This is a genomic window from Verrucomicrobiales bacterium (assembly GCA_016793885.1).
In the GTDB taxonomy this organism is placed as follows: Bacteria; Verrucomicrobiota; Verrucomicrobiia; order Limisphaerales; family UBA11320; genus UBA11320.
Genome location: JAEUHE010000197.1, coordinates 57,672 through 115,342, shown reverse-complemented (window position 1 = coordinate 115,342; position 57,671 = coordinate 57,672). Strand labels below are relative to the sequence as shown.

General features: G+C 59.1%; 31 protein-coding genes and 3 tRNA genes (2 of these 34 cut by a window edge). 10 read left to right on the top strand and 24 right to left on the bottom strand.

Going from position 1 to position 57,671, the window contains the following annotated elements; translation table 11 throughout:
- The 3 genes from JNN07_22785 to JNN07_22775 form a co-directional block, all read right to left on the bottom strand.
- Window positions 1-5,078, bottom strand: the 5' portion of a protein-coding gene (locus JNN07_22785) for a lamin tail domain-containing protein (protein MBL9170576.1). The gene continues 1,492 nt to the left of window position 1, outside the view; only the first 5,078 of its 6,570 coding nucleotides appear in the window; it begins with the start codon at window positions 5,076-5,078; its stop codon lies off the left edge, out of view.
- A gap of 181 nt (window positions 5,079-5,259) precedes the next feature.
- On the bottom strand, window positions 5,260-5,820 hold the full coding sequence (efp, locus tag JNN07_22780) for an elongation factor P (GenBank protein MBL9170575.1): 561 nt from the start codon (window positions 5,818-5,820) through the stop codon (window positions 5,260-5,262).
- A 350-nt stretch (window positions 5,821-6,170) separates the two neighbouring features.
- Window positions 6,171-12,578 carry a lamin tail domain-containing protein gene (locus JNN07_22775; protein ID MBL9170574.1) on the bottom strand — a complete coding sequence of 2,136 codons (6,408 nt, stop codon included), beginning with the start codon at window positions 12,576-12,578 and terminating at the stop codon, window positions 6,171-6,173.
- 221 nt (window positions 12,579-12,799) lie between these two features.
- On the opposite strand from JNN07_22775, the gene JNN07_22770 reads away from it, so the two are divergent.
- The 5 genes from JNN07_22770 (at window position 12,800) to JNN07_22750 (ending at window position 21,108) form a co-directional block, all read left to right on the top strand.
- Entirely contained in the window at window positions 12,800-13,678 is an 879-nt protein-coding gene (locus JNN07_22770) for an HAD hydrolase-like protein (protein ID MBL9170573.1), read from the top strand.
- Between the two features lie 65 nt (window positions 13,679-13,743).
- Window positions 13,744-14,895: an AAA family ATPase gene (locus JNN07_22765; GenBank protein ID MBL9170572.1), complete on the top strand. Its 1,152-nt coding sequence runs from the start codon at window positions 13,744-13,746 to the stop codon at window positions 14,893-14,895.
- Window positions 14,892-15,617 carry a hypothetical protein gene (locus JNN07_22760; protein ID MBL9170571.1) on the top strand — a complete coding sequence of 242 codons (726 nt, stop codon included), beginning with the start codon at window positions 14,892-14,894 and terminating at the stop codon, window positions 15,615-15,617. Before JNN07_22765 ends, JNN07_22760 begins: the two co-directional genes overlap by 4 nt.
- The gene (locus tag JNN07_22755) at window positions 15,614-18,340 is read left to right on the top strand and encodes a hypothetical protein (protein MBL9170570.1); all 2,727 of its coding nucleotides are present in this window, start codon (window positions 15,614-15,616) and stop codon (window positions 18,338-18,340) included. Before JNN07_22760 ends, JNN07_22755 begins: the two co-directional genes overlap by 4 nt.
- Before the next feature lie 20 nt (window positions 18,341-18,360).
- Window positions 18,361-21,108 carry a tetratricopeptide repeat protein gene (locus JNN07_22750; protein MBL9170569.1) on the top strand — a complete coding sequence of 916 codons (2,748 nt, stop codon included), beginning with the start codon at window positions 18,361-18,363 and terminating at the stop codon, window positions 21,106-21,108.
- Window positions 21,109-21,134: 26 nt separating this feature from the next.
- Here the strand turns inward: JNN07_22750 and JNN07_22745 are convergent, their stop codons facing one another.
- From JNN07_22745 to JNN07_22685, 13 genes are all read right to left on the bottom strand, one after another.
- The gene (locus tag JNN07_22745; protein ID MBL9170568.1) at window positions 21,135-22,958 is read right to left on the bottom strand and encodes a threonine--tRNA ligase; all 1,824 of its coding nucleotides are present in this window, start codon (window positions 22,956-22,958) and stop codon (window positions 21,135-21,137) included.
- 159 nt (window positions 22,959-23,117) lie between these two features.
- Window positions 23,118-27,284, bottom strand: coding sequence for a DNA-directed RNA polymerase subunit beta' (gene rpoC / locus JNN07_22740; protein ID MBL9170567.1), 4,167 nt, complete (start codon window positions 27,282-27,284; stop codon window positions 23,118-23,120).
- Between the two features lie 53 nt (window positions 27,285-27,337).
- Window positions 27,338-31,153, bottom strand: a complete 3,816-nt coding sequence (gene rpoB, locus JNN07_22735) for a DNA-directed RNA polymerase subunit beta (GenBank protein MBL9170566.1) — start codon at window positions 31,151-31,153, stop codon at window positions 27,338-27,340.
- A gap of 214 nt (window positions 31,154-31,367) precedes the next feature.
- Entirely contained in the window at window positions 31,368-31,754 is a 387-nt protein-coding gene (rplL, locus tag JNN07_22730; protein MBL9170565.1) for a 50S ribosomal protein L7/L12, read from the bottom strand.
- Window positions 31,755-31,899: 145 nt separating this feature from the next.
- Window positions 31,900-32,409: a 50S ribosomal protein L10 gene (locus JNN07_22725; protein ID MBL9170564.1), complete on the bottom strand. Its 510-nt coding sequence runs from the start codon at window positions 32,407-32,409 to the stop codon at window positions 31,900-31,902.
- Window positions 32,410-32,437: 28 nt separating this feature from the next.
- Complete coding sequence (locus JNN07_22720; protein MBL9170563.1) at window positions 32,438-33,136, bottom strand: 50S ribosomal protein L1; 699 nt, start codon at window positions 33,134-33,136, stop codon at window positions 32,438-32,440.
- 56 nt (window positions 33,137-33,192) lie between these two features.
- A complete protein-coding gene (gene rplK, locus JNN07_22715; GenBank protein MBL9170562.1) occupies window positions 33,193-33,618 on the bottom strand; it encodes a 50S ribosomal protein L11 in 426 nt (141 codons plus the stop codon).
- 67 nt (window positions 33,619-33,685) lie between these two features.
- Complete coding sequence (gene nusG, locus JNN07_22710) at window positions 33,686-34,234, bottom strand: transcription termination/antitermination factor NusG (GenBank protein MBL9170561.1); 549 nt, start codon at window positions 34,232-34,234, stop codon at window positions 33,686-33,688.
- A 22-nt stretch (window positions 34,235-34,256) separates the two neighbouring features.
- Window positions 34,257-34,463 (bottom strand): preprotein translocase subunit SecE, encoded by a 207-nt coding sequence (gene secE / locus JNN07_22705; GenBank protein MBL9170560.1) that lies wholly within the window; start codon window positions 34,461-34,463, stop codon window positions 34,257-34,259.
- Between the two features lie 199 nt (window positions 34,464-34,662).
- Window positions 34,663-34,752 (bottom strand) — tRNA-Ser (locus tag JNN07_22700).
- Between the two features lie 13 nt (window positions 34,753-34,765).
- Window positions 34,766-34,841, bottom strand: a tRNA-Trp gene (locus JNN07_22695).
- 80 nt (window positions 34,842-34,921) lie between these two features.
- Complete coding sequence (gene tuf / locus JNN07_22690; protein MBL9170559.1) at window positions 34,922-36,112, bottom strand: elongation factor Tu; 1,191 nt, start codon at window positions 36,110-36,112, stop codon at window positions 34,922-34,924.
- A 56-nt stretch (window positions 36,113-36,168) separates the two neighbouring features.
- A tRNA-Thr gene (locus JNN07_22685) sits at window positions 36,169-36,244 on the bottom strand.
- Between the two features lie 673 nt (window positions 36,245-36,917).
- On the opposite strand from JNN07_22685, the gene lysS reads away from it, so the two are divergent.
- Window positions 36,918-38,372, top strand: a complete 1,455-nt coding sequence (gene lysS, locus JNN07_22680; GenBank protein MBL9170558.1) for a lysine--tRNA ligase — start codon at window positions 36,918-36,920, stop codon at window positions 38,370-38,372.
- On the opposite strand, the gene JNN07_22675 is transcribed toward lysS, so the two are convergent.
- The 5 genes from JNN07_22675 to JNN07_22655 form a co-directional block, all read right to left on the bottom strand.
- On the bottom strand, window positions 38,369-38,767 hold the full coding sequence (locus JNN07_22675) for an RNA-binding S4 domain-containing protein (protein MBL9170557.1): 399 nt from the start codon (window positions 38,765-38,767) through the stop codon (window positions 38,369-38,371). The genes lysS and JNN07_22675 overlap by 4 nt on opposite strands.
- 122 nt (window positions 38,768-38,889) lie before the next feature.
- The gene (locus JNN07_22670) at window positions 38,890-39,408 is read right to left on the bottom strand and encodes a two pore domain potassium channel family protein (protein MBL9170556.1); all 519 of its coding nucleotides are present in this window, start codon (window positions 39,406-39,408) and stop codon (window positions 38,890-38,892) included.
- A 44-nt stretch (window positions 39,409-39,452) separates the two neighbouring features.
- Complete coding sequence (locus JNN07_22665; GenBank protein ID MBL9170555.1) at window positions 39,453-40,976, bottom strand: hypothetical protein; 1,524 nt, start codon at window positions 40,974-40,976, stop codon at window positions 39,453-39,455.
- Window positions 40,973-41,656, bottom strand: coding sequence for a response regulator (locus JNN07_22660; protein MBL9170554.1), 684 nt, complete (start codon window positions 41,654-41,656; stop codon window positions 40,973-40,975). The genes JNN07_22665 and JNN07_22660 overlap by 4 nt, the downstream gene beginning before the upstream one ends.
- A gap of 77 nt (window positions 41,657-41,733) precedes the next feature.
- Window positions 41,734-42,825: a PA0069 family radical SAM protein gene (locus tag JNN07_22655; protein MBL9170553.1), complete on the bottom strand. Its 1,092-nt coding sequence runs from the start codon at window positions 42,823-42,825 to the stop codon at window positions 41,734-41,736.
- A gap of 152 nt (window positions 42,826-42,977) precedes the next feature.
- Here JNN07_22655 and msrA point away from each other — a divergent pair, with 152 nt between their 5' ends.
- Window positions 42,978-43,532, top strand: a complete 555-nt coding sequence (msrA, locus tag JNN07_22650; GenBank protein ID MBL9170552.1) for a peptide-methionine (S)-S-oxide reductase MsrA — start codon at window positions 42,978-42,980, stop codon at window positions 43,530-43,532.
- Between the two features lie 12 nt (window positions 43,533-43,544).
- The gene (locus tag JNN07_22645) at window positions 43,545-44,537 is read left to right on the top strand and encodes a ribonuclease HIII (GenBank protein ID MBL9170551.1); all 993 of its coding nucleotides are present in this window, start codon (window positions 43,545-43,547) and stop codon (window positions 44,535-44,537) included.
- A gap of 195 nt (window positions 44,538-44,732) precedes the next feature.
- Here the strand turns inward: JNN07_22645 and lpxD are convergent, their stop codons facing one another.
- On the bottom strand, window positions 44,733-45,755 hold the full coding sequence (lpxD, locus tag JNN07_22640; protein ID MBL9170550.1) for a UDP-3-O-(3-hydroxymyristoyl)glucosamine N-acyltransferase: 1,023 nt from the start codon (window positions 45,753-45,755) through the stop codon (window positions 44,733-44,735).
- A gap of 26 nt (window positions 45,756-45,781) precedes the next feature.
- A complete protein-coding gene (locus JNN07_22635) occupies window positions 45,782-46,159 on the bottom strand; it encodes an aspartate 1-decarboxylase (GenBank protein MBL9170549.1) in 378 nt (125 codons plus the stop codon).
- An 81-nt stretch (window positions 46,160-46,240) separates the two neighbouring features.
- Here JNN07_22635 and JNN07_22630 point away from each other — a divergent pair, with 81 nt between their 5' ends.
- Together JNN07_22630 and JNN07_22625 are read left to right on the top strand one after the other, a co-directional pair.
- Entirely contained in the window at window positions 46,241-47,404 is a 1,164-nt protein-coding gene (locus JNN07_22630) for a Gfo/Idh/MocA family oxidoreductase (GenBank protein MBL9170548.1), read from the top strand.
- A 446-nt stretch (window positions 47,405-47,850) separates the two neighbouring features.
- Window positions 47,851-55,923 (top strand): lamin tail domain-containing protein, encoded by an 8,073-nt coding sequence (locus JNN07_22625; protein MBL9170547.1) that lies wholly within the window; start codon window positions 47,851-47,853, stop codon window positions 55,921-55,923.
- Between the two features lie 548 nt (window positions 55,924-56,471).
- Here the strand turns inward: JNN07_22625 and JNN07_22620 are convergent.
- Window positions 56,472-57,671 carry the 3' portion of a DUF1553 domain-containing protein gene (locus JNN07_22620; GenBank protein ID MBL9170546.1) on the bottom strand. The gene runs 432 nt beyond the window's last position, so 1,200 of the gene's 1,632 nt are visible here — the last part of the coding sequence; its start codon lies off the right edge, out of view; it ends in the stop codon at window positions 56,472-56,474.

Here is a 57,671-nt window from a genome sequence, read left to right as displayed (position 1 = left end):
TTCGACGCGTCATCCCCGAACGCCGATTCCACCAGCCGCTGAAGGGAGGCGCCGGTTCCGTCGGCCCCAGCAGGCCAAACACCCCCATCTTGATAATCCACCCGATCGACCAGAATCATCGGAACTCCGTTCGTCGCCGCCTGCCCGGGCTTGCGCAGAGAAATCCGGCCCGCCGAATTATCGAGCCGGCCACCATATGGGCCATAGAGCGGAACGTCCGCAGGCACTTGAAACCGCTGCCGAAAGCTGGTGGCGACCGAGACGGAAACCAGCGGATCAAAGTTAACCAGCAGGAGACGCTTGCCGGCGGCGAGCGAGGTGTTCAACGGGAAGGTAAAACGGATGTCGCCCGTGATCTCCCAACGATTGGTCGCGGCCGCAGGATCAAACAGCGCGACAGCCGAGGACGACAGGTTGCTCAGCTCAACGAACTCATCAACGCCGTTGTCCAGCCCCCCCGCCAAATCAACCGGATGGAACATCACCTCGCTCACAACGACAGGTCCCACCTGTGGGCCGGCATTCGCCTGCCCGAACGAGGTTGTCGATTGCGCAACAAAGGAATCATCACCGGTTGAGGCTAGAAATCGTCCGAAGGATACTCCTGGCGCCGAGGCGCCGAAATCGTATCCGTGCGCCCACGGGAGCACGGCGCCCGCAAGGTTGGCCGCTACGAGATACACTTCCTCCCCTGCGGAGCTGAAGGAGAACCGGTTCGGCCCCGCGTTAAACTGATCCTCGACCGCAGTCCAGAAACCGCCCGGAGGGATTACGGTATTGTTCGGCACTCGGTACTTTTTAGGATCTTGGAGGTCGTCGGTCAGGAACCAACCGCTGATGTCTGCCCCTTGGGGCGAGTACAGCTCGACCCGATCGACTCCCGCAGATCCGGGATTGGCGAGCAACTCGTTGACGAAGACGGCCGGTATCACCGGCGATGCGGGATCTTGAGCAGTGCCCGGGCGGTGGGTTTCTATCGGAGTTGGAATCCAGTAGGCCTTCAAGCTCGGAGTGACCGCCCCGCCAGCCGCTGGGTTCGCGGCCAGAGCCAACCCGGCTCCGTCGGTCACTGGATACCACTCGTCCCGATACTCGAACTCAGCGATCACCTCACCGGTCGCCTCCTCAAGTCGAAGCACCTCGCTGCTGTCATCCAGCAGCCCTTCGTACTGGCCAGCGATGCGCGCCGACGAGCCGTACCGGCTTTCGTAAGCCGCTCGATTCTTGACCAAGAGCAAGGTTTCAGGCGCCGACACGGAAGCAGCCGGGATGACCGGGATGGAGCTGGTGGTAAAGTCAAATTGGATTCCACGGGTGAACTGAAATCCCGCGAGGGCTAGCGGACTGGAGCCGGTGTAAGTCAGCTCGATGTACTCGAAATCCTCACGAGTGAAGGCGCTGTTCACGGGCGGCGCGGGGGGATGATACATGATCTCGGTCACGCGCAAATGCTGCTGCGCCACAGTGGGACGCACCGCACTCTGAGCCTCGGCCACCAGCCGCCCGTACCGATCGGTCAACTGGAGCGACTCCCCGCGAGCCGAAAGGCGTCGGGAATAGTTGCCTTGAACAAACAGGCCCTGACCGCCCCGCGGCCCAGTGGTTCGGGCTCGGAATGCCGCCACGTTGGGCGACAAGTACATCGTCTCGGAAGGCCCAATCACCGTGCCCGGATGAAACTCGAATTCGATTCCACCCGATACCTTCCATCCGCTCAGATCCAAGGCAAAACCATTCGGATTCACCAATTGCACATACTCCTCGTCTTGGTTGCCAGAGGCGGGAAAGGACTCGATCTCGCCGAAGCTGATATCTGCGGAAGTAGGCTGCTCAAAAGGGACGACCGCGTTCTGAGGTGTCCCGCCTCCAGCTACATTGTAACGCGAAAACAGGTCGTTTCGGCGGGTGGGGAAATAGCTCAGAACATCGCTATTGCCAGGGATCGGCCCCGGCCGCGACAGGTTGGTGGAAAGAGACCGAACCCTTTGCTCAAAAAAGCCGGTCGCGGAGGGAGTTCCCGGCGGCTGCAGCAGATCGTCCATCAGGGTTCGCAACCGGCGCAAGTACATCTCCCGAGGGCGCGGATCGTTGAACAGCACCGTCCAGAGCACGTTCCACTGATCCGCATTGTCCTTGGAATGGGCGCGATCGCCAAAGAACGGATGATGCAGGTGCTGGCCTCCGTCGCCTTCAACCCCGAAGGACCAATCCTTGTCCCACGGAAAAATGGACCATTCCTTGGTGCCGTTTGAGTCGCGATACACGTAGAAGTTCTTGCGCACATCGTCCGCGTCCATGATCAGGCTGCGAACCGCGAGAAAGTTGACCATCGCGGGGAGATTCAGGTTGTCGAAAATGTAGAGAGCCCGCTCATCAGCAGTCTTGTTCAACCGAATCCCCGTAACCAAAGCCTGGAGGTCGGCATTGGATTCGTTCTGCCGGGTCTTCTTCTCCACGCCATCGGTGGAGTCATTGAAGACGGGATCCAGGCTTCCTCGCTGAACCATCTTGTAAAGGGCGCCTTCGGGATCCAAACCGTTCCGCTCCAAAAACCGCTGATCGACTTGCTCGACCCAGACCGCCACCCGGTCCTGCTTGTTGTTCACCCGCATCAGCACATTGAAGGAAAGGCAGGCAGGCACGCCCACCCGACGAAAAGTCTCGAAGGCCAGCAGCGGACGAATGAAGCTGGGATCGCTTCCATTGGAGTTCAGGTTCGCCTCGCGAATCCCCCCATAGCTCTCATCCAGCTGAAATTCGTCCCCACGGTTGAAATCAAACTTCTGCGACCCCAAGGTGGTCGCGCCGCCACGCTCCCGAATGAACACATTGTCGTAGAAGCGGCCTTGGTAGAAGAGCGACCCGCGGGCGCCGTTGCGGCTCCGGGATCCGGTTTCATTCGGGGTAAACCACTCCCAAGTCGGAATGGTACTGGTGATCCCCGTGTTGAAGACCACCGTGCCCAAATACTCTGGCGAGCCGGTCGGGTCATCGAAGAGAGGCCAGCGGGAGGCGCGTCCCGCGAGATCCGATGCCGAAATAAACCAGCGAACCATCTGACCGTTCGTAGACGCGGCGGCTGGGATTGTTGCGCCAAAGACGCCATCGCCCGCCGCGCCATCACCGTGCAAACCATCATCCAGCATGGGCAGTGTGTTGGTGACGCCATACATGACGCGATAGCTCAGAAGTATCGGACCGAGGGCGGTGCCGACCGGTGAGATGCGAGCCGTCACCACCAGGTCTTCCTCGTTGCGAGGTTGAAGCGGTCGATGCGACGGACTGCTGATGACCGGGCCGAGCTCAGCTGCGGCGCTGCTGTTCGCCGCTCCGGGGCTGGGTACTGGGAAATACCGAGCCTGCTGCGAAAGGTCGCCGATTTCGGTGGCCTCCAATTGAGGCTGCAGAAAGAAATCCGAGTTGTCGGCAGCCACGTTCAACCCCTGGATAGCTAGAACGTTGACCCCTTCCACCAACAAGCCGCGAACACTGTTCAGATCGAATTCCTCCAATTGAAGCGCCAACGAATCCGCATGCCGATCGGTTGCGGCAGAATTCCAGATGTTGCTGATGGGCGCGTTGGCGCTCGCCACTTCCACACCATTCAGATAGGCGACGAAGCCGTCGTCGTAACGCACGCGCAGCTTCAAACGATCTATCCCACCCACGTCCGCGGCCGTGAAAGGGAACCGAAAATAAGCGGAGGCATTGACACCGAATAGTTGGCTGCGCAGGTCAGTCGTGATCTGGGAGGCGAACGAAACGGGAACAAAAGTCTGAGCGCCCTGGTAGTGAGCCAGGACTTCGTTGGTGGAAAAGGCCCGTCCATAGATCGCAATCTCGTCCATCAGGCCGTTGAAGGTCGTAGTAGGCGATCCGGGGTCGCCGCTGTGATTACTGCCAAAGATCAGGTCCGTTCCAAAGCTGAGGTCGCCGTTGTGGGTCGCGTTGATGATGCGAACCCCGTTCAAGAATCCACGCAGGGCTCGGGAGCTGTCGCGGGTCACCACCAGATGCTGCCACTGATTGGTCGCGACCGTTCCGCCGTTTCCGAGGTACGTGTTGTGGAACACGCTGATCCGTCGCGCCGCCTGCGCGGACAGCTGAATTCCAAAATCCCCGCCGGCGCCCTTGTACGTAAAGAGGTCGCCGCGCGGAGTTGGGTTGGTGGTCAGGAACCACATCTCGACCGTGAACGGCCCGGTTCCGAAGTTGAAAGCTGGGTTGGCCGGGATGCGCAAATTGCCCGCACTTCCCGGACGAAACGCCATATTGGAAGCCTCGAAGCCACTGAACGAAGGACCGCGCGGGCCGGCCGCCCCGGGAGCCGCAGTCCCGGAGTAGAGGCCGTTGGCGGCTGCGCCCAGATTTCCGTCGTTACGGGCGGAAGACCCCGCGCTCTCGTTGAGTCGGAAAAATGCCAGAGGGTCCGACGCCAAAACGAAGCTGGCAGCGGAATCCTCCGCGGAGTCCGGAACACCGGTGTCGTATCCGAAAGCAGCGGTTCCAGAAGTCCAGCTGGCGTCATCAAATCCACGAGTGGTCCAGGCCAAGCCTTCGGCCTCGTTGGCGGGCACCCGAACCTTGGCGGTTGCCCCGGCGGGGATCAAGGGAAGGGTGATCACACTCGGTGCCAACCCATAACTCACATCCGGAAACTGGGCGGGATAGGCGGGGGAGTATTGGGAAGCAACCGTGAGGCCATCCGGCTTCACCAAGCCGAGGAACTCCCCCGGGGCTCCGGCATCCAGCTTGAAGTTGGTGTGCAACGGCCTCCCGGGGAGTGCGCGGTTCTTTGAGGAAGCAAAAACCACCAAAAAGCCGCGGGGCGGAATGTTGGTGGCGGGGAGCAGCCACTTGCGCAGGTTACCGGCGGAGTCCGACAGAGACCACCCCGCGGTGTTTACTGCGTTGGTGGTGATGTTCTGAAGCTCGATCCAATCGCTAAACTCCCCGTCCTCATCTTTGAGCCCAGTCTGGTTGCTCGCCATGAACTCGGAGATCACCAGGGGATCGGCGGAGGTGACGACGGGACACCAGACCGAACAGAAGAGAAGAACAGCAAGAGCACAACGCATAACAAAATTCTGAGGTTTCCAGACTAAGTGGTTACTTTAGCGTTACGTTTAGCCGGGATCAATGAGGAACCGTGGAATCGTGCACCCGGGCCCACGCCCAGCCCATAAAACGAAGAAGCGGCGGAGCGATTCTCTCGCTCACGCCGCTTCAGCAAAATCAGGTCCACCCCGCGGGGTCAGCTCAGTTGGCCCGCTCCATGTATTTACCGGTCCGGGTATCAATCTTGATCTTCTCGCCCTGCTTGATGAACAAGGGGGCTTGAACGGTGACGCCAGTCTCAACGGTGATGGTTTTCATCACGTTGTTGGCTGAATCACCTTTGATGCCCTCGGGGGCATCGGTCACCTTCAGCACCACGCTGGGCGGCAATTCGATGGAGACCGCCTTGTCCTCCACCAATGTCATCGTCACAGAGGCGTTCTCAATCAGGTAATTCTTGGCGTCCCCGACGATCTCCGGAGTGATGGTCACGGTCTCAAACGTCTCCGGGTCTGAGAAGACGTAATCGCCATTGTCAAGGTAGCTAAACTCCATCTTCTTGGTCATCATCGGGATGACTTCGATCTTTTCAGTCGAGCTGAAACGCACGTCGGCAGATTTGCCAGTGCGGATGCTCCGCAGGGTTGCCTGCACAAAGGCGCGGAGATTTCCGGGTGTGCGATGCTGGCTGTCCAACACGACGGAAACGTCACCGTTGTAACTAATTGCCATTCCCTTACGCAGATCGTTCGCTGTTGCCATAAAATTCGATAGATGTTTGCACCTCGATCCGAGGAGCAAGAGCCAACTAAAATAGTGCGGAAACAAGTCAATGCAAGCCTGGAATTCGATGGCCTACTAGGGCGGGTGTGATCAAAAGTGGGTGAGATCCGTTTGTCTTGCCGGGGGATACCCGACTGCGTCTGGTCTTGAAAAGCTGTAGAGGCCTACAGCACTCCAAAAGGAACTCACCCCAAGAAGTGAGGATCTCCGACAACCTGCTTAGTTCTCACTTTTGTGGGAAACGAGGAGAGCCCTGTACAGCTTCCCCGCCCCCGGAGGGGGATCTAGGCTGCCTTCACCCGGGTTTAATCACCCCCTACTAGGACGCGCTAGGGCTGAGCTGGCGCTAGGACCTGGTAGAGTCGCAAATCCGGTGCCGCATTGGTCTCGCGCACCTCCACCAGACGATTCGTGGATCGGGATGGCACATCGACCAACTTGAGCCAAGCGGATGCGTCCAGGTTGGTGCGATAGAGCACGCTGAAGGTTTGATTGGAGATCGCGTTGAATCGGATCACTACCCCCGGGGACTGCAGCTCCACGCTGAGCCTTAGCCGGCTGGCGCTGCTGCGCGGATCTGTTCCCGCAACGTATTCATCGCGGTTCGAAACGCCATCGCCATCGGCATCCATAGACGCATCCTGGGCGGTCTGGCTACTGAATCCATGCAACGCCTCCCAAGCGTCCGACATCCCATCCTGATCGACGTCGGCTAGCACGATCAACGTGATGCCAGGACTGGCCGCGGTTGCGCCCGCCAGGTTAGTCACTGTCACCGTATAAGGTCCGGCATTGCTGGTCTGAATGTTGGTAATCACCAACAATCCGTAGTTGTTCAGGCTGAACTGATTCGTGATCGTCCTCGCCGCTCGAGACCAGCGATACCACAAGGGAGTCGTCCCCGAAACCGTGGTAAACAGCGTCACCGTCTCCCCTTGAAGCACCGTTCGGGCCTGGGGCTGAAAGACAAAGGCCGGTTTCACGGAGACCACCAACTGGGCAGGCTGACTCACAATGGATCCAAGATCGTCACTGGCCAAAACGTCATAAACTCCTGACAACGCCGGCTGAACCGCCGTCAGGCTTAAATCGTAGCCGGTTGCCCCAGAAATTGGCTGACCGTTACGACGCCATTGATAGCGCACTTCGCCCACACCCACTGCCGGCGCGGAAAAGGTCACATTGGTGCCTGCAGTTACGAATCGGGACTTCGGCTGAACCGCAAAAGCGAGGGGCAGAGAGACCTGCAGCAACGCCGGTTCGCTCATCACTGCCCCCCCAGAGCCAACCACCGCGACTTGATAGTTTCCTTCATCGCCGGGCAGCACCGCGGCCAGCTCGAGAACAGAGGCGCGAGCTCCGTCAATGGAATCGCCGTTGAGGAACCACTGGTAGGTGAGATCAGAACCGATCGCGGATACCTCAAACCGCACCGGTTGAAGGGCGAGCACCTGCTCCGACCGGGGCTGGGACACGATCTGGGGCTCGCTGGCGCTCGTGACCAATCTTCCGGGTGATGGCGATGCGGCAACCCAGCTGGCCGGATCGTTGGCGTACGCGGCCGGTTCCCGCCGATGCAAGGACCCACCCCAACCGTCCGCGGCCGGTGACCAAGGCAGCTGATCATCATAGGCGACCTCATCCACGACCGGGAAAAAAATCCCCTCTGCTGTCGGCGGGTTGGGACGCCCCACACGAACGATCCCGCTACCGTTACCCAAGTCGCCGCGGAACGGACCGAACAACCGCACTGCAACGGGAACTTGGAAATCAGCCCGGAAAGCCTGTGCGGATCCGAGATCGACCGCGGGGTCGAAACCCACCACGACCACCTGCTCGCCGACGGTGAGAGTCACATTCGTCGGAAAGTCAAAATCGACATCTCCCCGAATTCTCCACGTATTCGTGCGCGCCGCCGGGTCAAACAGGGGAACCGCGCTCGGACTGACATTTCGGAGCGCCACGAACTGCCGATTGTAATCCTGCACCCCAGCAGGAAGCGGTGGGGCATTGTAGAGGAATTCGGAGATGATCACGGGCCCAACCGCCGGACCGGCGTTGAGAGTCCCGAGCGTGTTGGTCAGCTGCGGGGGGAACGATTCGATGCCAACGCTGTTCAGGTGCCGGCCGAAAGTGATGCCGCGCAGGGAGGGACCAAATTCCGTACCGTGCGCAAAGCCGGTCAGCCGGCGACTCGAGTCGGCCGAGAAGAGATAGATGCCATCGCCCGAGCTACCCAAAGCGAAGCTTGAGGCCGATCCAGGGCTCGAGTTGAAGGCGGTTTCCGGGATGCGCACGACGCTGTTCGCCGGCACCACTGTATTCGCGGGAATGAGGTACTTCCGGGGGGTCAGAAAATCATCCGACAGATACCAGCCGGAAATGTCCACTGCCACGGAGTTGGTGTTGACCAACTCGACAGCGTCGCCATTGGCGACCAAGGGATTGCTCAGGATCTCGTTCACCAAAACCGGAGAGACCTCGATCGAGGCCGGTTCGGCAACGCCCGGAGATCCTTGATCGAAGCTGCTCGCACGCCAATTGGAGTTGGTATCCCAGGCAGAGTGCGACAATCGATCGTCGCGAAACACCAGTGAGAAACCGGCGCCGTCGGTGACGGGATACCAAGTGCGGCTGTAGGCAAAATCGAGCACCACCTCACCGACGCCGTCGTGCAAAGTCAGCCGTTCCCCACTGTTGTCCAGGGTGCCCGCATACTCGCCCGCGATGCGAGTTGCCGTGGGATAACGGGTCAGAAAGGCCGTTCTATTCTTGACCACCAGGACGCGCTCCCCCGCACCCAGGGAGGTCACGGCGCTGCCGGTGAACTCGAAAGCCAAGCCATTCGTAAAATGAATGCCCCCCAAGTCCAGCGTCTGGTCGCCCGTGTTCCTTAACTCGACGAACTCAAAATCCCGTTCGGTGTATGGACTGCCTTCCGCTGCGCCGGTAGGATGAAACATGATCTCAGTGACGCGCAAAAACTGCTGGGCCATGGTGGGCTGGGCCGGGGAGTTCACAGTCGCTACCACCCGCCCGCTCCGATCCATCAGCGCCACCGGCTCGCCTCGAGCGGAGATTTGTCCACGATAGGGCCCCACGACGAAGACGCCTAAACCAGCACGGGGACCAACGGTCCGATTGCGGAAGGCGGCGATGTCTGGCGACACGTAAAGCAGGCTGTTGGAGGGCATCACGGTTCCGCCCTTAAAAACAAATTCAATGCCTCCGCTGAGCGTCCAGCCAGAAAGATCCACCGCCACAGGATTCGGATTGGTAAGCGTGATAAACTCCTCCGCCTGATTGCCGCTAGAGGGGTTGAACTCGACCGCCCCGAATTTCAACACCAGGTCGTCCGACTGGGACTCCGGGATACCCGCGTTCCGATTGTTGGCCACGCCGATCGGGCGAGCTACGTTGGTCGCAGCGTGGGTTACAAACCAGTGGTAGCGACGCGGCTCGATAAACTTTTCCACCAACTCCTGCGTGGCGTTGGTCAACCACTGGTTGGGTCCCAGACTGTAAGGTCCGCTCAAATCAGGCCACTTCCACTTGGCACGGTCGATGAAGGCATCCGTCCACATTTGATTGGTGAGCCAAGTGATGCGCTGTTCGAATTTCTTGGCGAGCGGATGGGTCGCCGGGGGCTGGATCCATTCATCCATGATGCTACGCATCCGACGAAGCAGCATCTGGCGGGTCTCAGGAACCTGGATGATGATGTCGTAGATCTGGTTGTAGCTGCCGCCAACCGCCCGAACCGCCGATCCACCGTAAAGTGGATGGCTCTTATTGCCATCGTCAGTGGAGATGACTCCGAAATTACGATCCGGGGCGTCACCATAGTACAGGGCACCCCAGGAGAGATTCATGTCAAACGGGATGATCCGCCACAGCTTGTCCCCTTCCGAATCGCGATAAATGCTCATGTTCGCCCAAACATCATCGCCCTCCTGCACCCAGCGCGCGCAGGCGAGATAATTGATCACATTGGGCACATCTAAAAACTCAAAGACATTTGTGCGACGCGTGGCCAATGGACGCGACTCATTGATGGCCGCCGCCAGGGCCTGGTAGTCCGCCACACCTTCGAAGGTGCGCGTCTTTTTCTCGAATCCGCCGGTGCTGGACTGGCTAGGATCAATGTTACCCGCCGCCTTGTACAGGGCCCCGCGGGGATCATACCCCATGCGCTCAAGCTGATCCTCACCCAACACATCGGTATGGGACGCCAACTGATAGAACTCGCCATTTCGTTGAATTCGAACCGGGTAGTAGAACGGGGCCGGGGTGCCGCTTTCATTCAACAGCCAAAAGCTCAGTCCCTGCCGCATGTAGGTGGGATCCAGATGCTCCGCGATGAACGAAGTCTTGCGGACCCTCCCTCCAGGCCCTTCATGCAGAAGCCATTTCTCCCGATGAAACTCCACCCGATGCGATTTCTTCGGCAGGCCGGCGCTGGTGTTACCTCGCAGCTCCATGTGGACATTGTCGTAAAGCTCCCCTTCATGGAAGACGGTGACCCGCCCCCCGGTAGCCTCGTCGTCCATCTTTGGAAGATTGGCGGCGGAGACAAACAAATGGAATACCGGCAGCGGACTGCTGACCGAGCTGGGATTCACTACGGTTCCGAGGTACTCCTCAGACCCGGTTGGATCATGAAACAGCGGCCACCGCGATACGTTGCCGGCCACGTCCTCGGCACTAATCAGATACCTGACCATTTGACCGTTGGTAGACGCGGACGCCGGGATGACAGCCCCGAAGACTCCATCATTGGCCAATCCATCATGGCTCCTCCCATCGTCCTTCATGGGAACGACAACTTCGTTGGTGAACATCACGCGGTAGCGCATCACCACATTCGAGAGATTGTTGAAGGAGGGGCTGATGCGCGAGGTCACCCAAAGATCCTCGTCGTCGCGGGGAACCTTGGGACTGTGCCCCACCTCAGTGATGGTCGGTCCAGTAACCTTCGCCCCCACTCCGTTCGCCTCCGCCGGTGTGGGACGGGTGAAATATTGCGGGGTGGAACTAGCGTCCAGAATGGCGAATCCGGTCAATTCTGCGCTGAGCAGAAAGGTGGGATCGCCAGCGGAAAGGTTGGCTCCCTGGAACGCCAGGATATTGGTACCCGAACGAAGCAGCCCGGGCGTGACCGCTTGGACTAAGGTTTCCGAGAAGGCACTGGAATGCTCGGCCGTCGCTTGTGAATCCCAGTTCAGCGGATCCGGGACGTTTGAACGGCCCAGGGGCCTCCCATTGAGCCAGACGGCGTAGCCGTCATCATACTTCACCCGAAGCAACAGCGAGCTGATGACACTGGGATCTCCGACCACGAAGGGGAAACGCGCGAAAACGGAACTGGAGGTCCCGCGGAGCGGAGCAGTCAGGTCTACGGCGTAGTCGGCTGGGGCCACCCCGCCATCACCCGAATAAATCTGGGCTAACTGCTCGCTGCTGAGCACGGTGTTGTAGAGGCGGATGTCATCCAGAGCCCCGTTGAACCGACGCCAGGTGGAGGCCGCTTCCTGGGATTTACCGAACGCAAGGGACGTCGTCGTAGGCCACGCCCAGGCCCCGGTATTGAGGCTTGAGCCTGCCGGCTGGCCATCGATTGAAATCGAGATGCTCCCCGCCGCCGCCTGTTCGAAGGTCACGGCGACGTGATGCCATCGTTTGTCACCGACACTAGCAGAGGTGGTGATCGTGTTACGAACCGCACCCGCCGCAGAGTTCGCGATCACGCGCAGCCGCCCGTCGTCCAGAAGCAGGAGCTGCAGGCCCGCGGCGGTAGTTCGACGCTCGAACAACACCGCCGCTTCCGTCCCCACGCCCGCAGGACCAGAGGAGCGCACCCACATCGAGAGCGTGCCCTGGGCCAGGTTGAAATCAGCGTTCGCAGCCACCGTCACCTGGTCCGAGTTGGCCGCCACAAAACCCATTGCGCCGCTGCGGGCGACCGGGTTCTGAGAACTATCGTTAGAAACGGCGATCCAGTCGGCTCCCCGGTTGACGCCATTGCGGGGAGTCCCGGCCGGCTTGGTGTCCAAGAGCACATTGCTCACGGGAGCTGCGTCAAAATTGAGCCGCAGGGCGAGTGCGCCTTGGGAGACCAGGCTGACATCTGCACCCGAGTAACCCGCCCCGCCATCGACCGGCGTCCAGCCATCAGCCAGGAACGGCTCCGCCCCACCTTTCCAAGACTCGCCCAACAGATCGCCCCCATTGGCGACCGTCGGGATAAACAGTCGGGCACCGCCTGAGTTGACCACCAGCGGCACATTTGTCGTCACGAGGCCAAACCCATACGAAACGTCCGCGAACTGGGGCGGATAAACCGGCGCGAAAACCGTCGTGGTCGTCAGGCGGTCAGGTTTGACCAGGGCGAGATACTCACCCTCGGGTGACAGTTTGAAATTGGTATGGAGCGGCAGCCCTGGAACGCGACGGTCCTTGCCCGATGCAAAGACGATCAGGCTGGCGCCCGCGTTCAGGTTGGTCGCCGGAAACTGCCACTTAACTTTATCGTTCGCTGAATCCGTCAGAAACCAGCCCCGTAGATCCAAAGCGGCTTCGGAGGTATTTCGGATCTCGATCCAATCCTCAAAGGCACCATCCTCGTCGGCGAGATTGCGCAGGTTGCTGGCCAGAAACTCGGAGATGATCAGTTCGGCACGAACAGGCAGGACGCTGAGAGCGAGAACGACGGAAAACCACAACGAATGACACTTCATAGGAATAAAAACTCAGGGCATGAACAAGACAGCTCCGCCGTACATAAAAACTCCAACGGATGGGCACAACGGAGATGCATGCTGACAGTGTAACCGAAACGAAACAAAAGGGAATGATGTTTTCGAGGAAACGAGCCTGTTGACTGAAGCTCAGGAATGCCCAAGTATCCTCCTCATAACTGAACAAACCGTTAGAAACCTGATCCAACTACTGACCAGCCATGAGCGACGCGGCCCAAGTTTTGCGTGATTTCAAGCCCTCCAAGGAGTTCTTCATCGGAATCGACTCCGATGGATGCATCTTCGACAGCATGGAGATCAAGCACAAGGAGTGCTTCACCCCCATGTTCATCAAGAACTTCCACCTCCAAGCCGTCAGCAAATATGCCCGCGAAGTTTGGGAATTCGTCAATCTTTACTCCAAGGACCGCGGCGCCAATCGATTCCCCGCTCTGGTCAAAGCGATCGGGCTCCTGGAGCAACGTCCGCAAGTCCAGGCCCGAAAAGTGAAGATGCCGGACATGGCCGGCTTGAACGAATGGATGAAGCGCGAGACCAAGCTCGGCAACGCCACCCTTAACGCTGAAGTGGCCCGCGGGAACAAGGATCTGGCCCACATCAAAGTGTGGAGCGATGCGGTAAACAAAGCCGTCGAGGACATCGTCCACGGAGTACCGCCCTTCCCGCTGGTGCAGCAAACGTTGGAAAAGCTCAACCTCAAAGCCGATGCCATGTGCATCTCCCAAACACCAGCGGATGCCCTCAAACGCGAGTGGAGCGAACATCGTATCGATGGGTTCGTCAAGATGATCGCTGGCCAAGAAATGGGCACCAAAACTGAGCATATCAAGTTCGCCGCCGCCGGGAAATACGACCCCAAGAAGATTCTCATGATCGGCGATGCCCCGGGGGACCACAAGGCGGCCAAGGGCAACCAGGCATTGTTCTTTCCCATCAACCCCGGGAAGGAGGAGGCATCGTGGGACCGTCTCCTCCATGAGGGACTCGACAGGTTCTTCAAGGGAACGTACGCCGGCGATTACGAAGCCGACCTCGTCAGAGAATTCGATGGTTGCCTGCCCGAGCGGCCGACCTGGTAAGGGTCAGCCCTAAAGCTTCCGCTCAATCCTCCGACTATTGATACGGACGAGCGATTGAGCAGGAAATGATAAACGCACCCGAGTTGGCCAGCAGACTGGTTTCCGAGGTCCTGGAGCCGATGAAGAAGGACTTCGTCGGCAAAGGTGAAGTTATTGACCTGCTGGGGATTAGCCTGATGGCAGGGGAAAACTTGTTCATCCTGGGGCCGCCCGGAACTGCGAAAAGCGCCCTGGTCAATAACTTGGCTGCACGCCTAGAAGGTCGGTCGTTCGACTACCTCCTGACCCGTTTCACCGAGCCCAACGAACTTTTCGGGCCTTTCGATATTCGCCGCCTGCGGGAAGGAGAACTGGTGACCAACACCGAAGGGATGCTGCCGGAGGCGTCCTTTGTGTTCCTCGACGAGCTGCTCAATGCCAACAGCGCCATTCTGAACTCACTGTTGGTGGCGCTGAACGAACGGGTTTTTCGCCGAGGGAAAGAGAGCCGGGCCCTGGCGACGCTTCTCTTTGTCGGAGCCAGCAACCAACTGCCGGAGGACGATGCTCTCAAAGCGCTCTTCGATCGCTTTCTGCTCCGGGTCACTTCTGATAACGTTCCCGGAGAGCGCTTGCCGGATGTTCTCGAAGCGGGCTGGCGGCTTGCCGCCCATCACCCGGTCCGATCATCGTTGCGCTTCGAAGACCTTAAGTCCCTGCAACCCGCCATTCTTGAGGTAGATCTGTCAAAGATCCGACAGCCCTTCGCCGAACTGATCCAGCGCATCCGCCATGCTGGAATCAGCGTCAGCGATCGGCGCGCGGTGAAGCTGCAGCGGGCGATTGCAGCGAGCGCCCTCCTGTGCAGCCGGGTCACCGCGCGAGTCAGTGACCTGTGGGTCGCCCGGCATATCTGGGACACTCTCGAACAGCAGGAAATCCTGAGCAGCCTGGTCAGCCAAACCCTGGGCAAGGAGGAAGCAGCTCAAGGAGACCATCACCGATCCCACCCCAGTGACGGACCTGATCCTGAAGCGCTCGCGCGCGATCTCGAAGCCCTGAGCGACCAGCTTCAATCCCCCACCCTTCCGGACTCTGAACTTTCCTACATCCAGGACCGTCTGGGGATTCTCGAAGGTCGATGTCAATGGGTTCAGGATTCCGGAAAACGCGAGTGGCTTCAGCAACTCACCACGGAACTCTGGTCTCGGGTCAAGACCCGGCCTCAGGCTGCATGAACGCGGCGTGGGCCATCCGCCTGGCGCTCGAGAACGCCGGGGCGCTTGCCTCGCTACGATTGGTGCCGGGCGTCGAAGTGTGCGTGGCCGATGCCACCGTGTGGGCCCGGGCCAGGCATCTGGATGAAGCCTTGGATATGGCCATTCGCGGCCTTCCCGTGGAGGCCCGATACCTTTGGTTGGAGGAAGATCTTTTGTTGGAGACGGGACGGCGAATCCCGTCTGAAAATCTCCCCCTCCGACCCTGGATAAACATCGCCGACTGGTTGGTGCCCAAACTCCCTCCCACCACGTCAGCAAGTCAAACTCCTAACCCTGTCTCTCTCTCGCTGAAGCGCTGCTCGATCGAATCTCCCAGCCACCTCCTCCTGGCCAACGTGAGCGACTGGGATGCCTACGCCCTCACTGCCTGCGAGCTGCGGCTTTCCCGACTTAGCTTCGCCATCAACGACCGCGGGCAGGCTCTGATCCGTGGCACCCCGCTGCCCCCGCTACCAGGTCAGCGATGGACGGAGGTCGAAGGTGTCGGAATTCCGCTGGGCTTTGTCTGGCACCCCCATATCAGCGCGACGAGCCTGGCTCGCGTGTGGGGCACCAGCCCGCACCGTCTGGTGCTCTGGCATCCCGACGGCCAGGCACAATGGATCCAGTCGGAACAGTTCGTCCCCGCCAACCGAAGCAACGTCCGTGCATCCTGCCGGGATCGACAGATAGCGCCATGATCGATGCCCGATCTCAGCTTCTGGATTACGTTCGACCCAGCCTGGAATCCCTCTGGCATTGGGAGGATGACGGCACGGTTCTTGCCTGGCATGATGGCAGCACGATCGCGTTTCGCGAGGAGGTGGTCGAAATCCTGGAGGGCCTCGCCCCTCGCGGCCTGCCTCCGTTTGAGGGCGTGGTTCTTCTACTGGCCGCCTGCCAAGGACTCATCCCACAGGTCGTCCACGTGCTCGGCGAGTCACCAACTAACCTGGACCAGACCGAGGGAGCGAAAGCGCAACTCCGGCAAGCCTCCCGAATCCGTCGCGAAACCCAGATCAAGGAGGATCTCGGCGAATTACGTCGCCTCGCCTCACTGCCGCGCGAGTTGATCAAACCGCTCCGCTCTAAATGCCTGCTCGCGGACGCGGTGTTCGAGGACCACGATCCGCACCTCGGCGCCGATGGCATCGATCCTGAGGATCTGCTGTCCCTCGATCTGACTTCCGACGACCTCAACGGAAACTCAGAAGAGATCCCCGAGGGCAACCTCCTCAAGGACATCCACTGGGTCGCCAAAGGAATCCGGCGTCAAACTGAGGCCTCCTTGCGCCTCAGGCTGCGGACCGGACTGGACGAACTGCCTCAGCCCCTAGATCCAGGCCTGCCTCCGTCCGAAGCGGCCCGGCAGCTATTGGCCAAACTGCTCCAGGATCCGGACCAGCAGATGCTGGCCCGCGCGGCACAGGAACTCAGGGCTGCCATTCGTCTGCCTCACCGCCTGTGGGAACACGACGACTCAGCCGTCGGAGGGGTCTCCGATCTGAGCAATCGAGGTCCGCTCGATCGCCTGCTGCTGAGCGAGCTTGCCCATGATGATCTCACGCTCACCACTCGGATCGCTCTGAATGAAGCGCTGTTCCTGCGACGGGATCCTCCCGAGCACGAACCGGCGTCGGATCTCGCTGTGCTTCTGGATTGCGGCCTGCGCATGTGGGGCTTGCCTCGGGTTTTTGCCACGGCGGCAGCGCTTGCGATGGTAGCCAATGGGTCCCATACCCGGGCGGTTCGTGTGTGGCGAGCCGGCCGAAAAGGAATCACCTCCGTCGATCTACTGCATGAAGGGGGACTGCTGGCTCATCTGGAAGTCCTCGAGCCTGATATTCATCCCGGGGGCTCGCTGCGCAGCTTTCAGCAGGTGATCCGTGAGCATCAACCCCCGCTCCAGTCGGTTCTGATCACCCAGCAAGACACCCTCGGCGACCCGACTTTTCGAACCCTGCTGGAGCGCCATGGGGGAAATCTCGCGTTTGTCGCGACGGTGAGCCGCGATGGCCGTTTTGCACTCCATGCGCCGCCGTTTCTCCCCCGCCAGGCCATGTGCGAATCTCAACTGGACGTGGATCGCCTGTTCCCAAACTCGGGAGCAACCACCCAGGCTGGACGCGCGCAGGCCAACCCCGAGCTGCCTGCCTTCATCCAGCAGACGCCAGCCCCGCTGCGACTGCCGCTGTGCGGCAAAGTAAGCCACTGGACCCGCGAATCCACGGGCTCGTATCTCGCAGTCATGAGCGACCGTCGCTTGGTCAGATACCAGGACCGGGAGCAGGGTGGCGACTTGCTCATCCAGAAAGTTCCACCCGGGAAAACCCTGTGGCTCGAAAGCATCGATGCCACGGTTTGCCTGCTCAAGGCGGGCAGCCCCCAGAGGCCTTGCCGTCTGCTCCGCCTCGAACCGAGCGGTCCGCCTCAGGTGACGGAGTTGGGCACCGGACTCTCCACCGTGGCGGCCTGCCGATCCGGCAATGCGCTTCTGGTGATTCGAGAAGGAGACGTTTGCGCTTACTCGCTGCGGGATGGCCAGCCCTTGGACCGATCTCCCAGTCCCAGCCGATGGCATCGCGGCAGATTCTTCTCCTCGCTCCAAAAGTTTCACTTCGTCAGCTGGGACGGCGGGAGGGTGCGATTCGAGCCGGTTTCCTTTCCCTCCTCGATAGGCGTTTCGAGCGTGGTGACCATCTTTGATCGCGAAGGCTGTGAAGGTCCCTGGGTGCTGAACCAGCTCTGTCAGATTATTTCCCTCGCCAGCGGAGAACGGTTCCAAATTCCCCTGCCCATCGGTCAGTCGTCGCATCGCCGCAATGTCCATGTGTCCCGGGATGGACATCGAGTGTACCTGACCATCCCCGACTTGAACTGGCACAGCTTGTTCGATCTCACCACCGGCAAAGGGGAGATCATGCGGGCTCCACTGGACGATCTGGAAGCCTTGGATCCCGCACCTCCATTGCCCCAATGGAATCTTCTGAAGAACATCGAGGCCGTATCGGGTTCCCTGTCCGACGGGTTGCGCATCCGCAGCCGCAAAGGAACCGAGCGGATCTTGGAATTAGACGCGGGGGGAAGGCTCCGGTTCGCTGAGACATCTCCCAGCGATGCCTCGGCCCCGTTCCTAGGGTTCAACCCGGTCTCCATCGCCGGCCTCGCCAAGGCGGGACAGGGCCTGGAAAGCGCACTCTGGCCAGGCGGCAGCCGAGCGTTCCTGGACCATCGCGGACTGCTCCATCTGAAGAGCGGAAACCCAAGGATTCCGGAAATCTCCCTCGTGCTCAGCGAATCGGAAGTGGCTGGATGGAACTCCGACCAAATCGTCTGCGGAAGCGATTTCTTTCTTCGACCAGGACAGAACTCGGACGCGCTGCGGGTCTATCGCTGCGTTCAGGACTTTCTCCACCACCTGTGAACGTCGAGCTTGAACTGAGAATGTCGGAAAGAACCCTGCGCTCGGCGGAGGCTTGGTTCCTTCCCGGTTCTCAGACAGAACGGTGGCTCGCCGAGCTCGCTAGATGCGGCTTGGCGGAGGCCGACACCCTGCTCCATGTGGTGCCCTCCTCGGCATCGGACCCCGGGGCCGCCGGCGTGCTCATCATTCCCGCCCCAGGGAAAAGGCCCCAGGCCCTACCTTCGGGATTCGCGTGTTCCTGGCTCGGCAAGAGACTGTGTGTTCCAGCCGACGCTGAGCTATATCCTCCCCTGGCTCCAGCCGAGGCCGATGCGCTCTGCGGCGACGATCTCGTGTTCCTCCATCCAACGCTTGGAGCAAGCCGTTTCGCCCACACGAAGCCGCTTCACGTTTGGGATCTGCTGGTGAGCCCCGATGCCCAGGCCGCTGAATGGAGCGGCGCTCGACTCGGCGTTCGACTGCACTCCGACCTCACGCACATCACGCTGCAGTCGCCACCGCGACTGCAGGATCTGTTCGGTGATGCGGTCGACTTGATTGGCACACGGCCGGCCCACGAGCTTCCTCCCGGCCCGGAAGAACTCCGAGCCGATGGGCGATCCTTCACCGATCAGTTGAAGGACATGATAGCCCAAAGCATTCAAGGGGTAGCTTCTCAGTTACCGCAGGAATCAGTCGCGAAGGAGTGGGTCAATCCGTTGACTCAGTGGGCAACGCGCCGATTCGGCGAGGAAAGCCAGAACCTGCGGAAGGAACGCGACCTGGAGTTGCACCGTTTGCTGAACCAACTGGAGCGCGATCCGGAGTCGGGACTCCGACACGCCATCCCGCTCACCCACCTGCCGCATCGCGGCCGCGCGAAGCCGGGATCCCGTCTCGGAACCAGAAATCCCGACTTTGACCCTCAGCGGCTGGGAGGAGAGCCAGCCGACTTTTGGGAAGCTCCCGCAGATCTGCAGGCCAGACTCAGACGAGCCTACTGTGAACTGGCCAACCGAGAACTCTCCCTGCGGAATTTTCGTCGTGCCGCCTACATTTTCGCCCATCTGCTGGGGGATTTGGCATCGGCTGCCGATGCCTTGAAGCAAGGAAAGCACTTCCGGGAAGCGGCTGTGCTCTATGAAGAGCGCATGCAGAACACGATGGCAGCAGCCCATTGCCTCGAGGAAGGGGAACTCTTGCCGGAAGCTCTGGAACTCTACGAGCGGATCGACGCCAAGGCGGATGCCGCCAGGGTCCATGAGAAACGCGGGGATATCGCCGCGGCGAGGAAGATTTGGATCACGATGGTGGCAGACCACCGCTTGGCCGAAGATCACCTCGAAGCAGCCCGCTTGCTGGACGAAAAGCTGGACTTGCCGGAAGAGGCCGCAACGGAGCTGCAAGTTGGCTGGCCCGACTCCCCGCAGTCCATACCCTGCCTGCACGCCCTGCTCGAACTGTGGTCGAGACGCGGCCATCATGGAGAGACCATCGGGTTTCTTGGGAGGATAGAGCAGGCTCGCGGGGCTTTCTGGAAACAGGATGGCTTTCTCGAAATCCTCATCCAACAGGCGCGACGACACCCGGATCCCCAGGTGCGCAAGGCGACCGCCAATCTCTGCCATATCGCCATATCCCGACGCCTGCAGGAACCGCGATTGCCGCTGCGCACCCTTTCACGGCTCGCCAGTTATCTCTGCGAATTGACACCTGGTGACCGGCTCCTCTGCCGGGATGCCAACCACTATGTCAACTGCCGAAGGCATCCAGCCAACCTCGGCAGCAAATCCGGCTCCCATCAGGAGGATACTCAGAGCGGCCCGACCGGAACCACGGGGAAGGCGGGCGCGGAAAACCTGGTGCTCCCGAGCGGGGTCCGATGGCTGAGTTTCAAGCCAGCCGGTTCAGGATTCTACGGGCTCGGCGCCAAAGGGATGCACTGGGTGATGATCCGGGCGTCCTGGAGCGGGTTGGTACAAACGCTTGAGGTGGCCGCATCACCAAAGCGAGACACCACCGGACTCCTCTTCGAGCCAATCCCGCCCGACGGAAGCGAAGTCCTCTTCCGACTGCCCCAGGGCCAAACCAGCGGGCCGATCCGTTTTCCAGTCGCTTCCCCAGATTTCCCGGAAGCAGCGGAACTCTTGACCCCGGGATGGTTGGGATCCCGAGGTCACCCGGTATGCTGCACCTCCGAAGGAGTCTGGAGCCTGGAACTCGCTCGTTCCTCGGCCACCGTGTTCCACCATCAGTTTGACGGCACACTGATCAGAAGCTGGGACATCAGCGAACCTCTCCTGGCCAGCGACGTCCCCAGTGCATCCCTCGGAGCGTGCCTGGCGGCGGGTAAGAATGTGGCGGCAGTCAGCCTCGGCAACCGCTTGCTGATCCTCAGCCACCGAGGCACCTGGGAAGGCCACGAGTTGCCCAGCAAAGTCCATCGCTTGCTCCTGGACGAGTCCACGGTCAAGCCCACCATCATCGCAGCTCTCGATCAGGGAGTCTTTTACCATTCTCCCGGCCCGCCGCTGACCTGCGGCGCACTGGACGAAGCCACGCCAAAGCCTTTGGTGGCTCTGCTCGGCCGCGGACTCGTACTGATTCACGCGGGGGAGGAGGGACGCGTGTTGCGCGTCGACGCCGAAGGCGGAACCCAGCTCATGCACTGGACGACCGCGGACCGAACGATCATCGCAGCCCTGCCCCTCGGCTCGCGCGGAGAGTTCGCGCTTCTCGATCAGGACGGCATCATCACGAGGCATAAGTTGCCTCGGTCACGGTCCTAAGCCCACCCCAACCCGTCAGAAACGGCTCAGCTCCGACGCTCCTTGATGGCGGCAACGATGTCGGCCACCACCTCGTCGCGAGGCTTCACGCCCTGACTTCCCTTGCCGTGCAGGCGAAGCGCAACGGCGTTCGCATCCTTTTCGCGCCCACCAATCACCAGCATGGTGTGAACCTTAGATTCTTCCGCGCGAAGAATTTTGCCGTTGATTTTATCCGTCCCGAAATCCAGATCGACTCGCACATGTGCGGCCCGCAGCTGGGTCACGATGGCTTGCGCGTATTCCACCAACGACGGCTCATCGCCAATCGTCAGCACGCGCACCTGCTCGGGCGCCAGCCAGAGCGGAAAGTTTCCAGCGTAGTGTTCGATCAAGAAGCCGATGAACCGCTCATGTGTGCCCAACGGGGCGCGGTGAATGCACAGCGGAGTGGCGTCGGTATTGTCGCGGGTCTTGTAGGTCAGCCCGAACCGCTTGGGAACCGCGAAATCAACCTGATTGGTCGCAATGGTGAACTCCCGACCGCTCACGCTCCAGACCTGAACGTCGATCTTCGGGCCGTAGAACGCAGCCTCGTTGGCAACCTCAATGTAATTGATCTTCGACTCGTTGAGAACATCGCGAACCATGTCCTCGGTCTCCTTCCAAAGCTCCGGTTCATCCACAAACTTCTGACCGAGCTTGGAGGGATCGTGAGTGCTGAAACGCATCAGATATTTCTCAAACCCGAAGAGTTTGAAATACTTCAGATACATCTCGTTCACGGCGCGAAACTCCTGAGCAAACTGCTCCCGAGTGCAATAGATGTGGGCGTCATTCATCTGGAGGGCGCGCACCCGCATCAGGCCCATCAACTCCCCGCTCTGCTCATAACGATAGCAGCAACCGTACTCAGCCAACCGCAAGGGCAGATCCCGGTAGCTGCGCGGCTCGGCAGCGAAGATCTTATGATGCCCCGGGCAGTTCATGGGCTTAAGATAGTACTTCGTGGCATTGAGGTCCCCCGGAGATTCCTTCATCTCGATCGGTGGGAACATCGATTCCGCATACATCGGAAGATGCCCTGACTTGATGTACATGCTCTCCTTGGCAATGTGCGGAGTCCGAACACGCACGTAGCCCGCCTCAAACTCGGTCTCCTTAGCGAGCTTCTCCAACTCCTCCACCAGCACCCCGCCTTTAGGCATCCAAAGCACGAGACCGGGCCCGATGTCGTCGTCAAACGTGAAGAGGCCCATATCCTTGCCGATCTTGCGATGGTCCCGTCGGCGTGCCTCTTCCTGCTGCTTGAGCCAGTTTTCGAGCTCCTCCTTGCCCTTGAACGCGGTCCCGTAAATGCGCTGAAGCTGCGGGTTCTTTTCATTGCCCCGATAGTAGGCGGCAGCGACCCGGAGCAACTTGAACGCTTTCACGTTGCCCGTCCGCATGACGTGCGGCCCCGCGCACAGATCCACAAATTCGCCGTTCTGGTAGAAAGAGATGGCTTCTCCCTCCGGAATGTCCGCCAGCCGCTCCACCTTGAAATTCTGCCCCTTCTCCTCGAAGTAGGCTTTGGCTTCCTCGCGGGTCTTCGCGAGCTTCTGGAAGACTTGGTTCTCCTTCACCACCTTCTTCATCTCCTCCTCGATGCGCGTGAAGTCCTCCGGGGCGAACCGATGGCTCTTGAGATCAAAGTCGTAGTAGAAACCCTCGTCCGTGGGCGGGCCAATGTCGAGCAGAGCGTCCGGCCACAGCCGAAGGACCGCGGTGGCAAGAATATGCGCGCAGGAGTGCCGGATGCGCTGCAACTCATCCATCTGTTCTCGCTGGTCCAGGGTCTTCCGTTCGACTGGTTGCTTTGGGGCTTCCATAAATGATCCTCAATATCCGTTCAAACTACTCACTACTCATAAACAAAAACGCCTCGAACCTTGTGAGCGCGAGGCGTTTTCCCATTAGATTATTCGCTGAATAAGGGCGGCGCGAGGGAGCGCGCCGCCCCGAAAAACTCGAGGTCTGATGGACCTCGATCAGCTAAGCACGCCGTGCGCCTCGGCGGCCGGCGCGCCTGCCTGCGGCGGAACCGGAGGTACCTCCTCGATCAACGGAGGCAATTCCTCGAGCTCAACCATCGGCTTCAGCTTGACCTCACGGTGGTCGTTGAATCCGGAGCCAGCCGGAATGATGTGACCCATGATCACGTTTTCCTTGAAGCCGCGCAGATAGTCGACTCGGCAGGTCGTCGCTGCCTCGGTCAGGACACGAGTCGTGTCCTGGAAGGAAGCGGCGCTGAGGAAGCTCTCGGTCTCCAAGGAGGCCTTGGTGATTCCAAGCAACACCGGCTGGGCTTCAGAGGGCTTACCACCCATCTTCTCCACCCGAGCGTTCTCTTCTTCAAACTCCGACTTCTCAATCTGTTCGCCCCACAGGAACCCGGTATCTCCCGGCTCCGTGATGCGGACCTTGCGCAGCATCTGGCGCACGATGATCTCGATGTGCTTGTCGTTAATCGTCACACCTTGCAGACGATAGACTTCCTGCACTTCGTTGACCAAATGCTCCTGAAGCTCCTGCGGTCCATTGATGTCCAGGATCTCATGCGGATCGATCGGACCTTCCGTGAGCTGCTGTCCCTTGCGCACAAAGTCGCCCTTGAACACAATGACGTGCTTGCCGATCGCGATCAGATGCTCCTCCTCGACGTTGGTCTGAGGATCTTTGATCAAGATGCAGCGCTTGCCACGAACGCTCGGGCCGAAGTCGACGATGCCGTCGATCTTCGAAATCTCGGCGGCATCCTTCGGACGGCGAGCTTCGAAGAGCTCGGCGACACGCGGAAGACCACCGGTGATGTCCTTCGTCTTGGAAGTCTTACGGGGCGTCTTCGCCATGACCTGACCGGCCACGGATTCGCCACCTTCCTTCACAACGATGTGCGCGCCAGCCGGAATCGGATAGCTAGCGATCGGCTCGTCATCTTCGTCCAAGATGTTAATCTGCGGATGCAGATCTTCCTTGTGCTCGATGATAACCATCGCCTCTTGGCTCGTCGTCTCATCCAGTTCCTGCTTCATCGTCACTCCCTCGATGATGTCATGGAACTTAATGCGACCCGGCTTCTCAGCGATAATCGGGACGTTGTAGGGATCCCATTGGACGATCGGCTCGCCCTTCTTGACCCGGCCTCCGTTCGGAACGGAGATAACAGACCCGATGACCAGCGTGTGGTTTTCCAGCTCACGGCCATCCTCGTTCAAAACGACCACGGAACCGTTCTTGTTCAGAACGACGTGATTGCCATCTTCGAGTTCAACCGTGCGCAGATCGACGTATTGGATAACGCCGTCATGCTTCGGCTTGATGGTGGGCTGCTTGAATCCGCTGGTCGCCGTTCCACCGATGTGGAACGTACGCATCGTGAGCTGGGTTCCCGGCTCACCGATCGACTGGGCGGCGATGATGCCGACAGCTTCACCACGCTTGACCAGGCTGGCGGTTGCCAGGTTACGGCCGTAGCAGTAGATGCAGATGCCCTGCTTGGATTCGCAGGTCAGCACAGACCGGATCTTCATCTTGTCCACGCCAGAACTGTCGATGGCCTTCGCCTTGATCTCGTCGATTTCCTCGTTCGCCCGCACCAGGAAGGATTTGGGGTTGCTCGGATCGATGATGTCATCGCAGGAGTAACGTCCCACCAGGCGCTCGCTGAGTTTGACGACTTCGTCTTCACCTTCGTAGATCGCCTGCACCCAGATGCCGTTGGAAGTATTGCAGTCGTCGATCGTCACGATCACGTCCTGCGCCACATCGACCAGCTTACGGGTCATATAACCGGAGTCAGCGGTCTTGAGCGCCGTATCGGCCAGACCCTTACGGGCACCGTGAGTGGAGATGAAATACTCCAAAACGGTCAGACCTTCACGGAAGTTCGAGAGAATGGGCTTCTCGATGATGTCGCCGGAGGGCTTGGCCATCAGTCCGCGAACACCGGCCAACTGACGAACCTGCTGGCGGTTACCACGAGCGCCGGAGTCCACCATCAGATGGACCGGGTTGTACTCCTTCTTGCCCTGGTTGTGCTCCAGGGTGCGGAGCATGACGTTCGCGATATGATCGGTCGCCTGGGTCCAGATATCGATGATCTTGTTGTAGCGCTCACCCGGAGTGATAAGACCCTGGCGGTACTGCTTCTCAACGTTCGCAATTTCCTTCTGCGCAACCTCGATCTCCTGGTTCTTCTCTTTCGGAATGATCATGTCATCAATTCCGATCGAAATTCCGGCGCGAGTCGCTTCCCGGAAGCCGAACTCCTTGAGCTTGTCCAGGGCGATGACCGTCTTCTCGTGACCGCAGACCTTGTAGCAACGCCAGATAACGTCGCCCAGCTGAGACTTGCTGATGACCTTGTTCGGGAAACCGAGCTCCTCCGGCCAGATCTCGCTGAAGATGACGCGGCCGACGGTCGTTTCGATGACCCGCTTGTTCATGTCGCCGAACTCAGTCTTGCGGCCGATGTCGGGATTGCACATCCGGATGCGATCGTGGGTGACCACGGCACCGTCCATGTGCGCGAAGATAACCTCGCTCTTGTTGGCGAACAGCATGAGCCGGTCGCCGTCCTTGCGGACCTTGCGGGGCTCAGCGGTCAGATAGTAACAGCCCAGGGGAATGTCCTGGGTCGGCGTCATGATCGGCTTTCCGCTCGACGGGCTGAAGATGTTCAGCGGCGCCATCATCAAGAGGCGGGCTTCCATCTGAGCCTCGACGGACAGCGGGACGTGCACAGCCATCTGGTCACCGTCGAAGTCCGCGTTGTAAGCGGTGCAAACCAGCGGATGAATCCGGATGGCTTCGCCTTCGATCAACACGGGCTCGAAAGCCTGGATGGACAAACGATGGAGAGTCGGAGCTCGGTTCAACAGAACCGGATGCCCCTTGGTCACTTCTTCCAGGATGTCCCAAACTTCGGGCGACTGACGTTCGATCATCTTCTTGGCTGAGCGAACGGTATGAACGTAACCGAGTTCCTTCAGGCGGCGAATGATGAACGGCTCGAACAGCACCAGAGCCATCTTCTTCGGCAGACCGCATTGGTTGAGCTTGAGCTCAGGTCCGATGACGATGACGGAACGGCCGGAGTAATCGACACGCTTACCGAGCAAGTTCTGACGGAAGCGTCCGCTCTTGCCCTTGAGCATGTCGGACAGCGACTTGAGCGCCCGGTTGCCAGCGCCCGTGACAGCGCGGCCATGACGACCGTTGTCGAACAAGGCGTCGACCGCTTCCTGAAGCATGCGCTTCTCGTTCCGGATGATGACCTCAGGGGTCTTCAGCTGGAGCAGGTTCTTCAAGCGGTTGTTACGATTGATGACCCGGCGATACAGATCGTTCAGGTCAGACGTAGCAAACCGTCCACCTTCGAGCGGCACCAACGGACGGAGGTCAGGAGGAATCACGGGCAGAACCGTGAGGATCATCCACTCAGGGCGGACCTTGTGCGCCAGGAATGCTTGGAGCAGTTTGATCCGCTTGGAGATCTTCTTGCGGATCTGCTTGCTCTTCGTTTCGGTCATCGCCTGCTGCAGATGCGTGATCGCAGCAGCCAGGTCAACCCGACCCAAGGCGTCACGAACGGCTTCGGCACCCATCTTGGCAGTGAACGAGTCAGCGCCGTAGGTTTCGCGGGCTTCGCGATACTCATGCTCGCTCAGGAGCTGATGGAGCTTGAGCGGCGTGGCTCCGGGATCAATCACGAGGTAATCCTCGTAGTAGATCACGCGTTCCAAGTTACGAGCCGTGACATCGAGCACGAGGCCGATGCGGGAAGGCATGCACTTGAAGAACCAGATGTGCGAGACCGGCACCGCCAATTCGATATGGCCCATCCGCTCGCGCCGGACGCGGGCAAGAGTGACTTCGACACCACAACGATCGCAGACAACACCCTTGTGTTTAATGCGCTTGTACTTGCCGCAGGAGCATTCCCAATCCTTTACAGGACCGAAGATGCGCTCGCAGAACAAGCCGCCCTTCTCGGGCTTGAACGTGCGGTAATTGATGGTTTCCGGATTCTTCACCTCGCCCTTCGACCAGGATCGGATCGAATCCGGCGAAGCAACGGAGATGGCGACATGGTCGACTTGGTTTACTTTATCCAAGCCGATCAGTTCACGGACAGACTCTCTGTTGGAGTTCATCATAGTATGGAGCTAACAGGACGGTTTTGGCGCCTAAGTTTTCGGGTTTCGTCTCAGCTGGGCAGCTGCGCCGGCTGAGGCGGGGTATCAATTGGGTTCGAATAACCCACTCGCACATCCAATCCCAGAGATTGCATTTCCTTCACCAGAACGTTGAAGGACTCAGGGATGCCTGCTTCGAGCGCATTGTCACCCTTGACAATGCTCTCATAGATACGCGTGCGCCCTTGCACGTCGTCCGATTTGACGGTGAGCAACTCCTGGAGCATGTATGCCGCTCCATAAGCTTCCATGGCCCACACTTCCATTTCCCCGAAGCGCTGTCCGCCGTACTGCGCCTTACCACCCAGCGGCTGCTGCGTGACGAGCGAGTAGGGTCCGACGGCTCGAGCGTGGATCTTGTCCGCGACCAAGTGGCCCAGCTTCATCAAGTAGATGTAACCCACCACGATTTCCTGGTCGAACTGCTCCCCGATACGTCCGTCATAGAGCCTGACTTTGCCGTGCTCAGGAAGCTTGGCGTCCTTCAGGTAACTGCGGATGTCCTTTTCCTTCATGCCGTCGAACACCGGAGTGGCAAATTTCATGCCGAGCATCTTGGCAGCCCAGCCCAAGTGCGTCTCCAAGACCTGTCCAACGTTCATGCGCGAGGGCACGCCCAGCGGATTCAAGACGATCTCCACCGGAGTGCCGTCCTCGAGGAACGGCATGTCCTCTTCCGGCACAATCTTGGCAACAACACCCTTGTTACCGTGACGACCGGCCATCTTATCACCCACCGAAAGCTTCCGCTTCGAGGCGATATAAACCTTCACCTGCTTGATGATTCCAACGTCGATTTCGTCGCCGGATTCAACCCGCTCCATCTCCTCATCCATCTGCATCTGAAGCTCATCGAACTTCTTTTTAAAGGTGCCGATGATCTCGTTGATCTTGTTGCGGATCGGCGAGGGATCGATCTCGATACGATCGTAGACCTGAGCCAGCTTGCGCAGGAGGGTCTTGGTGATCTTGCGGTTGGCCGGGATGATGATCTCACCCGTCTCGGAGTTCACGACATCCAGCGGGATCTTCTCACCCAACAGGATGTTGCTCAGGGCTTCAGTCAACTGCTCGCGCAGATCCTCGATCTTGCCCTTATGGTCGTCCTGCAGCTGCTTGCTCGCCTTCTTAGCCTCGGCCGGAGAGAGGCGATCCTTGTCGAGATCGCGCTCCTTCTTGGAGGAAACTTTGACATCCATGACGATGCCATAGGTGCCCGACGGAACCTTCAAGGAGGTGTCCTTAACGTCCGCTGCCTTCTCACCGAAGATAGCGCGCAAGAGACGCTCTTCCGGAGCCAGTTCAGTCTCGCTCTTCGGAGTGATCTTACCCACCAGGATGTCGCCCGGCTTCACTTCCGCGCCAACACGGATCACGCCGTCGGGTCCGAGGTTCTTCAGCGCTTCGTCGCCCAAATTCGGGATGTCGCGCGTGATTTCTTCGGGCCCCAGCTTGGTGTCACGAGCGCCCACTTCGAATTCATCGATGTGGATGGAGGTGAAGATGTCTTCCTTCACAATCCGCTCGCTGATCAGGATGGCGTCCTCGAAGTTGTAGCCGTTCCAAGGCATGAATGCGCAGAGCACATTCCGTCCCAGGGCCAGCTCGCCCTTCTCCGTGCACGGACCATCGGCCAGAACTTGACCCTTCTTAACCGAAGCACCCTTCTCGACCAGAATCTTCTGGTTGATGCAGGTAGCGGCGTTGGAACGCATGAACTTACGAACAGGATAGACATGGACGCCGGCACTGGCGTCGGTCTTGATCTTCTTCTTGCCCTCGGGAAGCTTGCCGTCCTCGGTGATGATAATGGAGTTTCCGTTGACGGAGGCAACTTTACCAGCTTCCTCGGCAACCAGCACCGCGCGGGAATCGCGAGCCACGCGCTCCTCGAGGCCCGTCGCCACAAAGGGAGCTTCGGTGATCAACAAAGGAACCGCCTGGCGTTGCATGTTGGAACCCATCAATGCGCGGTTCGCATCGTCGTGTTCCAAGAACGGGATCAGCGAAGCGGCTACCGATACGAGCTGCTTGGGCGAGACATCCATGTAGTCGACCTTCTTCGGCTCGACGTCGACGAAGTCACCTTTGCAACGGCAGGTCACCCTGGCAGTGGTAAAGTTGCCTTTCTCGTCAATCTGGGCGTTCGCCTGCGCAACCGTGTAGTTCTCTTCTCGGTCCGCTGTCAGATAATCGATCTGGCCGGTGACCCGGCCGTTTTCGACCTTGCGGTAGGGCGTTTCGAGGAACCCGAAATCGTTCACCCGGGCAAAGGTCGCCAACGAAGCGATCAGACCGATGTTAGGTCCTTCAGGCGTCTCGATCGGACAAATACGGCCGTAGTGGGACGGATGGACGTCACGGACCTCAAAGCCAGCACGATCTCGGGAGAGACCGCCAGGTCCGAGGGCCGAGAGCCGACGCTTGTGCGTCAACTCCGCCAACGGGTTGATCTGATCCATGAACTGCGACAGCTGACTTCGGCCGAAGAAGTCGCGGATGACCGCCGAAAGAGCTTTCGGGTTGATCAGCTTCTGCGGAGTCATCTGCTCCAGGCTCTGATCAAACAGCGTCATGCGCTCCTTGACCAAACGCTCGGTGCGGGCCAGACCGACACGGCACTGGTTTGCCAGCAACTCGCCCACAGTACGAACCCGGCGGCTGCCCAAATGGTCGATATCGTCGAGCGAACCTTCCGAGCGCTTCAGCTTCAGAAGATACTTGGTCGCGGCGACCAGATCTTCCTTGGTCAGGATGCGGGAATCATTCTTGTCGTCGAATCCGAGCTTTTGATTGATCTTGTACCGACCGACACGACCGAGGTCGTATCGCTTCGGATCAAAGAACAACCGCTTGATGAGCGCCCGGGCGTTGGCGGCAGTCGGCGGATCCCCAGGCCGGAGACGGCGATAAATATCCTTGAGAGCCTCTTCTTCGTTCCGGGTCGGATCTTTCTTCAGACACTTGATGATGATGCCATCGTCAGAGGTGGTGTCCACGACCCGAATCTTATTGGTTCCCAGATCACCGATCTGCTTCACCACGGCCTTCGACAGCGGCTCGAAAGCGCGCGCCACCACCAGGCCCTTGTCAGGGTCGACGGCGTCCTCGATCAAAACCTTGTTCTGCAGGTCGTCCAACTTCTCCGCTTCCTTGATCGAAAGCTCTTCGATCTCGTAGAACAACTGGAGAATCTCCGCATCCGTGCTGTAACCGAGAGCGCGGAAGAAAGTGGTTGTAAGGAACTTGCGGCGGCGCTTCTTCCGATCCAGATAGACATACAACATGTCGCTGGTGTCGAACTGCGCCTCATACCAGGAGCCGCGGTCGGGGATGATACGGAAAGAATGCAGCTTCTTGCCGTTCGGATGAATGGTCTCCTCAAATGCGAGACCAGGGGAGCGATGCAACTGGCTGACAATCACCCGCTCAGCACCGTTGATGACGAAGGTGCCTTGGGGGGTCATCAAAGGCAGCTCACCCATGAACACCTTTTCTTCCTTGGTGCCCTTCTCCTCCTTCAGCCGGAACGTGACGTAAAGTGGTGCGCCAAACGTGATTCCCTCGCGCAGGCACTCGAGCCAATCTTGCTTAGGTTCACCAATCTCGTAACTGTCATACTGCAGCACGCATTTACCATCGTAGCTCTCAATCGGAAACACTTCCGTAAAAACCGCTTCCAGCCCGGTATTCTTCCGTTTGGACGCCGAGATATCCAACTGCAAGAACTCCTTGTACGAAGTCGTTTGCAATTCGATAAGATTCGGCGGGGCAATGATTTCTTTGATCTTCCCGAAGTTGATACGCTCAGTTGCTTTCGATGGCATTTTTGGTCCTCATCATCGTCCGGAAACCGGCCGGACTCTGGTTTTATTCAACGACATAAGGCAAGCGTCCCGGTTTTTCTCCCGGAATACTTGCCAATCTAATCGGCTCTGACTGTTCAATTTTGCGGTCTCTTGGAGCGTAATCGCGCTCCGAAAATGGAGATGGCGTCGGGACGACGAGTCCGCTCATCGTCCCGACGCTTGAGAACGGTAATTACTTCAACTCAACTTTGGCACCAGCTTCTTCGAGCTTCTTCTTGGCAGAATCAGCATCGGCTTTGCTAGCACCTTCGAGCACGGGCTTCGGAGCGCCTTCAACCAGAGCCTTGGCTTCCGCCAATCCCAGTCCGGCCTTGACCTCGCGAACCACTTTGATGACGGCGATCTTCTTATCAGCCGGCACAGACGCCACGATCACGTCGAACGTGGTCTGGGCTTCAGCAGCGGGAGCGGCGGCGCCAGTAGCACCACCGGCAGCTGCAACAGCCACAGGAGCCGCGGCGCTAACACCCCAGGCGGCTTCGAGTTGCTTAACCAAATCCGCGGCTTCTACCACGGTCAACTTGCTCAACTGATCAACGATCGATGCGATATCCGACATAGTTCCTTTCAGTCTCGTCGTCCTTCACGGCCATGAAGGTTTTCAGCCTGCGGCCCGCAAACCGACGATTTACTTTGTTGTTCTTGATGATTCCCCAGACGGACATCGTCCGGAGGAAATTGTTACCAGTCCAAAACCGATCCGATTAAGCTTTCTCGGACTTGGCCTTGATGACCTGAGCCAGCTGACTCGCCGGCGTATTGATGATGCGCACCAGGCTCGTGGCAGGGGTATTGATAAGCCCGAGCAGCTTGGCCCGCAACACGTCGAGGGAAGGCAGATCTGCCAGGATGTTGATGGCCGCCGCCTCCATTCGCTGGTTCGCGAGGAACCCGAATTTCAACTTGGGCTTTTCAAACTCCGAAGCAAAGGTCTTGAGGATCTTGGCTGCCGCCGCCGCATCCTTCTGGCCCGTGATCACGGCCGTCTGGCCCGTGAGGGTGCTTCCCAGATCAGCGACCCCAGAGTCCTTGGCTGCGATCCGGAAGATGGAGTTCTTGACGATATGAATCTCAGCACCAGCGCCGCGCAGGCGCTTGCGGAGCTCGGTCAAGGGCGCGACCTTCAAACCGGTGTAGTCTACCACGAAGAAGAAAGGAGACTTCCCCAACCGGGCGACGTATTCCGAACTGATGTTTTGTTTCTCAGCACGCATGGAGTAAAAGGTATTTTAGGGTTTCTGTTTATGCTGCCGAGATGAACTCTTTGGTATCGATCCGGATGCCAGGGCTCATGGTGGCCGACAGCGTGCAGCTGAGGACAAAGATGCCCTTGACGCTCGCCGGTCGCGCTTTGTAGAGCGTCTCGAGGACGGTGCGGGCGTTTTCTTCCAGCTGCTTGGGAGTGAAGGACAGCTTGCCAACGGGAACGTGAACATTGCCGCTCTTGTCGGTTTTGAACTCGACACGGCCGGCTTTGACTTCCTTCACCGCTTTGGCGGTGTCGTCCGTGACGGTGCCCGTCTTCGGATTCGGCATCAGACCTCGAGGTCCGAGCACCTTACCCAGCTTACGAACTTCGGTCATGGCCTCAGGCGTCGCAATCGCGACGTCGAAATCGCACCATCCCTCATTGCACTTCTTGATCAACTCATCAAATCCAACATGCTCAGCTCCGGCCGCAGTGGCGGCATCGGCGGCCTGGCCGCTCTTGGCGAACACCAGCACGCGGACGGTCTTGCCGCTGCCATGAGGCAATGGAACCGTGCCACGAACCATCTGGTCCGACTGACGGGGATCCACCCCTAAACGCATGGATAGTTCGACTGTTTCGTTGAACTTCGCCTTCGGGAGCTTGGCGAGTGTTTCCACCGCGGCCTTCAAGGCCTGCGGCTTGGTCTTGTCGACCAGGCTAAGTGCTTTTTTGTATCGTTTACTTGGCATGTTTTATAGGCGGTGCATACGAGCGTTGGCTCTCCCGCTTTTTGGGACGGACTAAATCAGGGAATGACTTCGATGCCCATGCTGCGGGCAGTACCCGAAATCAAGCGAAAAGCGGCCTCGTCGCTCGCCGCGTTCAGATCCTTGGCCTTCATCTTGACGATGTCCATGATCTGCTTACGAGTCACTTTGCCAACCTTGTCCTTGTTCGGAACCTTGGACCCGGAGGCAACACCAGCCGCTTTCTTCAGCAAAATGGAGGCGGGCGGAGACTTGGTGATGAAGGTGAAGGATTTGTCCTGATACACCGAGATCACGACCGGGATGACCAAGCCGGCATCGCCTTTGGTCACCGCGTTGAACTCTTTGCAAAAGGCCATGATGTTCACGCCATGCTGACCCAGCGCAGGACCGACGGGAGGAGCCGGATTGGCCTGACCTGCCGCGATCTGCAACCTAATTTCACCAACTTTCTTCTTTGCCATAACTAAGTTTTCTCTTCGAAATTTCTCGTCGCCTTACCCGATATTGCGGCCAGCGATTTAGGCCCGCTTAGGCCTTCTCCACCTGCCAGTATTCCAGCTCAACCGGAGTATTCCGGCCGAAAATGTTCACCGTGACCTTCAACTTGCCCTTGTCCGGGTCAATTTCTTCGATCACACCGCTAAAGTTGAGGAAGGGCCCGTCGTTGATCTTGACCGTCTCGCCCACGTTGAACGCAACCTTGGGCTTCTCCTGATCCTCCGACTCGGAGATCTGAGCTTTGATCGATTCGATCTCGTCGCCCGGAGTGGGCGTCGGACGCTCCCCGCCCACAAAGCCGATGATGCCTTGAGTCTCGCGGATAAAATACCAGGGCTTCTCAATGATCCGGTTGCCCTCATCCAACAGAACCATGTCGACGAAGACGTAACCCGGGTAGAGCTTTCGGTTCGTGACCGTCTTTTTGCCGTTGCGAACCTCGGCAACGCGTTCCATCGGAACCAGGACTTCGTGAATGAATTCGGACATCTCCTCGGCTTTGACCCGCTTTTCGAGGCTGTCCTTAACCTTCTGTTCCTGACCGGCCAACGTATGAATGACGAACCACTGGCTACGCATGCGAGTAATTGAACTCCGCAAACTAGGCGGTCTTGTTGATGTTGGTGAGAACGTTGACCACGACGGTGATCAAAAAGTCAACGCTCACAATGAAGAGGCCGAGCAGCAGGATCGTGATCATGACCACCGCCGTAGAACCCTTCAGTTCATCGACCGTTGGCCAAGTGCACTTCTTGAGCTCTTCTTTGGTGTCCTGAACGTATCTCGTCAGACGCAGCAGATAACCCATCCGCCACAGGATGCCGAAGATCACTGCCACCACGGCCAGGCCGATTCCAAATTTAGTATAGTCGTTCACGCAAAATCTTCGACTTGAACCACCGACACTGCATCACCCTCGAGACCCTCACACCCAGCGTTCGAGCTCGAACCTTCTAGAACATCCCACTAGCGCACGCGCCAGTCGGCGAACCTCTCAGCCGCCGCTCTGGCGGAGGGGGAGGGATTCGAACCCCCGATCCCGGTTAAGAGATAGCGGTTTTCAAGACCGCCGCGATAGACCACTCTGCCACCCCTCCGACCACACAAAGCTGGCAGGGCGTGAGGGACTTGAACCCCCAACCAACGGTTTTGGAGACCGCTACTCTACCAATTGAGCTAACGCCCTAACCTAAAGTCTTTCGCGCGTCGCCCGCAAATAGTTGCCAGAGGAGATAAACTCCCCTGGCAAACACGCAAAGAGTTAACTTACTTAACGACTTCGGAAATACGACCGGCACCAATGGTGCGACCGCCTTCACGAATCGCGAAGCGCTGACCTTTTTCCATCGCGACAGGCACGATCAGAGTCACCTCGACCGCAACGTTGTCACCAGGCATAACCATTTCAACGCCAGCAGGCAAGATCACACTTCCAGTCACATCGCTGGTGCGGAAGTAGAACTGCGGACGGTAGTTCGTGAAGAACGGAGTGTGACGACCACCCTCTTCCTTCGAGAGAACATACACTTCAGCTTTGAACTGAGTGTGCGGCGTGATGCTGCCGGGCTTGGCGAGAACCATACCCCGCTCCACATCTTCCTTCTTCGTTCCACGCAGGAGAATACCCACGTTATCGCCGGCGCTCGCCTTGTCGAGCAGCTTGCGGAACATTTCGATGTCAGTCGCGGTCGTTTTGCGGGTGTCTTTCAACCCAACGATTTCAACTTCCGTCATCTTGTTCAGCTCGCCACGTTCCACACGGCCGGTCACCACGGTTCCACGACCTTCAATGTTGAACACGTCTTCGATGCACATCAGGAAGGGCTTGTCGACCTCGCGAGTCGGCAGCGGAATGAAAGCGTCGATCGCGTCCAACAACTCCTGGATCGCCTTCTCACCTTCAGGCTTGGCTGCAATCGCCGCGGTGGCGCTACCACGAACCACCGGGGTCTTGTCGCCCGGAAATTGATACTTGTTGAGCAGGTCGCGGATTTCCATCTCGACCAGATCCAGCAACTCCGGATCATCCACCAAGTCAACCTTGTTCAGGAACACCACAATCGCCGGAACACCGACCTGACGAGCGAGCAGGATATGCTCACGGGTCTGAGGCATCGGACCGTCCGCCGCGCTCACCACCAGAATCGCACCGTCCATCTGAGCGGCACCGGTGATCATGTTTTTGACATAATCAGCGTGTCCAGGGCAGTCAATGTGCGCGTAATGGCGGGAATTGCTGTCGTATTCCACGTGGGAGACAGCGATGGTCACGGTCTTCGTATCATCACGAACCGTTCCACCTTTGGTGATTTCAGCATAGCTGATGGGCGGGGCCATACCCTTGCGGTGCTGCACTTCGACGATAGCAGCAGTCAGGGTCGACTTACCATGATCGACGTGCCCAATCGTGCCAACGTTCATGTGCGGCTTCGTCCGTTGGAAATTTTCTTTTGCCATGCTGTCTCCTGTTCTCTGATGTTTACGTTATCGTTTGTTTCTCTAATTAAATAGTCTGGAGCCCATGATCAGGATTGAACTGATGACCTCGTCCTTACCAAGGACGTGCTCTACCAACTGAGCTACATGGGCGCTCACCCACAATCAGACGCCAACTTACCTCGACTGACGCTGCTTTCTTCCAAAGAATAAAAAGCCGCAACCCCGACCCTTTTTCTCAAAGGCTAGTGGAGCTGCACGTCACACCGGTTCGGCCCAATGACTGGCCGCAAAAGCTATGAAAGCTAGGCGGAGGTGTCAACGGGTTTTTAACTAATTGTGGATGATCGAAATCCGGTTCCGGTCTCCCTTGGCCCCCGACCACCGCAAACGCCCCTGCTTTCATAGGCCAATCCCCACATTCTAGGCAAATTCTTCCTATTGATGTAGTTCATTAACAAAACTCATATTTTTCTCAAGGCAGTCACAGGTTTGCCTGAGATTCGGGGCGCCCCTCCGCTTTTCCAGCGGTCCTAACAGCGAAGGGCGTGATTATTTCTGGGTCAGGCGCCGAACGATCCAACGGCGAACCGAGTGATCGTTCTGCGCATGGAGTTACGCCCGAGGCGGAAAGGACGTTCCCCTGGTCGCAACATTACAGAATCCAGCATTTCCAGGGGCATCAACCACCAGGGGCCCCCTAAAGCCCAAGCCTCACCCGGAAATGATCACGCACACCCACCACCAGAACCGCCCTCCGCAAATACTTGGACACCATCGGTCCCCCATGGTTTGATGAGGGTCGCGTTCGTTATCCGTTTTCTTTATGGAACCACAGACCGATTCACTGATTGATCAGCGAAAAGCCAAGCTCGCGGCCATGCAGGCCGCTGGAGTCAACCCTTTCAAGAACAAGTTCACCCCCTCGGAGAGTTGCTCGGCGGCCCGCGAAAACTATGTCGAAGGACGCGCGGTAGCTGTCTCTGGCCGCATTATCGCCCACCGCGACATGGGTAAAAGCCACTTTGTAAACCTGCGCGACCAATCGGGCCGAATTCAGGTGTATGTCCAAAAACAGGCGCTCGGCGACGCACAGTGGGAACTCTTCAAACTCCTGGACCTCGCGGATATCATTGGCGTCAAGGGCACTCTTTTCACCACCAAGACGGGAGAAATCTCCGTCAAATGCGACAGTTTCACCGTGCTTTCCAAGGCTCTGCGTCCCCCTCCCTCCCAATACTACGGACTCGAGGACACGGAGGTGCGCTACCGGCAACGCTATCTCGATCTGATGGCGAACGATCCGGTCAAACAGGTGTTTCTCCACCGAAGTTTGATCATTCGCGAAATCCGTAGCTTTTTGCACTCACGCGGATTTGTCGAAGTCGAGACGCCCATGATGCAAGCCATCCCGGGAGGCGCCGCCGCACAACCCTTCGTCACCCACCACAATGCCCTGGGCTGCCAGTTTTACCTGCGGATCGCCTTGGAACTCTACCTGAAACGCCTGCTCGTCGGCGGTATGGACCGAGTTTTCGAGATCGGACGGAACTTCCGGAACGAGGGCTTGTCCCGACGCCATAACCCCGAATTCACCATGCTCGAAGCCTACGAGGCTTTCGGTGACTATGAGTCGATGATGGAGTTGGTGCAGTCGATGATCTGTCAAGTCGCCGACAAACTCCAAGGGGGCTACAAGATCGAGCACAAGGATGCCAGCGGAGCGGTCACCAAAACGATCGACCTTACCCCGCCATGGCGCCGGGTGACCTACAAGGATCTCGTTCGAGAAAAGGCAGGGGCCGACTGGTTTGACGTCACCCCCGCCGAACGCCGCGAACGCGCCATTTCATTAGGCGCTGAGATCGGCAAAGACCACGAGGATTTTGAAATCACTGGAGCGGTGTTCGAAAAACTGATCGAGCCAACGCTCATCCAGCCCACCTTTGTCACCCATCTCCCCAAGGAATTGGTGCCGCTGGCCAAGCTTTCTCCGGACGATCCGACGACCGTCGAGGTCTTCGAGTGCTGCATCAACGGCCAGGAGATTGCGCCAGCCTACACCGAACAGAACGACCCGATCGAACAACGCGAACGGCTGGAACACCAGGCCGGGGGTGAGCAACAGAAGCTCGATGAGGATTTCCTCCAGGCTCTGGAGCACGGCATGCCGCCGGCCGGGGGCATGGGATTGGGGATTGACCGCCTCTGCATGATGCTGCTCGGACAGGAAAGCATCCGCGATGTCATCCTGTTTCCGCAGCTGAAGCCCAAGGCTTAATCGCTAGAAGAATCCAGCCGATCCATCGCCCGACGATCTCGCTTCGTGGGACGGCCCTCGCCTTTGGCCCTGGGGCTGAAGCCGCTACCAGCGGCGCGAACTTCCCGAGCCCGCTGATACTCCTCAGCGGGCGTCAGGTCTTCCAGGCATTCGGGCACCACGCTGGCCGCAACCCGCCGCTCAATGGGTCGCAGCACCCGCACCGTGCGGGATAACCCTTCCATGGAAACGGTGATCACATCGCCTACGCGAGCGGAACGGGAGGGCTTCACGGCCACGCCCTGGAGGGAAACCCGACCATTGTTGCAGGCCTGAATGGCCAGCGATCGCGTCTTGAACAGACGAACCGCCCACAACCATTTGTCCATCCGGACTTCGCTGGGTACCATCTCCATAGTCGATTCAGATATCGCAACTCCGAGCGGAAACTAATCGCGCCCCACCCACCAGTCAATGCCGGGGCTCCCAGCGAAGCAAACGCGGGTGTGACTATCTCCGGGTGAGATTCCACGCCCGGTCAGTTGCGCGTGGCGGCATCTCTCCAAAAACGCTGCATCTCCAGGAAAGTGAAGGAGGTCGACCAACCGAGCAGCATCCAGCCGGTTAAGGCCTCGGTCGCAGCAATGAAGCGAATGGGGCCGACTGGAACCAGGTCTCCGTACCCCACCGTGGTGTAGGTCACAAAAGAATAGTAAACGTAATCGAGCCAGTTGGCCGCTACCCCCGTCGCCTGCACGTGCATGATGTGACCAAAATCAGCCACTCCGTCCAAAAACCCGAAGCCTGAAGCGAACACCCATATCTCCACCAGATGGGTGGCAAAGAGTCCCAGGATCAGGACGAGCACCCGGGTTCGATGCAACTGCCGAAGCCGAGCCAGCCAATCCGACAGCATGCGCAACACCTCGTAGTGCAACAGCACACAGGCCACCACCAATGCAACCGAGATCAAAGCCACCAAATATTGCCCGCGTGGGATGGGTATTCCCGACCCAACGAGGGCCAGATCGAGAACGCAATCAGGAAAAGAGGTCACTCGAAGGTGACAGTGTCAGGTCCAGGCTCAAAGAACAGTCAAAATCAAGAACCAGCCTGCGCCAAGGGCAACTCGACGGTAAAGGTACTGCCGACCCCGATCTCGCTGCGAACCCCCACCTTGCCGCCGTGCGACTCCGTCAGGGCTTTCACCAGCGAGAGTCCCAACCCCGTGCCGCCATCCGCGCGGCGCCGGGCCGAATCGACGCGATAGAAGCGTTCGAACAGGTGCGGCAGATGCTCCGCCTCGATGCCGATGCCCTGGTCGGTCACGCTCAGGCATACCCCGCTCGAGGTCGCCGCCAGCGTCACCACGACCTCATACTGCGGCGGAGAATGCTTCACGGCATTCTCCACGAGATTGAACACAATCCGTTCCAATGCCAGCGGGTCAGCTTCCACGTGCATCCCATCCCCCTTGACCGCGTGCACCAAGGAAAGCCTGACCTGCCGGCCCGCGGCGAAGATGTCGAGCTTATCCAAGACCTGCTTGATCAAGGCGCTCAGATCCACCCGCTGGCGAGGTGCCAGGGGCTGCCCCGCATCCGAACGTGCGAGGGTGAGCAGGCTGTCCACCAAGCGCGAGAGATGCACCGACTCCTCGAGATTGCTGCGAAGCGTCTGCACCAGCAACGGGTGGTTGGCCGGCTCCCGCAACGCAACTTGAATCTCGCCGCGAAGAATGGTCAGCGGGGTGCGGAGCTCGTGGGCGGCATCCGCAACGAAACGCTGCTGCGCCAGGTGAACTTCCCCCACGCGCTCGATGAGCCGATTGCAGGCACTCACCAGCCGAGCCGCCTCTCGATTGTCCTCCGGAACTTCCAGCCTGGCACCCTGGAGGCGGTCGATCGGCAGCTTTTCTGCGGTGTCTGCGACCGCGTTGAGCGAACGGCTGTGCCTGGTGGTCCACCAAGTCCAGCTCCCCAGCAGTGCCGCCACCCCGGCCACCAATGTGCCGAACCGGAACCATCGCTCATTTAAGGGACGGAGGACATCCGCCTGTCGCATGCACGCTTGCAGCCAGGCACTGATGAAAGCCCGCTTCGAACCCGCGTCGTAATCGTTCACCGCGGCGGTGGCCACCACCCAGGGCTCCCCATCGTGCGAAACCATCCGCTGCACCCAGGCGGCCCCCAAGATATTGGAGGCGAATAAACGATTGAACACTCGCGGATCAGCGGCTACCTCGGGCGGAAGTGTCGCAAAGCCGGGCAAGGGAGTCTCGCCGTTCATCGGACGGAGCAGCTGGACTGACGGCAACCGTGCGGCGGTCTGATTCAAGGGTAACGCGGCGCCAGATCCGCCCGGTCGGCCAATCTCCCAACCGGACAGGTCATACAGCAAAACCCGGAGGTGCCGCGGATTGGAGGAAACCACGCGCTGAAGATGGGCCGAATACTCGGGTTTCCACGCATTCACATGGTTCGCAATGAGCTGGGCCTGCATGGAAAGAATATTCTGGGTTTGCTCCAGATCCCGCCGGTTCGCTTCCAACGTGCCCCAGGTTCCCCAGGCCAGGAGCACCAGAACCCCGCTCCACCAGATCACGCATGGCCCCCACCGCTTCATAGCCCCTCCAATTCAGCGCGCAGGACATAACCCACACCCCGCACCGTGTGGATCAACCGCCCCGAGAATCCGCGATCCACCTTTTCCCGCAACTGGTGAATGGTCACATCAATGACGTTGCTGAATGGATCAAAAAAACGATCCCAGACATGCTCCGCCAACTCGGCGCGAGTGACTACCTCGCCACTGCGACGGAGCATCAGCTCCAAGATCGCAAAAGGTTTGGCGGTAAGGTCGATCTGCTTCCCGCTCCGACGCACCTTGCGGGTGCGTGGGTCGAGCTCCAAGTCATGGCACTTGAGAACCAACGGAGCCTCCACTCCACCGCGACGCAGGAGCGCTCGAACCCGCGCCAGGAACTCGTCGAGATCGAAGGGCTTCACTAAATAATCGTCGGCCCCCTGATCAAGCCCGCGAACCCGATCCGCAATGCCATCGCGCGCGGTCAGCATCAGGACCCGATGGAACCGATCCCGGCGCCTCAGCTCCCGCAGCACGGTAAAGCCATCAATGCCGGGCAGCATCACGTCGAGAACGATCAAGTCATAAGGGTTTTCCCCAGCAAGCTGCAGTCCCTCGTTGCCATCAAACGCCACATCCACCGCATACGACTGCTGCTTCAGCCCACGCTCGAGAAAGCGCGCGACCTTCGGCTCATCTTCAATCACCAGGAGACGCATCCTCCAGACCATAAACCATCACACCTGAAAAGACGATTAAACTGCGCAAAAAATGGCAACTCAGGGGGAGCGCCACCTCAACGAAACAGATCCAGCTGCTGACCGCCTGGACGACGAAAGTCCGCAGCCGAGAGACTGGGAGAGCGGGCCTGAATCCCATGACGCTGGCACGAGACACGAAACATCTGGGCGATTTGGTCGGCCAAAGTCCCCTTCCCCTGAAAGCGTGTGCCAAACTCGGCGCTGTTCAACTTCCCTTCCCGCACCGAACGAATCTGACTCAGGACCTTCTCCGAGCGCAGAGGATAGTGCGCCTGCAACCATTCTGGAAACAGGGAGGAAAGCCCGTGGGGCAACCGCAGCACCACATACCCAGCTGACCGAGCACCTGCGGCAGCCGCGGCGGCCAGGATCGCGGGCATCTCATGATCCGTCAGCCCCGGCACCACCGGCGCCACCATGACACCAACCGGAATCCCGGCCTCCGCCAAGCGAGCCATCGCGTCGAGCCGATGCTGGGGCTGCGATGTCCGGGGTTCCATCCGCGACGCCAATTCCGGGTCCAAAGTGGTAACCGAAATGTAGACCATCGCGGCATCGGACCGGGCCAGCACCGACAGCAGGTCGAGGTCTCGGGTCACCAGATGGTTTTTGGTGACGATGCCCACCGGATTTCGGAACTCAGCCAGCACCTCCAAACATCCGCGCGTGATGCGGAGCTTCCGCTCGACGGGCTGATAGGGGTCGGTGACTCCGCTCAAAGCGATCACCTGAGGCTTCCATCGCGGAGAACTCAGTTCGGCTCGCAGCAGCTGTGGCGCTCGATCCTTCACCATGATCCGCGTCTCAAAGTCCAAACCCGCCGAGAACCCCAGATACTCGTGGGTCGGCCGGGCATAACAATAGATGCATCCATGCTCGCATCCGCGATAGGGGTTCATGCTGGCCTCAAAGCCAATGTCTGGACTGTCATTATAATTGATGAGGGTCTCGCTGGTATCGCGGTAAAACTCGGTTCTCCGGGCTGGCGAAGGTTCTGAATCATCCTCGGGATCAGGTTCGACATGCAGCTTTTCGAATCGGGAGGAGGGGTTACTCAATGCCCCCCGCCCACGCGGGGGCTCGGGCGCGCCGGAAAGCTGCCGCGGGAGGTATTGGTCAGAACCCATCTGGAGGCATAACATGTACCAGTCAACCTTCAGTTGCCAGTCCGGAGTGGCTCCGCTAGTTTAAGCGCATGAACGGAACCATGCCGCAGAACCGACCCCTGGCGATCACCGCGTCGATATCGCTGCTGCTCGCACTATTGCTGACCCCGCTTATGAATGCCGCCGACACCAAAACGAGTGACCAGTCCTCGAAACCATCTCGGGAGTTGGCGACCTTCGGCGGGGGCTGCTTCTGGTGCACCGAAGCCTATTTCGAGACCTTGAAAGGCGTCGACGGCGCCGTCTCCGGCTACGCCGGAGGCCCTACTCCCAATCCTACTTACGAAGCTGTATGCAGCGGTACTACCGGTCATGCCGAGGTCATTCAGGTATCCTACGACCCGGCCGTGATCACCTATGAGCAGCTCTTGGATTTTTTCTGGAAAGCCCACAACCCTACCACGCTCAACCAACAGGGAGCGGACGTCGGGACTCAATACCGTTCTATCATCCTGTATCACAACGAGGCTCAAAAAGCGGCGGCTGAAAAGGCCATCAAGACCGCCCAATCCCTGTTCCGCGATCCCATCGTGACCCAGGTGGTGCCGCTGACCAAATTCTACCCCGCCGAAGCCTACCATCAGGACTATTTCCGTCTGAACCCCGAAAAGGGCTATTGCAAGGTGGTTATTGCTCCAAAGCTTGAAAAGCTGAAGAAGAGCAAGTAGCCCCAGGCGAGCATGGCCCCACTGACCTCCCACACGTGCAAGCTCACCCCGGAGCAGGCTGAGCACCTGCACCTTTGGCTCAAGGAGCATGGCTATCGTTTCCGCGAGGTGCCCTACGCTCAATACGCCGGCGAAAAGGACAAAACGAACGTGGTCTTTTACACCAGCGGAAAACTGGTGGTGCAAGGCAAAGGCACCCAGGAATTTGTCGAGTTCACCCTGGAACCAGAAATCCTGAAGTCAGCCCAGATCGGTTATGAAGCGGTCCTTAACCCAGAATTGCTGATCCCCCGCATCGGCGTGGACGAATCCGGAAAAGGCGATTTCTTTGGGCCGCTCTGCGTCGCCGGGGTTTATGTCAACGAAACCATCGTCCAGTCCTGGCGGGAGGCTGGCGTTCGCGATTCCAAGAATATCAGCAGCGATGCCAAAATCGCCAAGCTCGCCGAACTGATTCGGGATACCCCGGGCTGTGTTTCAACCGTGGTTCCCATCGGAAACGAGGCTTACAACCGGCTTTATAAAACCATGCGCAGCGTGAACGCCATCCTCGCTTGGGGCCACGCTCGTGTGATCGAAAATCTCATGCTCCAGAGGCATCGCATGGTGCCCCTCCCCGTGCGGGCCATCAGCGATCAGTTCGCCGCCAACAAAGAGGTCGTCGCGGGAGCGCTGATGAGCCTCGGTCGGGAGATCGAACTGATTCAACGGCACAAGGCGGAGTCCGACCTGGCCGTGGCCGCAGCGTCGATCCTGGCACGACATGAATTTGTCAGTCGGCTCGCCAAATTGGAGAAGCAGTTCGAGCAAGTGCTCCCTAAAGGCGCCTCCGCCGCCGTGGATGCGGCCGCCAAGGCCTTCATCGAGAAACACGGGGTCGCCAAACTGCCCTCGGTGGCCAAGATGCACTTCCGCACCGCGCTTAGAGCCCAAGGCCTGCCGGAACCACCTAAGAAGGAGTGGAAGCGGAGCGGAGGCGCCAAGAGCAAAACAGAGGAGGTCTGACCGGCAAACGGAAGCGGACCAGAACCAATTCTGAGGAAGAGTTTGGCCCACGTAACACGCGGAGCACACGGAGTCGGAGGGGCTTCTGAAGAAACGTGACGTCAACCGGCCCAGTCCTGACAGGCCCCTCCTCAGATCCGCGTGCTCCGCGTCATCCGTGGGCAATATACCCCCGCTCCTCTTTCCGACGGCCTGCTAGGCCGATGGTCCACTGCCCGCCCGCTTTTCGAGATCGTGCACCCGGCGAAGCAGCTCAGGAAGTTGCTGCAGAGCAATCAGCTGGCGCTTGGTCTGTCGATCCGGCCGCGCCGGGGAACCTAACCACTTCTCTCCATCAGGAATCGGATGCATAACCCCCGACTGAGCGGCCACCGTGACGTCGTTACCGATCTTGAGATGCCCCGCCACGCCCACTTGACCGCCCAAAGTCACATGATGCCCCAACCGAGTGCTGCCCGCGACGCCCACCTGCGCGACCAGCACACTGTGTTCACCGATCACCACATTGTGACCTACCTGCACTAGGTTATCGATCTTCGTGCCCTTGCCAATGATGGTAGGCCCCAAGGCACCACGGTCGATCGTCACGTTGGCCCCGATCTCCACATCGTCCTGGAGAATCACCGTGCCGACCTGGGGGATCTTCAAGTGGCGGCCACTGTCGTAGACATAGCCAAACCCGTCGGAACCGATCACCGAGCCGCTATGCACATTCACCCGATCTCCCATTTTGACCTGCGGATAAAGCGTCACTCGCGGGAAGAGATGGCAGTCCTGCCCCACCTCGCATCGATCCCCCACATGGACACCGCTCTCAATCACCGTCCGGGCTCCAATGCGCGCCTGGTCTCCGATCACGCTCAAGGGCCCAACGAAGGCAGACGGATCCACCATCGCCCCCGGCGAGACCACGGCCGAAGGATGGATGCCCGGTGCAAACCGGGCAGTGGGGAAGAACAACGGCAGCACCTGCGCAAAGGCGACCCGGGGGTTGCCCACCCGAATCAAGACCTTGCTGGAGGCCACAAACTCGTGCGGCACGAGGATGGCAGTAGCCGCGCCTTGTTGCGCCCGGGTGAAATAGTACTCATTTTCCGCAAAGGTCAACTCGCCTGGACGAGCGCCTTCAGCGGAGGCAAAACCGGTCAGGACGGTGGTGGGATCCCCCACGACTTCCCCTTGGAGATGCGTCGCGATTTCTTGAGCAGTGTATGGCATGGCTAATCAGATCTCAGGAGATGCGGTCAGGATCCACGGCTACCCAGCCCGCGCATGGCGGTAACCGCATTGCGCTCCCCCAAAACGATCACGCGCGGCGTCCACCCCTTGGCCATGGCGGCATCCACCTCGGTATAACTCATGATCGTCAAGCGGTCGCCCACCTTGCCCAAATGGGCAGTTGCCCCATTTAGAATAATCGATCCCGACCCCGGTTCGCCGGGAATCAGGTACGTCTCAAACCGTTGACCATTAGCCAGATTGCTACAAAGAACCCGCTCAAAGGGTAGAAAGCCAACCGTCTCCATGAGATCGCTGGCAATGGTCAGGCTTCCCTCGTAGTCAATACTGGCCGCGGTCACCGCGGCACGATGAATTTTAGACTTTAGTAGATGGACGAGCATACGGTTCAAGTCACACGTTGACTTGAAAATCGGCCGTGACTATAAACCGCGCCGCATCACATTCAACCCCCTACTTGATTTATGCCAAAAACGTTAAGCGTCGGGATGATTGGTTATCGGTTCATGGGCAAGGCGCACTCCAACGCCTGGCGGCAAGCGCCGCATTTCTTTCCCCTGAAGGCCAAAGTCAAGCTGCACACCATCTGCGGCCGCGATTCGAAAGGGGTGGAAGCCGCCCGGGATCAACTCGGATGGGAGAATGCCAGCAATGACTGGGAAGCAGTGATCAACAACCCAGCGATCGATATCATCGACATCAACACGCCGAATGATTCGCATGCCGAAATCGCCATCGCCGCGGCACGCGCCGGTAAGCACATCCTCTGTGAGAAACCTCTGGCTCTGAACGTGAAGCAGTGCGAGGAGATGGTGGCCGCCGTCAAGAAGGCACGCGTGGTGAACATGGTTTGCCACAACTATCGCCGCATCCCCGCCATCGCTCAGGCTAAAAAGATGATCGAGGCCGGCCTGCTGGGCGAAATCTTTCATTACCGCGCTCGTTACGCCCAAGACTGGATCGTGGATCCGAACTTCCCCTTGGTCTGGCGCCTCCAAAAAGGCGTGAGCGGAAGCGGAACGCACGGCGATATCAACGCCCACATCATCGACCTGGCCCGTTATCTCGTCGGCGATTTCAGCGAGGTCTGCGGCCTCATGCACACGTTCATTAAGGAACGCCCCATCGAAGAAGCCGCCGCTAAGGGCGATGGTTTGGGCGGGAAAGGAGGCCGGAAAATGGGCAAGGTCACCGTGGATGATGCCGCCCTCTTCATCGGACGCTTCAAGAACGGAGCGCTCGCCAACCTCGAGGCCACCCGCTTCGCATTAGGCCGAAAAAACCACATCGAACTCGAAATCAATGGCAGCAAAGGCTCGCTCCATTTCGATTTCGAAGACATGAACCGTTTGAAGTTCTTCAACAACGAAGACCCAGCAGGCTTGCAGGGCTTCCGCGACATCTTGGTCACCGAACCCGGTGGGAAACACCCCTTCGTGGGCAACTGGTGGCCGCCCGGACATATCATCGGCTACGAACACACGTTCGTGCACACCATCGCCGACTTTGTGAACGCCGTGGTCGACGGAAAATCAGTCCAACCCACCTTTGAAGACGGCCTCAAGAACGAGCAAGTACTTGAAGCTGTTGAGGCTTCAGCCAAGAGCCGATCCTGGATCAAGGTCTAAATGCCAGCCTTCCTGCATGTCACCCAAAGAGGTGACATGCAGAGAAGTCAGGGATAGGCCATAGTCATCTCGTGTTCATCCTCTGTGGAAGACGCACTGGTTGGGTAAAGAAAATGTTCTTGTGTGTCGGTTCTCGTGTGTAGAGAAACCAAAACCCAACCAGTGGGGAGCTTCTAAGTGGTTCAGGCAACTCTAGGTGTTGGAGGGGCAGGAACCCAAAAGTTTGCGCCTCGTGCGTAGAGAAAAGCGACCGGTACCCCCGGTCGCTTCTTTTTTGTACCGCCCATTTCGACCTCCAGGCTTGCTTCGGCATCCATCAGAGGCAATACTTCTACCAACCCGTTCAGCCGACCTTGAAATACTTAATTTGTGCCCACCAAGGTTCAAAAACTGTCGTCTCCGCCGACGTGACGACAAATTCCGTCTTTTTTCCAAGGACACCCCTTATGACCCCACACGAACAACCCCGCACTCAACGTTTGCTGGCTCTTCTGGCCACTTGCCTCGCCTTGGCCTGCCCCGCACAAACCCATGCCCAGAGTTACGGGATCGCGCAGGAACAATGGAATGGACTCAGCACGAACGACTTCGCTTACCCGGACGGAGCCAGCTTTACGAACATCGCCCCGACCAGCGCCAAGATCGTGACCAGCTTCACAACGGGTAACTCCGGCAATGGCTATGGGCAGCGCCTCCGGGCATTTATCTTGCCTCCATTAAGCGGGAACTACACCTTCGCGATCGCCTCGGATGAGTGGTCTCAGCTCTACCTGAGCACTGACGAGACCCCGGAAAACCGCGTCCGAATCGCCTACGTCGACGGAGCCACCGCACAGCGCGACTATCTGGCCCAGACCAACCAGACCTCCGCCCCGGTGGCGCTGGAAGCCGGACGACGCTATTATATCGAAGCGTTGCACCGAGAGGCGTTGGGCCTCGACTATCTCGACGTCCAATGGCAGTTGGCCGACGACACCATCGAATCCCCCATCAACTCCCGTCCTGGCAACGGCCGGGCCGAGCGACTGATTCCGTTCCGCACCAACACCATTGTGGCCCCGGCATTCCTTCGTAATCCTTCCAATTTAGTGGTTACCGCCGGACGCCCCGCCTCGCTCTCCTTGCTGGTAAGCAACCAATCGCCCGTCTCCTACCAATGGCAGGAAAATGGGGTGAACCTGCCCGGAGCCAACAGTTCCGTGCTCAAGTTCCCCAGCGTCACCGAGGCCGGCCAGGCAGGTAAGAAGTATCGCTGCCTGGTCACGACCTCCGCAGCCAGCCTGCCCAGCGCAGAGGCTCAGTTTACTATCTTGCCCGATTCCGTCGCCCCGACGGTCCTCAGCGTGGCTAGCATCGGTCTAAACGGATTTCTCCTGACTTTCTCGGAAGCCATTCAACCCGGCGAAGCGTCAACCGTCGGCAACTTCACCGTCGAAGGTACGACCATTCAATCAGCCGAGCTAGGATCGGACCCCACCCAGGTCCGACTCAACACCTCACCCCTCACGCTGGGCAGAACCTACACGATCGAGATCCGCAACCTGAAGGATTTGGCTGGGCTCGGCCTGGCCGCCAACACTCGAGTCTCCCTGACGGTCGAGCCCTTCTATGGCTCCACCGTCGGCACCACCAACAGCCTCGGCACCATCAGCGCCGCCGGCAATGGCTTCGATCTGCAAGCGGGGGGACGCGAGATCGCCGGCAAGTCCGACCAATTCCTCTATCAATGGACACTTCTGCCCGGTGATTTCGACATCCAACTCCGAGTTGAGTCTCTCTCACTCAGCGATCTGTTGGCCCGCGGCGGGCTCATGGCCCGGGAAGACCTGAGCAGCACGAGCCGCTTCGCCGCCGTATTCGCCACCCCCTCGCTGAATGGGCTCCTCTTTCAAAGTCGAACCCAACCCTCTCGCGACACGACCCAAAGCGGCAACCTCCAGGTGAATTTCCCCAATACCTGGCTGCGCCTGCGTCGCGTCGGTGACGACTTCAGCGGCTACGGCAGCTTGGACGGCACCACCTGGAAGCCGCTGGGCAGCGCCACCATTGGCATGCCGGAGTTCTTGTTTGTGGGCATGGCCGCCAGCAGTCGTAGCACGAACGCCACCACCACGGCCCGCTTCCGAGACTACACGGACGCCACTGGAAAACCCCTGACTCCTCCCGGCCCCCTGAGCATCGAACCCCCGGGACCCAGCAGCCGACGCGGAGGCTTGGTGATCTCCGAGATCATGTATCATCCTCAGGATCGAGCCGACGGCAAGAGCCTCGAATTCGTCGAGATCTTCAATAGCCAGCCCTTCTTTGAAGACATGTCGGGATACAAGCTGAGCGGTGACATCACGTTTGAATTCGCTCCCAACACCATCATCCCGGCGGGCGGTATCCTGGTGGTGGCCAAAGCTCCGGCGGACCTGGAAAGTATTCAAGGGATCTCAGGAGTTCTGGGGCCATACACCGGCACGCTCCCGAACAATTTCGGACAGGTGCGCCTCTGGAATGAAATTGGCGGCATCATTCAGGAAGTGAACTACCAAGGGCAGATGCCGTGGCCGGTATCAGCCGATGGGGCCGGCCATTCGCTAGTGCTCGCACGTCCCTCTTATGGCGAAAACGAACTCCGGGCCTGGAGCGCCAGTGATCGAGTCGGCGGTTCACCAGGTCGGTTCGACGGCGTGGGTCCCGAGCCCTTGCGGGGGGTGGTGATCAACGAGTGGCTGGCGAACCCGGATCAGGGGCAGCCTGATTTCATCGAGCTGTACAACCACACCGCCCAAGCCGTGGATCTTTCCGGCGCCTGGCTCACCGACAGCCCGAACACCAACAAATTCAAGATCCCCGCCAACACGACCATCCCAGCTCATGGGTTTGTTTCGTTCGCCACCGCTCAGTTTCAGTTCGGTCTCAGCTCCTTCGGAGAAACCATCTACTTGGTGAACCCCTCGGCCACTCGCGTCATCGATGCGGTGGCTTTTGAAGGTTCGGCCAAAGGGGTGTCGCAAGGGCGTTTCCCCGACGGCAGCAAATTCATTTCGGAACTAAAAGCCCGCACGCCAGGAGCCGCGAACAGCGCCGAACTGCGACGGGACCTGGTCGTTAACGAAATCATGTACGCCCCCATCACCGGCGACAATGACGACGAATTCATCGAGCTTTACAACCGCGGCGACACTGCGATCTCGCTCGCCGGCTGGAAACTGGCACAGGCTGCCACCTTCACCTTCCCGACGAACGCCTCCATCCCGGCCAAGGGCTATGTGGTCGTCGGAAGGAACCTGGCCCGACTGGTCGCCAATTATCCCAACCTCAATTTTGGCAACACCTACGGCAACTATAATGGCAGCCTGGGCAACGGCGGGGATCGCATCCAATTGCTCATGCCCGAGCCGGTGATCGACACCGACAACAATGGCAAAAGCATCACGAACATGGCCTTCGTGGTGGTGAATGACATGAGCTATCGCGATGGTGGCCGCTGGGGTAAATGGTCGGATGGAGGCGGAAGCAGCCTGGAGCTGATCGACGCCCACAGCGATATCCGTCAGCCGGCGAACTGGGCGGACAGCGATGAGACCAAGAAGGCTCCGTGGACTCCCATTGAGTTCACCGGCCGGGCTGACCTCGGAGGCATGGAAAACCCAGACCGCTTGCAACTTTTCCTCCAGAATCCGGGTGAAGCCCTGATCGATGATATCGAGGTGTTCACGGCCGCGAACTCCACGAATCTCCTGGCCAACCCGAAGTTCGAAACCAACCTCAGCGGGTGGACACCGCAGGGCACGCATGAGGAGACCACTTTGGAGACAACGGAAGGCTACCAGAGCAAGCAGTCCATGCATATCCGCGCCAGCGCACGAGGCGACAACGGCGGAAACCGGATTCGAGCCAACCTTGCCCGAGCGGTAGCAGCCAACTCCATCACCACCATTCGGGCCAAGGTCCGCTGGCTGGCCGGCACGCCTCACATTCTGCTGCGCCTCCGCGGCAACTATCTCGAATGCGCCGGCATCATGACGCTGCCGAAGAATCTCGGCACACCCGGAGCCGCCAACAGCCGGACCATCAGCAACGCGGGACCAGCGATCTTTGAAGTCACTCATGCTCCCATACTCCCGGTGGCGAACCAGGGCATTGTGGTGACCGCCCACGTTTCCGACCCCGACGGCCTCAGCACCCTCACGCTTAAATGGAGGAACGACACCATTTCCATTCCAGGGAACTATCAGGAAGTGGCCCTGCTCGACGATGGAACCCAAGGCGATGCTATACCGGGTGACGGAACTTACTCGGCCATCATCCCCGGGCAGCCCAACAACACCATGGTGGCATTTTATATCAGCGGCAGGGACGCGGCGGCGACGCCGGCAGCATCGACATTCCCTAAAGATGCTCCCAAACGGGAATGCCTCTTCCGCATCGGTGAAACCCAACCCTCCAGTGCGCTCGGCAGCTACCGACTGTGGGTTACCAAGGCCACCCTCAGCCGCTGGTCCACCCGGGGGCGCCAAAGCAATCACCCTCTGGATTGCTCCTTCGCCTACAATGATTTCAGGGTGATCTACAATGCCGAGACCCTCTACAGCGGCAGTCCCTGGCACACCCCCGCCTACAACGGCGGCCCGGCCGGAGAACCTCCAACGGACTACGTACTGCACGCGCCAGCCGACGACTTGCTGTTGGGCACGGAGGATTTCGTCTTCGGCACGGTCGGAAACCAGGACAACGACCCCAGCAAACTCGCCGAGCAAACGAGCTACTGGATCGCCAGAAAAATGGGAATCCCCTACAACTACCGTCGCTTCTTCTTTATGTATTTCAACGGCCAGCGACGCGCTTCATCGGTTTACGAGGATACTCAACAGCCGAGCGGTGAGGTCATCGACCAGTACTTTCCCGATGACGCAAGCGGCCCGCTTCACAAAATTGAAGATTGGTTCGAGTTCGACGATGCTGGGGACACCAAAACTGGCAATGTCGATGCGACCCTCGATCAGTTCCTGACACTGGAGGGCAAGAAGGTGGCTCGCTATCGAGTCTGCTGGCGTCCTCGGTCGATCGGAGCCGGCGACAACCCCAACGACTTCTCGGAGCTGTTTAAAGTCGTCGATGCGCTCAGCGCCGCTACTCCAGAACCGTACAACACAGCACTTCAAGACATCGTCGACGTGGAGCAATGGCTGAGTGTCTTTGCCATGCAGCACATCGTTGGGAACTGGGATTCGTATGGATACAACCGCGGCAAGAACATGTATACCTACAAGCCGACGCGCGGCAAGTGGGGGTTGTTGCTGTGGGACATCGACTTCGATCTAGGTTCTGGTAGCGATGGTGCCACCACCGATCTATTCGCCACGAATGAGCCGACGATCCAACGTCTCTACGCCAATCCCTTGTTCCGACGGATGTACCTCCGCATCTGCCAGGAAGCAGCTGAAGGTCCTCTTCGCGCGGACTTGTTGGCTCCGCTCATCGATGCGAAATCCAAGGGCCTGGCCGACAACGGGGTAACAGTATCGTCCCCTCAATTCATCAAGGACTACGCGCGCGATCGACGGAACTACATCCTCAACCAGGTCCTTCCGAAAACCAACTTCGTCGTTTACGGACCCAACCTGATCACGACGAACGTGAACTTCCTTACGTTGACAGGAGCTGCTCCAGTCAACGTGGACTCCATCACCGTGAACGGGACCAAGCAGCGCCTCACCTGGACCACTATCGGCAGCCGCCCGATCTATTGGTCCACTCAGGTTCCCCTGCTCCCGGGAGAAAACTCTCTCACCATCGAAGCCCGCGACCGGTTCGGGAATGTGGTGGTCAACGGAACTCAAACGGTCCGCGTCGTGAACAACGCCGAGGTCGTGGAGCCCGAGGGGAACGTCATTATCAACGAAATCTCTTACTCGCCCGCCGACCCCGGTGCCGGCTACGTGGAAATCTACAACCGCTCCACCACCACGGCATTCGATCTCAGCGGCTGGCGACTGGATGGAGTGGACTTCGATTTCCCAGCCGGAACGCTCATCGGACCGGGGCAGTTCTGGGTCGTGGCCAAGGATCAGTTTGCCTTCGGAACCAAGTTTGCGTTCCGAGCGCCACTGCTCGGTGAATTCAACGGGAATCTCGATCCCGAAGGCGAAACTCTGAGCCTGCTGCGCCCAGGAGCCTCTCCCGATGCGCCCATCGTGGTGGATCAGGTCCACTACGAAGCAACCGCTCCTTGGCTGCAAAAACCCGCGATCGAGGGTGTAAGCCTCAACGTGGTGGATGGCAGCCAGGACAACAGCCGGGTAAGCAACTGGGCTGACGATGGCGACGGATGGCGCTTCGTCAGTGTCACGGCTCGGGCGGGCGGACCGGACTTCTTTGTCTACCTCACCGGTGCGGGCAACGCCTACCTCGATGACCTTTCGCTCGTCGAAGGAGACCAGGCCGGCCAAGGTCAGAACCTGGTGACTAACGGCGGTTTCGAAGCACCGCTCGCCGGCACCTGGCGCGTCGCGAACAACCATCTGACTAGCACGCTCGTGACTGACATCGTCAAGTCGGGCGCTTCCAGCCTGCGCATCGTGAGCACCAACGCGGGCAGCGCCTCGACCAATGGAGCCATATTCCAACGGGGTCTTCCGATCGTTTCCAACAACGTCTACACCCTGAGCTATTGGTTGCGCTACGGAGACCGCGGATCCAATCTGGTGGTGAAGACCAGCCCCGGAAACTTCCTGGCTTCGACTCAGTCGGTGAGAAGAGCTCTAGGCACGCCAGGCGCTCCCAATGTCAGCACCGCCAGTCTGCCGTCCTACGACGATGTCTGGCTCAATGAGGTGGGACCGTACAACGAAGCCGGTCCCACCGATGCCCAAGGAGACCGCGACCCGTGGGTGGAACTTCATAATTCGGGTTCGACCCCAGTCTCACTGAAGGACTACTTCCTATCTGACTCGTACTCCAACCTCAAAGCCTGGGCCTTCCCGTCGGATGGAGTTCTTCAGCCCGGGGAGTTCAAGGTGATCTGGGTGGATGGCGATGCGGATCAGTCCACCGCAAGCCAGTGGCACACCTCCTTCCGGGTGCAGCCGACACAAGGTTCTATCGCCCTGTCGCGGCTTGTGAATGGTGAACCTCAAATCGTGGACTACCTCAACTTTGATGGTATCCAAGCCGACGAATCCTATGGATCCTACCCCGATGGCCAACCCTTCTTCCGTCAGGTGCTCTCCTTCCCGACGGCCGGAGCTCCTAACAACGGCGCTTCGAAAACCCTGGTCGTTCGCATCAACGAATGGATGGCTAGCAACACCGGATTCATCCTGGATCCGGCCGATGTCCCGCCGGCCACCGACGATTGGTTCGAACTCTATAACCCCGGTCGAGTCGAAGCTGACCTGAGCGGCTACTATCTCACGGACAGGATCGCCAACAAAACTCAGTTTAAGATTCCTGCTGGAACACGCATCCCGGCCGGGGGGTATCTGCTCGTCTGGGCTGATGGAAGCCCGGGGCAGAACTCCACCAACTCCGCCGACCTGCACACCAACTTCCAGTTGTCGCGGGGCGGCGAGGAGTTGGGGCTGTTCGCCCCCGATGGGACAGCCGTCGACACGATCCAGTTCGGTTCCCAAACAAACAATGTCAGCCAGGGACGCATCCCCGATGGCGGTCCTTCGATCGTGGCTTTCGAACAGCCTACACCACGGGCCGCCAATCGCCTCAGCGGGGCCAACACACCGCCGGTGCTCGCCAAGGTTGGCAATCGTATCCTCGATGAACGAACCCGCTTCAGCTGGCAATTGACCGCCCAGGATGCGGAAGAAGGTTCCAGCCAGTTGGTGTTCAGTCTCGCGCCGGGTGCCCCGGCGGGAGCGACCATTACCCCGGCTGGGCTCTTTGTCTGGCGTCCGACCGAGGATCAAGGTCCCGGGAAGTTTGCGGTCACATTCCGGGTCAACGACAATGGCACCCCGAGTCTCCAGAGCGTCGAGACGATCACCGTTACCGTGCGGGAGGTGAACCAGCCTCCCACCTTCGGAGACTCGCGCCCCCGCTATGTGAAAGTCGGAGAGCTCGTCTCATTCTCCACGGCAGCGGATGGAGATCGTCCCGCCCAAGCCCTCGGCTTCCGCCTCGGGTCAGGTGCACCCGCCTCCGCCACCTTGGACCCCACCACGGGCGTGGTAAACTGGCGTCCTACCGAGGCGGATGCCGGCAAGGCGTTCACACTCCAGATCACTGCCACGGACAATGGCACACCCAATCTGTCCGCCACGGCGGGATATCAGATTAATGTCTACGCTACCCAAACCACCGTGATCGTAGTGCGCCCGAGCGTCGCTTCAGGCCAGCTCAACTTGAGCTGGGAGTCCATCGCCGGACAGTCCTATCAGCCGGAGTTTAAAGATAGCCTCTCCGGGGAGTGGAAACCCCTGGGCGCGGCGATTACCGCCAGCGGAGCAGCCGCCCAGGCGTCCGATACCGTCCGTCCCGATGGCATGCGCTTCTACCGAGTTCGCCAGCTATAAGCTAGCAACCGATAGGAGAGCGCCACACCAGGCGCCACGAACAAGGCCCGGCCGCTCCCCCGAGCAGCCGGGCCTTCTCGTTTGGAAACTCGCACATCAGATATCCAGGACACCCGGGCGATGCCAGCGTTTCACACTTTGCCGGCAGGGCCCGAACCCGCAGGGTTCAAAGAGATCTATACGGGGGTGCTCGCACCCCCGGAACTGTTAAAAGTACGGAGCATCGCGCAGCGATGCCACCGGCTTCGGAGATTTGCATCACCCGACTCAAGGAACCTAATCAGTTCGGCATTGCGTTCGCCGACGGGTGACACGCCTTTCAGGGTGCTGTTGAATAGGGGTACGACAGACCGGGGGTGTCGCTGCGCTCCACAACCCGGCCAAACTCTTTGAACCCTGAGGGTTCTCGGCTTCGGCCTCAGGAACTCATGCGAAGAAGTGAGGATCTCCTACAGCTTGTCTAATCCGCATTTTTGAAGGTAAAGATGAGGGCACGACACCGCCTTTCCTTCACTGTAACCCAATCCCAAGCGTACACGCACTGGCCATCACCTCACAAAGGACATATCGGTCGTCATCAGCAGGGCGTGGGTGTATTCCGCCCACTTGGGCAGCGCCTTCGGTTGAGGCTTGGCTTCCGAGAGTCGTTCTCGCAAGCGCTTCTTAAACTGCCCGGCGACCGGAGTCGCTGCGCCTTCGGTGCCCGGCACCCAGTGATCCAAGAACGCTTTGCCCGTGGCCACCTCTTCGGCACTGGGCAGGCGCTGGAACAACAGACGGTAAAGGAACCGGATCCTCCCATCATCGTCGGCCAGACTCACGAAATCAGGGCGCTGAATAATGTCCCGAGCGTGTTCCACCACCAACGGGCTGTTCATGAGGAACAAGGCCTGCTGCGGCACGGCGGTCTCATACCGCTTGCCGCTGCAGATGGACGGATTGGCAAAATCGAACGTGTTGAGCACCTCGAGCAAATCCACGCGATCGATGAATCCGTAGATGCTGCGACGCGGCGCCGTGGATAGCTGAATACCCAAACCTAACCGCTGGGCCGCAGCCGCACCCCGACGGCTCGATTGATGAGTTCCCTCGCTGAGATCCACCGGCTTTCCACCCACCGAAAGGTCGAGCTTGCCGCTCACCTGCAGAATGGCGTCCCGAAGCGGCTCATACTCGAGCCGACGAAGGTTCGCATGCGAAAGCCACCGATTGGCCGGATCCTTCAGCGCCTGCTGCAAGGAAACATCACTGCTCTGTCGATAGGTGCTCGACAGTACGATCTGGCGATGCAACTGCTTAATCGACCATCCCTGCTTCATGAACCGAGCAGCAAGCCAATCCAGCAGTTCTGGATGGCTCGGCGGATTCGACTGATTGCCAAAATCGTCCGGAGTGGTCACGAAGCCCTCTCCAAAGTGATGAAGCCACACCCGATTGACCATCACCCGAGCCGTCAATGGATTGTTCGGACTGGCGATGGCCTGAGCCAGCGGCAGACGCCCGCTGCCTTCCTTGAAGGAGGGCCGAGTCGGCCCCGAGAGTATCTCCAAGAACCGCCGTGGAACCACCTCACCCTTGTTGCCCACTTCGCCACGGAGGAAGATCGGAGAATCCTTGGGATTCTGACCTTCAAGCATCGGCATGGCTCGGGCCGGCGCGCCTGCATGGGTGAGCTCCAGGCGATCGTACTGCTCACGCAATCCCACATAACGAGCGCGTTGCCGGTTGGGAACCACCAGCAGGGCCAC

Bases quoted from the DNA above. Each gene is read 5' to 3' on its own strand.
- efp (MBL9170575.1), bottom strand. From the start codon at position 5,820: ATGGCAACAGCGAACGATCTGCGTAAGGGAATGGCAATTAGTTACAAC.
- JNN07_22775 (MBL9170574.1), bottom strand. From the start codon at position 12,578: ATGAAGTGTCATTCGTTGTGGTTTTCCGTCGTTCTCGCTCTCAGCGTC.
- JNN07_22770 (MBL9170573.1), top strand. From the start codon at position 12,800: ATGAGCGACGCGGCCCAAGTTTTGCGTGATTTCAAGCCCTCCAAGGAG.
- JNN07_22765 (MBL9170572.1), top strand. From the start codon at position 13,744: ATGATAAACGCACCCGAGTTGGCCAGCAGACTGGTTTCCGAGGTCCTG.
- JNN07_22760 (MBL9170571.1), top strand. From the start codon at position 14,892: ATGAACGCGGCGTGGGCCATCCGCCTGGCGCTCGAGAACGCCGGGGCG.
- JNN07_22755 (MBL9170570.1), top strand. From the start codon at position 15,614: ATGATCGATGCCCGATCTCAGCTTCTGGATTACGTTCGACCCAGCCTG.
- JNN07_22750 (MBL9170569.1), top strand. From the start codon at position 18,361: ATGTCGGAAAGAACCCTGCGCTCGGCGGAGGCTTGGTTCCTTCCCGGT.
- JNN07_22745 (MBL9170568.1), bottom strand. From the start codon at position 22,958: ATGGAAGCCCCAAAGCAACCAGTCGAACGGAAGACCCTGGACCAGCGA.
- rpoC (MBL9170567.1), bottom strand. From the start codon at position 27,284: ATGAACTCCAACAGAGAGTCTGTCCGTGAACTGATCGGCTTGGATAAA.
- rpoB (MBL9170566.1), bottom strand. From the start codon at position 31,153: ATGCCATCGAAAGCAACTGAGCGTATCAACTTCGGGAAGATCAAAGAA.
- rplL (MBL9170565.1), bottom strand. From the start codon at position 31,754: ATGTCGGATATCGCATCGATCGTTGATCAGTTGAGCAAGTTGACCGTG.
- JNN07_22725 (MBL9170564.1), bottom strand. From the start codon at position 32,409: ATGCGTGCTGAGAAACAAAACATCAGTTCGGAATACGTCGCCCGGTTG.
- JNN07_22720 (MBL9170563.1), bottom strand. From the start codon at position 33,136: ATGCCAAGTAAACGATACAAAAAAGCACTTAGCCTGGTCGACAAGACC.
- rplK (MBL9170562.1), bottom strand. From the start codon at position 33,618: ATGGCAAAGAAGAAAGTTGGTGAAATTAGGTTGCAGATCGCGGCAGGT.
- nusG (MBL9170561.1), bottom strand. From the start codon at position 34,234: ATGCGTAGCCAGTGGTTCGTCATTCATACGTTGGCCGGTCAGGAACAG.
- secE (MBL9170560.1), bottom strand. From the start codon at position 34,463: ATGGGTTATCTGCTGCGTCTGACGAGATACGTTCAGGACACCAAAGAA.
- tuf (MBL9170559.1), bottom strand. From the start codon at position 36,112: ATGGCAAAAGAAAATTTCCAACGGACGAAGCCGCACATGAACGTTGGC.
- lysS (MBL9170558.1), top strand. From the start codon at position 36,918: ATGGAACCACAGACCGATTCACTGATTGATCAGCGAAAAGCCAAGCTC.
- JNN07_22675 (MBL9170557.1), bottom strand. From the start codon at position 38,767: ATGGAGATGGTACCCAGCGAAGTCCGGATGGACAAATGGTTGTGGGCG.
- JNN07_22665 (MBL9170555.1), bottom strand. From the start codon at position 40,976: ATGAAGCGGTGGGGGCCATGCGTGATCTGGTGGAGCGGGGTTCTGGTG.
- JNN07_22660 (MBL9170554.1), bottom strand. From the start codon at position 41,656: ATGCGTCTCCTGGTGATTGAAGATGAGCCGAAGGTCGCGCGCTTTCTC.
- JNN07_22655 (MBL9170553.1), bottom strand. From the start codon at position 42,825: ATGGGTTCTGACCAATACCTCCCGCGGCAGCTTTCCGGCGCGCCCGAG.
- msrA (MBL9170552.1), top strand. From the start codon at position 42,978: ATGAATGCCGCCGACACCAAAACGAGTGACCAGTCCTCGAAACCATCT.
- JNN07_22645 (MBL9170551.1), top strand. From the start codon at position 43,545: ATGGCCCCACTGACCTCCCACACGTGCAAGCTCACCCCGGAGCAGGCT.
- lpxD (MBL9170550.1), bottom strand. From the start codon at position 45,755: ATGCCATACACTGCTCAAGAAATCGCGACGCATCTCCAAGGGGAAGTC.
- JNN07_22635 (MBL9170549.1), bottom strand. From the start codon at position 46,159: ATGCTCGTCCATCTACTAAAGTCTAAAATTCATCGTGCCGCGGTGACC.
- JNN07_22630 (MBL9170548.1), top strand. From the start codon at position 46,241: ATGCCAAAAACGTTAAGCGTCGGGATGATTGGTTATCGGTTCATGGGC.
- JNN07_22625 (MBL9170547.1), top strand. From the start codon at position 47,851: ATGACCCCACACGAACAACCCCGCACTCAACGTTTGCTGGCTCTTCTG.